Raw genomic sequence first — 56,180 nt, 5'->3', positions numbered from 1 at the left:
GGCCAGCCTGATCACCTGGTCGCTGCGCTGCGCGATCAGCCCGGCATCGATATCGACCGGGCCGAAGTCATTGACCAGGACCGCCGCGCGGCGCTGGCTGCGGGACAACACATGATTGAGCAAGCTGGTCTTGCCCGCGCCCAGGAATCCGCCCACCACGGTCAGCGCAATTCGCGGTGCGCCATGGGCCGCCATCTCAGGCTTCCCGCAGTGGCAAGGGCCTGCCGCCGATCACGGTGCCCAGTATGCGCACGTCCTTCAGCTTCTCGGGCGCCACCTCCAGCGGATCGTCCTGCAGCACGCAGAAGTCCGCATGCTTGCCGACCTCGATGGAGCCGACCAGGTGATCCAGGTGCAAGGTGTAGGCCGCGCCCAGCGTGACGGCATGCAAGGCCTGCTCCACACCGATGCGTTCGGACTCCCCCAGCACCTTGCCCGACGAAGTCTGGCGGTTCACGGCGCACCAGGCCGTGAACAGCGGTCCCAGCGGCGTGATGGGCGCATCCGAATGGATGGAGAACGGCACGCCGGCGCGCGCCGCCGAGGCGCAGGCGTCCATGCGCCTGGCGCGGTCCGGCCCCATGGTCAGCGCGTGATGGGCGTCGCCCCAGTAGAAGATGTGGTTGGCAAAGAGATTGGCGCACATGCCCAGGCTGGCCATGCGCCGGAACTGGGCCGCGTCGGCCATCTGGCAATGCTGCAAGGTGTGGCGGTGATCGCGCCGCGGGCTGCGGCGCAAGGCGCGATCCACCGCGTCGATCGCAAGCTCGGTGGCTTCGTCGCCATTGGTATGTATGTGCAGTTGCACGCCGGCGTCGTGGTAGGTCTGGACCATTGCGTCCAGCTCGGCCGGCGCGATCACCCAGATGCCGTTGGGCGCGCCGTTGTAGTAGCCGGGCCAGCGCAACCGGGCGGTAAAGCCCTGGATCGAACCGTCCACCACCAGCTTGACCATGCCCAGATGCAGCTTGTCGTTGTTCAGGCGCCGGGCCTCGGCCAGCTTGGCCAGGCAGCGCTGCGGATCGCCCGCGTAGGCCAGCGCGGACGCGGCCGGCACGATGCGCACGGGATAGTCCGGTTCGGCGGTGATGCGGGCCAGCGTCGCCAGGCCCTCGTCGCCCAGTTCATTGACCAGGTCCGTGGCCGTGGTGACGCCCGCCCACTGCGCCACCTTGCCGAACATGCGCAGGCCCTCTTCCGATACGCCCACGGTGCGGAATGGACTGCCGATCAGGCGCATGACGGGGAACATCGCGGCGAATTCGCAGAGTTCGCCGCTGGGCCGTCCGTCTTCCATGCGCGTCACGCCCTCGATGTCGGTATCGCGGTCTATGCCGGCGCGCGCAAGCATGGGCGTGTTCACGTTCATCAGGTGCATGCTGGCATGCATGACCACCACGGGCCGCTCGGCGGACACCGCGTCCAGGTCCTGCACGCGCATGCGCGCGCCTTCGAAGAAGATCGGGTCGAAGCCCCAGCCTATCAGCGTCTCGCCGGCCGCCAGGACGCGTTCGGCCTCGCGCAGCCGCGCGGCCACCGCATCGAAACTCTTCAAGCCTTCCCACAGCCTGCCATCGGGTCCGCGCCGGTCGTAGAAGCCCACGTACACGAACTTCCACATGCCGCCTTCCGGCAGATGGCAATGCCCTTCGACCAGGCCTGGCATGAGCACTCTGTCCGCATAGCGCTCGTCGAGGTCGGCCGGACCCCAGCCCGCCAGTTCCTCGCGGCTGCCCACTCCCAGGACGCGGCCCTCGCGCACCGCCACGTGCGTGGCGCGGGGCTGCATCGGGTTCATGGTCAGGATGCTGCGCGCGGCATAGATCGTGGTTCGGGCGCGGGAGTCGGTCATCTGTCTGTCCTTCTATCGGAGGGTGGGCTCATCCCTGCAGCGGCGACGCCAGGACGCCATCGCGGGATTCGACGAAATGGCAGGCCACGCGGTGGCCCGGCGCGACTTCGCGCAAGCCGGGTTCGCGCGTGGTACAGAGCGGCTGCGCGGCCGGACAGCGTCCGGCAAAACGGCAGCCCGGCGGCGGATCGACCGGACTGGGCGGATCGCCCGCCAGCCGCACGCGGCGCGCGGCCAGCTCGCGCCCGCCCTTCACGGTCGGCACCGCCGACATCAGGGCGACGCTGTAGGGATGCAGCGGCCGCGTGAAGAAGGCGTTGCGGGTGGCCTGCTCGATGATCTTGCCCAGGTACATGACGGCGATGTCGTCGCAGATGTGCTCCACCACCGCCATGTCGTGCGAGATGAACAGGAACGACTGGCCCTGCTCGCGTTGAATGCGCCGCAGCAGGTTCAGGATCTGCGCGCGGATGGCGATATCCAGCGCGGACACCGGTTCGTCGCAGACGATCAGGTCCGGCGCACTGGCCAGCGCCCGCGCCACGTTCAGCCGCTGCCGCTGGCCGCCGGAAAACTGGTGCGGAAACAGTTGCCGCTGCTCCGGGCGCAGGCCCACCAGTTCGAACATGCGGGCCACGCGCGCCTCGCGTCCGCCGGGCGGATCGATGCCCATCAGGTCCAGCGGCGCACGCACGATGTCGCCCGCCCGCTGGCGCGGATTGAGCGAGGAATACGGATCCTGGAACACCAGCTGCACGCGGCGGCGCATGCGGCGCAGGGCGGAGCCGTTCAGCGCCGTCATGTCCGTACCGTCGAAGTGGATGGAGCCCGCGGTCGGGTCCGCCAGCCGCAGCACGGACAAGGCCGTGGTGGTCTTGCCCGAACCGGACTCGCCCACGATCGCCAGCGTGCGGCCGCGCTGCAGCTCGAAGGACACGCCGTCCACGGCCTTCACGACCACCGGCTTGCCGTCGCGGCCACGCCCGCCGATGGGAAAATGCACGGCAAGATCGCGCACGGACAGCAAGGCGGAAGATTGCGGTGACGTCATTGCGCGGTCTCCGGATACAGCCAACAGGCGACTTCCTGCCCCTCGCCTACACGGGTCAGGGGCGGAAACGCGTCGCGGCAGCGCGCCATGGCCTGCCCGCAACGTTCCATGAAGGGGCAGCCCGCGCCGCGCTCCCAGATCGAAGGCACCACGCCGGGAATCTCCGGCAGGTCCGGGCGCACGTCGTCGGGCTCGCGGTCCAGCTCCGGCAGACAGGCGATCAGCCCCTGGGTGTAGGGATGGCGGGGCTGCGCCAGGATCTCGCGCACGCCGCCCTGCTCCACCACCCGTCCGCCGTACATGACCACGACCCGGTCGGCCATCTCCGACACCGCGCCCATGTCATGCGTGATCAGCAGCACCGCGGTGCCGCGCCGCGCCTGCTGTTCGCGCAGCAGGTCGAAGATCTGCGCCTGAACCGTCACGTCCAGCGCCGTGGTCGGCTCGTCGGCGATCAGCACATCCGGATCGCAGGCCAGCGCGATGGCGATCATCACGCGCTGCCGCATGCCGCCGGACATCTGGTGCGGATAATCGTCCACGCGCCGCTCCGGCAAGGGGATGCCCACCGACTTCAGCATTTCGATGGCGCGCTCGCGCGCCTGGCTCTTGCTCAGGCCCTGATGCAGCCGCAGGGGCTCCGCGATCTGGTCGCCGACCGTATACACGGGATTCAGCGCCGTCATGGGCTCCTGGAAGATCATGGAGATCTTGTTGCCGCGCACCTGGCGCATGGCCTCCTCGTCGCGGCCGGCCAGGTCGTCGCCGCGCAGGCGCACGCAGCCCCCGCCGATGCGCCCCGGCGCTGGTATCAGCCGCATGATGGCCAGCGCCGTCATGCTCTTGCCGCAGCCCGACTCGCCCACCAGGCACAGGGTTTCGCCGGGGTTCAAGTCGAAGCTCACCGCGCTCAGCACCTCGGCGACACGGCCGCGCGACTGGAACTCGAGGCTCAGGCTGTCGACCTCCAGCACGGGCGCCTGCAGCGCGGCGTTCATGCCCGCCCCCGCGAGTTCGGGTTGAGCGCGTCGTTCAACCCGTCGCCGATCAGGCTGACGGCCAGCACGGTCAGGAAGATGGCGGCGCCCGGCAGGGTCACCGCCCACCACGCGGTCAGGATGTAGGGGCGATTGCTGCCTATCATCAAGCCCCAGCTCATGATGTTGGGGTCGCCCAGCCCCAGGAACGACAGGCCGGCCTCGAACAGGATCGCCGTGCCTATTGCCAGCGTCGCCGACACGATCAGCGGCGCCAGCGCGTTGGGCAGGATCACGCGCCAGATGATGCGCGCGTCGCCCGCGCCTATCACCCTCTCGGCCAGCACGTACTCGCGGCGCTTGAGGCGCAGGAACTCGCCGCGCGCCAGCCGCGCCGTGCCCGGCCAGCTGACCACGCCGATGGCGATGGCGATGGTCGCCAGCGACGGCGAAAACAGCGTCACCAGCACCATGGCGAACAGCAGGGTCGGCAGCACCTGGAAGAATTCAGTGATGCGCATCAGGGTTTCGTCGATCCAGCCGCCGTAGTAGCCCGCCAGCGCGCCGACCGTCAGCCCGATGGCCATGGACAGCACGGCCGCCACCACGCCGACCAGCAAGGTGGCTCGGCCTCCATAGACCATGCCGGTCAATACGTCCCGTCCAAGGTAGTCGGTGCCCAGCAGCGCGTCCGCGCCCGGCGGCGTCATGGGAGCGCCGGCGATCTCGAAGGGATCCGCCTCCATGATCATGGGCCCAAAGAGCGTCACGGCCAGAATGGCGGCCAGCAGCAGCACGCCAGCCAGCGCCGCGGGATTGCGCGCGAATACCCGCAAGGCCTCGTACGACGGACGGGCCGGCGGCCGCGCCGCCTGGCCTTGCATGGCGGCGATGGATACGGCGGGAGGAGTCTGGCTCATGAGGTCTTGATCCTGGGATCGATCAGGCGATAGGCCAGATCGGTAAGCTGATTCATCACGACCACCAGCAGCGAGGCGAACAGCAGGATGCCCAGCAGCGTGGGATAGTCGCGCCTGAGCACGGAGTCGAACGCCAGCCGGCCCAGCCCGGGCCAGTTGAAGACCGTCTCGACCAGGATCGCGCCGGCCAGCACGTTGCCGAACTGCAGGCCCAGCATGGTCACCACCGGCAGCACGCCGTTGCGCAGCGCGTGCTTGTAGAGCACGGAGCGTTCCGGCAAGCCCTTGGCGCGCGCGGTGCGGATGTAGTCGGCCGACAGCGCCTCCATGACGCTGGCGCGCGCCAGCCGGCTGTACTGCGCGAGGTAGACGAAGGCCAGGGTGAAGGCCGGCAGCACCAGGTGATGCAGCACGTCCAGCACACCCGCCCAGCCGTCCTGCGGCCCGCCGGCGGAACGCATGTCCGACACCGGGAAGATCGGCAGCGCCGAGGCGAACAGGATGATAAGGATGATGCCCGTCCAGAACACCGGCGCGGAGTAGCCCACCACCGACAACAGCGTGATGCCTTGCGACAGCGGCCCATTGGGCTTGCGCGCGGCCAGCGTGCCCAGCAGCGTGCCGGCCAGGAACGCGCTCAGCACCGAGGTCACCACCAGCAGCAGCGTGGCAGGCACGCGGTCCCAGATCAGCTGCGCCACCGGCACGTTGAAGAAATAGGAATAGCCCAGGTCGCCCCGCAGCACCTGCATCAGGTAGATGCCCAGTTGCGTCAGGAAGGGTTTATCCAGCCCGTACTGCGCGCGCAGCTGCGCACGCAGTTCTTCGCTGATGCCGCCCATGGAGCCCGCGATGGTCTCGACCGGATCGCCCGGAGAGATGTGGATCAGCAGGAAATTCAGCGTCACCACGGCCAGCAGCAGCACCAGCGCATAGGCAAGGCGGCGCAAGAGATAGCGCGTCATGGCGGCTCCACCCTACTGCAGGTAGGTGTCGTCCATGGGCGATATGACGCCCCAGATGCCGTCCGGCAGGCCGTGCACCTTCTTCAGCGACAGGGTGTGGTACGGAATGACCGTGAGGAAGTCGATGGGCACGTCGGCCGTGACCAGGCGCTGGAATTCGGCGTACAGCGCGCGGCGCTTGTCCGCGTCGGTTTCGGTGCCGGCCTGTTCCAGCAGTTCGTCCACCTTGGGGTTGGAATAGGACTGCGTGTTGGTCCAGATGATGTCGCGGATATTGCTGGACAGGTAGGTGCGGTGCACGCCGATCACCGGATCGCCCCAGTTGAAGACGATGTCCGTGGTCATGTCGAAATCCTTGCCGGCGATGCGCTTGGCCCAGGTCGGGAAATCAGGCGAGGCGCGAACCTGCACCGCGATGCCGACCTTCTTCAACTGGCTGCGCAGGTATTCCGCCACGTTCTTGCCCTGCACGTCGGAACCCGGCATGTAGTCCACCGTCAGCGACAGGCGTTCGCCCTTGGCGTCCTTCTTGTAGCCTGCCTCTTCCAGCAGTTGCTCGGATTTCTTCAGGTCCAGCGGATACTTCGCCACGTCCTGCGTGGCAAACGGGCTGGTGCCGATGATAGGCCCGTCGGCGGGCTTGGCGAAGCCCGCGTTCAGCGCCTTGGTGATGAAGCCCTTGTCGGTGGCATAGGCGATGGCCTGCCGCACCCGCACGTCGTTCAAGGGCTTGCGCGCCGTATTGAAAGCCAGCCAGCTCAGGGCGCCTATGCCCTCATAGCCCTTGCTGGTCATGACGATGGCGGAATTTTCCTTGGCGCGCCGCAGTATGGTGGGCTCGGTCATGAAGGGCAACACGCCGATGTCGCCGCGCTCCAACCCGATCAGCAGATTGGTGGCGTCGGGATTGATCTTCACCACGATCCGGTCCAGGTAGGGCTTGCCGGGCAGGAAGAATTTGTCGAACTTCTCCAGCACGATTTCCTGGCCCGGCTTGAATTCCTTGAACTTGAACGGACCCGATCCGACCACGTCGGCCGAGTTGCGCGGATGGCTCTTGAGGTCCTGTCCATCGTCGTAGATGTGCTTGGGCAGCACCGGCATCAGGGCCGGCGACAGCGCCAGCAGGATGGCCGGATGGGGCTTGCTCATGCGCAGCACCACGGTGTAGGGATCCGGCGTGTCCACGGCCTCGACAGGCGCGAACATGGTCTGGAACGGATGGTTCTTCTTGACCGCCATGACCGAGAACGCCACGTCGGCCGAAGTCACTGGCTTGCCGTCATGGAATACCGCATCTTTGCGCAGATGCAGGGTCAGCGACTTGCCGTCCGGCGCCAGTTCCCAGGACTGCGCCAGATAGGGATGCGGCTTCCATTCGGCGTCGTAGCGCAGCAGGCTGGCGAACAGCTGCGTGCTGGGCAAGGCAGTTGCGATGCCCGACTGCACCGCGCCGTTCAGGTGCCGCGGCACCTGCGTCGACCCTATCACCAACGTACCGCCGGACTTGGGCGCGTCCGCAGCCATGGCCCCGCCCGCAAGGGCCAACGCCGTCAGTATCGTGGTCAGGCATTTTTTTGCGCTGCGCATGTTCTACCCCTTGATGTCCAGTGTCACGAGCCATTCATCGGATGGCCTTGGGGCTAGCGTATCCAGCCTGCTGGTCCAGGCTTAGTACCAAACCGCCGGACTTTTTGGAGCCAGCCCCGCGGACGGTCTGGATTCAGGCTGCCAGCGCCCGCGCGTACAGCGAAGCGACTGCGCAACTGTTGACGCGGGCCTGCATGGAATCGGAGCGGCTGGTCAGCAGCACAGGCACGCGCGTACCCAGCACCAGTCCGGCGGTACCTGCGCCGGCCAGCCAGGTCAGCTCTTTGTAGAGCATGTTGCCGGCCTCGATATCGGGCACCAGCAGGATGTCGGCATCGCCCGCCACGCGCGAGACGATGCCCTTCTGATCGGCTGCCTCGCGCGAGATGGCGTTGTCGAAGGCCAAGGGGCCGTCGATCTCGCCGCCGCGGATCTGCTGGCGGTCCGCCATCTTCGACAGGGCCGCCGCGTCCAGCGTGGCGGGCATGGAAGGATTGACGGACTCCGTGGCGCACAGCACCGCGAGCTTGGGGCGGTCCACGCCCAGCGCGCGCGCCAGGTCGATGGCGTTCTGCGCGATGTCGGCTTTCTCCTGCAATGTGGGCGCAATGTTGACGGCCGCGTCGGTCAGGATGAAAAGCTTGGGGTACGCCGCCACCGCCATCACGAAGGCGTGGCTGATGCGCCGATCGGTGCGCAGGCCGGCGTCGCGCGCCACCACGGCCGACATGAAGTGGTCCGTGTGCAGGCTGCCCTTCATCAGCATGCGCACCGCGCCGTCCCGGGCCAGCGCCGCCGCCGCGCGCGCGGCCTGGCACTCGTCATCCGGCGTGTCGACCACTTCCACTTCGTTGTCGCGCAGCCCCAGTTCCGCCATCAGGACGCGCAGCCTGGCGGCCGGGCCGACCAGCACCGGCTCGATGTAGCCAGCGTCGCGCGCCTGCACGGCCGCGCCCAGGCTGGTCGGGCACAGCGGATACGCTACCGCGGTGCGCAAGCGGCCGGCCGACAGCGCGGCATTGCGCAGCGGCTCGAACAAGCGATCGCTTTCCATTTCTGTCTGCTCCTGCCGCGGAGATCCGCGGCGCCTGGCGGAAGAAATCCGGCGCGGCCGCCGCCGTGCCGGACGCACGCTGCGCGATCAGCGCTTGGCCGGATCGATCGACAGCGGCACCTCGCCCGGATGGAAAGGCTGGTTCACGTACTGCTTGTACTTGTCCAGGAAGCGTACCGGCTGCTTGAGCGCGTCGCGGCGGAACGGGTCGCCCAGTTCCTGGCTGACCATCATCTCCAGCACGGTGGTCTTGCCTTCGGACTGCGCCTTGCATGCGGCCTGCAAGGCGGCGCCCACCTGGTCGGCATGCTCCACCCTGATGCCTTCCGCGCCCATGGCCCGCGCCAACTCCGAAAAGTTCGGGTTCTTCAGGTTGCTGCCGACGAAGCGGCGGCCGTAGAAGTCCACCTGGTTCTTCTTTTCCGCGCCCCATTGGCCGTTGTGGAACACCACGGCCGTCACCGGTATCTTCTCGCGCACGCAGGTCAGCAATTCCTGGAAGCTCATGCACCAGGCGCCGTCGCCCACGTAGGCCACGGCGGGACGGTCGGGCCGGCCGAGCTTCGCGCCGATCAGCGCCGGCAAGGCGTAGCCGCAATTGCCGAAGCTCATGGCGGCCAGCATGGAGTTCGGCTCGTCGAAGCGCAGATAGCTGTTGGACACCGAGCAGATGTTGCCGATGTCGGTGGACACCATGACATGCTTGGGCATGGCGCGTTCCAGCTCGCGCAGCATGCGGCGCGGATGCATGCGGCCGCCGCCGTGCTCGATGATGTCCAGGCTCCAGTCGTCTCGTTCGTGCGACCAGCTGTCCAGTTCCTTTTCCCATTCGGCCTTCTGCGCCGCGATCTGTTCGGCGCGGCCACCTTTGGTGGCGGCGCAAGCGATCTCGCGTCCCCGCAATTTGCCCGCCAGCGCCGCAGCCGCCGGCTTGGCATCGCCGCAGATGCCCACCGACACCGGACGCACCAGGCCCAGCATGCGGTGGTCGGCGTCCACCTGGATGATGCGCGCACCCTGCGGCCAGTAGTCCAGCCCGTGCTGCGGCAAGGTTCCGAAGGGTCCCAGGCGCGTGCCCAGCGCCAGCACCACGTCGGCCTGCGACAGCAGCTTCATGCCGGCCTTGGCGCCCTGGTACCCCAAGGGGCCGCACCACAGCGGGTGGCTGGCCGGGAATGCGTCGTTGTGCAGGTAGCTGGTGACCACCGGCGCGCCCAGCAGTTCGGCCAGAGCCACGCATTCCGCCTGCCCTTCCGAGAACAGCACGCCGCCACCCGCCACGATGACGGGGAACTTGGCCTGCGCCAGCATTTGCGCCGCCGCCTCCAGGTCCTCTTCCGAGCCCGGCCCGCGACGGATGCGGCGCGGCTCTGGAATCGCCACGTCGATCTCGCCGTAGAAATAATCGCGCGGGATGTTCAGCTGCGTGGGGCCGCGCTCGGCCAGCGCATTGTCGAAGGCCTTGGCGGTGAATTCCGCCATGCGGTCGGGCCGGTTCACATGGGCCTGGTACTTGGTGATGCGCGAGAAGATCGGCAACTGCTCGGTTTCCTGGAAGCCGCCCAGCCCCATGCCCGCGGTGCCGGTCTCGGGCGTGATGGCCACGACCGGGCTATGCGCCCAGTACGCCGCCGCCACGCCGGTCACGAAATTGGTGATGCCGGGGCCGTTCTGCGCGATGCAGACGCCGTGGCGCCCCGTCACGCGCGAGTAGCCGTCGGCCATGTGCGCGGCGCCCTGCTCGTGCACCGTCGGCACGAAGCGGATGCCGGCCGCCGGGAACAGGTCCAGCGCGTCCATGAAGGCCGAGCCGACGATGCCGAATACGTCCTTGACGCCCTGCGCGACCAGCGTTTCCACAAACGCTTCGCTGGGGGTCATGTGTTGCTTGCTGCTCATGGTCTCTCTCCTGGCAGGCCGGCGGTGTCGGATTGCATCTGGGCCGGCATGATCCGATACTGCAGCAGAAACCTGCCCGTTCCCAGCCCATGGCGTTTCATTTTCTGCAAAATCCGTGCGACGATGCGCAGCAAGCCGCCGAATCTTCAATTATTGAAAGATGAAAGACGAATCCTCCGCAGCGCTGCGCGCGCTGACCCTGCTGGAACAGGTCGCCCGCTCGGGGCAGCCGGTATCGCTGGCCGCGCTGACGGACGCCACCGGCCTGCCCAAGCCCTCCGTGCTGCGCATCCTGTCGCGGCTGGTCGACGCCGGCATGCTGCTGCGCGAGCCCGCCGGCAAAAGTTACGTCAGCGGCCCGCGCCTGAGCGCGCTGGCACGTGAAACCCTGCTGAATTCGCCCTTGCGCGGCGAACGCCACCGCATCCTGGACAGCCTGGTCGACGAAATCGGCGAAACCTGCAACTGCACCATGCTGGACGGCGACGAGGTCATCTACCTGGACCGCGTCGAAACCGCCTGGCCGCTGCGGGTGAACCTGCAATCGGGCTCGCGCGTGCCGCTGCATTGCTCGGCCAGCGGCAAACTGTTCCTGGCCCACATGCGGCGCGAGGCGCGCCAGCGGCTGCTGGCCGCGGCGCCCTTGCCGCGCTACACGCCCAACACGCTGTGCGACGTGGCCGCGCTGGAACAGGAACTGCGCACCATCAAGAAGGAAGGCGCGAGCTTCGACCGCGAGGAATTCCTGCTGGGCATCGTCTGCATGGCGGTGCCCATTCTGCATGGCACGCGCGCCATCGCCGCGGTCGCCTTGCACGCACCGGTGGCCCGGCTGTCCATCGAAGGCGCGCGCGCCTGGTTGCCGCGCATGCAAGAGGCCGCCCGGGCGCTGGCCGGCACCTACGGGCCTGACGCCTAGCGGCCGGCGGCTCCCGCCCGCCCAGGGGCGCGTCTGGAACGCTATGTTCCGCCTTTGTTGCAAGGGCCATCGGCCGCAGGCATTACACTCTTGGGCGTACGCGCGCCTGCCTCATGACGCAGCCGCCCCTTCCTTTTGCCGCCAGGCCGATGCCGGGCAGAAAGCGACACTCTTCTATCGTGACCGACACTTCCTTTACCTCCCTGCCCCTGCTGCCCGCCCTGCTCGACAACCTGAAGAGCCTGGGCTTCGAGCAGATGACACCCATCCAGGCCCAGAGCCTGCCGCTGATCCTGGAAGGCCGCGACCTCATTGCGCAAGCCAAGACCGGCAGCGGCAAGACCGCGGCCTTCGGCCTGGGCGTGCTGCAGAAGCTCGATCCCGCGCGCTTGACGCCACAGGCACTGCTGGTCTGCCCCACGCGCGAGCTGGCGGACCAGGTCGCACAGGAGTTGCGCCGGCTGGCCCGCCAGATCGCCAACGTCAAGATCCTGACCCTGTGCGGCGGCGCCGCCGCCCGTCCCCAAGCCGAATCGCTGGCGCGCGGCGCGCACCTGGTGGTGGGTACGCCCGGCCGGATCCAGGATCACCTGGAGCGCGGCAGCCTGGACCTGTCGGGCCTGAACACCCTGGTGCTGGACGAGGCCGACCGCATGGTCGACATGGGCTTTTATGACGATATCGTGGCCATCGCCTCGCATTGCCCGACCAAGCGCCAGACGCTGCTGTTCTCGGCGACATATCCCGACAACATCCGCAAGCTCAGCGCCCGCTTCCTGCGCAATCCCGCCGAGGTCAAGGTCGAGGCGCAGCATGACGCCAGCCGCATCGAGCAGATCTTCTACGAAATCGACGAAAAGGACCGGCTCGACGCAGTGACGCGCCTGCTGGCGCACTTCCGCCCCGAATCCACGCTGGCCTTCTGCAACACCAAGATCCGCAGCCACGACCTGGTGGAACGGCTGCAGGCCGAAGGCATCAGCGCCCAGGCCCTGAACGGCGACCTGGAACAGCGCGAGCGCGATGAAATCCTGATCCAGTTCGCCAACCGCAGCTGCGCCGTGCTGGTGGCCACCGACGTGGCGGCGCGCGGCCTGGACATCCAGAACCTGGGCGCCGTGATCAACGTCGACGTGACCAAGGACACCGAGGTCCACGTGCACCGCATCGGCCGCAGCGGCCGCGGCGAACAAAAGGGCCTGGCGCTGAGCTTGTGCTCGCCCGAGGAGATGCGCTGGGCCAACCTGATCGAGCAGTATCAGGGCGCGCCGCTGGTGTGGGGCGACATCAAGGCCTTGCGGCCCAAGGCGGATCGTCCCTTGCGCGCGCCCATGATCACGCTGTGCATCCAGGGCGGCAAGAAGGACAAGCTGCGCCCGGGCGACCTGCTGGGCGCGCTGACCGGCGACGGCGGCCTGACGTTCGAGCAGGTTGGCAAGATCAACATCACCGAATTCAACTCCTACGTGGCGCTGGACCGGCAGATCGCCAAGCAGGCGTTCTCGCGTCTGTCCAACAGCAATATCAAGGGCCGGCGCTTCCGCATGCGCTATCTGGAAGAGTTCTGAGTGTCGGCGGGCGACAAAAACTTGATGGTTTTGCTCGGGTTTTGCAATAATGGCGCGGCCTGCCCCGGCGGCCGCCCTGCCCGCGATCACCGGGGCGCGGAACCAAAGGCTCGCGCCCTGTTCCAACGGCCGCGGTCCCCTTTCAACCAATAGATGAGAAACTCACCATGATCAAATCCGACGACACCGGCAAGCTGATCCTGCGCCTGACCCTCGGTATTCTGATTCTGCTGCATGGCCTGTTCAAACTGACCGGCGGCGGCGTCGGCGGCATCAGCGGCATGCTGTCCTCGCACGGCCTGCCCGGCTTCCTCGCCTATGGCGCCTACGTCGGCGAAATCCTCGCCCCCGTGCTGCTCATCGTCGGCATCTACACCCGCCTGGGCGGTTTGCTGATCGCCATCAACATGGTCGTCGCCATCCTGCTGGCCCACTCCGGCCAGATCAGCAGCATGACCAACAACGGTGGCTGGGCGCTGGAACTGCAAGGCATGTTCCTGTTCACCGGCCTGGCCATCGCCTTCATGGGCGCGGGCCGCTTCAGCCTCGCCGGTAACGGCGGCCGCTGGAACTGACAGCCGTAACACGGCGCTACGCGCTATGAGGGGGTCGCCGAGGCGGCCCCTTTTCTTTTGCGCGGACATTGATACGAACGACATCGACGGTCACGCAGGCGCAAATATCCGTCACCGGAAAGCTGTTTCGGAACGATTACAGTGCAGAACCGTGGAGACCGGCCTGTGGCCTAATCCTGACGAGCGCAAAAAAGGCGTGAACCACGCCAGGCGCTCGGCAGGAGTCGCAAAATGAAGAAAAGTCTATTGCTGATGCTGGCCGTGACCAGCGCCTTGACCGGTTGCGTGGTCGTACCCGCCAGGCCCGCGCACTATCGTCCCGCGCCGGTCTACTACACGCCGCATTATTACTACCCGGCGTATCCAGCCCCCCATTACTACTATCGTGGCTATTGATCCGCGCGCCCGTTGCGCCAAGGAAAAACCATGAATACCTGTTCCCGGATCCTACGCCCGCGCCCTTTGGCCGCGGCTGTCCTGATGGTTGCCTGTGCCAGCGTGGCGGCGCAGACCTATGAGCCGCCGCCGGCGCCCGCCGCGCCCGTCTATGACGACGGCGATCCCGCCAACGCCAACCTGGCGCTGGTGGACCGCAGCCCCCAGCCGCCCCCGCCCTTACCCGTCTATGTCCAGCCGCCAGCGCCCGCCGACGGCTATATGTGGGTGCCGGGCTACTGGAGCCTGAACCGCTACGGGTTTTTCTGGGTACCCGGCGCATGGGTGCTCGCGCCCTATGCCGGCGCGCTCTGGACACCCGGTTATTGGGGCTTCAGCAATGGCATCTACCTCTGGACCCCCGGCTATTGGGGTCCACACGTGGGCTTCTATGGCGGAATCAACTACGGCTTTGGCTACAACGGCCTGGGCTATGTGGGCGGTTACTGGAAGCGCGACCGCTTCTACTACAACCGTTCCGTCACGAACGTGAACGTCACGCGCGTGACCAATGTCTATAACCACACCGTGGTCGTGAACAACGTGGACAACCGCCGCGTCAGCTACCACGGCGGCCCATCCGGCATCCGGCGCAACGCGGACCCGCGCGAACTTGCCGCGCGCAAGGACCGCCATTCTCCGCAGACCGACATACAGCGCGGCTACGCGCGCGACGCCGGCAATAACCGGGCTCAGTTCTACGACCACAACAAGGGCCGGCCGCCCCAGGCCTACGTGGACCATCAATCCAATGGCCGGCCGCATGAAGGCCAGCGTCCGGACAATGGACGCGACGGACGCGACCGCGGCCAGGACAACAACGGGCGCGATAACCGCGGCGGCGCTGACCGGAACAACGCGGACCACGGCGACATGCAACGCGGACGCGATATGTCTGCCGGGCAGACAGGCCGCCCCCAGCAGCCGCAGGGGCAACAGGCGCGAGAGCAACAGCAGCGCGATCAGCAGGCGCAGCAGCAGGCGCGTCAGCAACAGCAACGTGACCAACAGGCCCAGCAGCAGGAACGCCAGCAGCAGCAACGCGACCAGCAGGCCCAGCAACAGGCGCGTCAGCAACAGCAGCGCGACCAGCAGGCCCAGCAGCAGGCGCGTCAACAGCAGCAGCGCGACCAGCAGGCCCAGCAGCAGGCGCGTCAACAACAGCAGCGCGACCAGCAGGCCCAGCAGCAGGCGCGTCAACAACAGCAGCGCGACCAGCAGGCCCAGCAGCAGGCGCGTCAACAACAGCAACGCGACCAACAGGCCCAGCAGCAGGCGCGTCAACAACAGCAGCGCGACCAACCGCGCGGAGACGGCAATGGCAACGGGAATGGCCGCGGCGGCTCCGGACGCGACTAGGACGGGCGACGCCGCCGCGCCGCTTACTGGACCCTCGCATCCTGCACGGCTACAGTAGACCCGTTGCCGCGCGGCCCCTGAAATTCCTGGAGATTCCGATGAAGCGCATTGCCCCCTGGTTACTCCTCTGCGGCCTGCTGGCCGGTCCCTCGGCCCAGGCCGCGCTGGACGTGGGCGCGCCCGCCCCGGACTTCAGCACCCAGGCATCGCTGGGCGGCAAGGTCTACACGTTCTCGCTGAGCGAGGCGCTCAAGCAAGGTCCGGTGGTCTTGTATTTCTTCCCCGCCGCGTTCACCCAGGGCTGCACGATAGAGGCGCACAACTTCGCCGAAGCCACCGATGATTACAAGTCCCTGGGCGCTACCGTCATCGGTGTGTCGACCGACAATATCGACACCTTGAACAAGTTCTCGGTCAGCGAATGCCGCGGCAAGTTCGCGGTAGCGGCCGACGGCGATGGCAAGATCATGAAGGCCTACGACGCGGTCCACGACAAGCGTCCCGAGTACGCGCAGCGCATCTCCTACGTGATCTCGCCGCAAGGCAAGATCCTGTATGAATACACCGACATGAATCCGGACTCCCACGTGGCCAACACCATGCGCGCACTGCGCGACTGGAAGGCCAAGCAGTAGGCGGCGCTGGCGGGCATGCGCCGCTACTGTTCGGCCGCAAGTCCGTTCATGACGGCAGTCCCGCATGTATCCGCGCACATGCCTGCTCATTGCCATGGCCGCGGCGGGATCGTACTCGACGATATGAACTCCACGCGCACGGTCTTGCCCCCGTCCGCCGCGATTGCCCTCGCGGTAAGCACGGCGATACCTGGAGCGCCTGGCGCGCGCAGTTCCATCGTGGCAACGCCATTGCTATCCGTACTGCTGGTTGCCGAGGCCAGCGTGCCGAGGTTGGTCCGCCAGTTGACCGTGACGCCCGCGACCTCCAGATTGCCGTTGGCATCCTTCACCGTCGCCTTAAGGATCAGCTTTTCCTGACCGTCAGCCCGGGCAGAGGTCTTGCTGCTGGCCAGGGAAGCGACGCGGGCGGTTATCGGATCAGCGGTCAATGCCACGCGGAAGGCACGGCCCGAATCGTCTGCGCCCGTCTTGGCAGTCACCGTGGCCTGCCCCGCGAGCTTTCCCGCCGTCAGCACAACCGTGGCCTCGCCCTTGGCGTTGGTCCTGGTGGATGACGCCTCCAGCGAGCCAAGATCGGTGCTCCAGTTGACCACGTGGCCTGCGCCTCCTGAATTGCCGTTGCCGTCCAGCACTACCGCCGTGAAGATCACGGTATCGCGGGCATTGGCCACGATGCTGGTCTTGCTGGCCGAAGCGCTGCCGACGCGGGTGCTGGGCGTGGCGGCCGCAAAGGTCACGCTGGCTGTCCGGCCCGCATCCCGCCCAGGGGCCATGGCGGTGACATTCACGCTGCCGGCAACCTTCGGCGCGGTCAATACCATTGTGGCCTTGCCGGTCTCATCGGTGCTACTGGCAGTTGCGGCCAGCCTGCCGCCGGAAGTGGTCCAATTGACGGGAATGTCGAGCGGCCTCGGCGTGCCGTTGACGTCCCACCTCATCATCGCATTGCCGTGTGCGTCCTGTACCGTGGCCGTAAATCTCACCGTATCTGCGCCATCGGCGACGCCATTGGTCTTGTTTTGCGTAAGCACGACCACGCGGGCGGTGGCGGGATCGGCCACGAAGGGACCCACGCGCAAGATCTTGCCCGGATCCGCCGCCCCTGCCTTGGCCGTGGCGACAACTTCACCGGCGGTGGTCGACACCAGCTTGACAAGAGCCTCGCCAGTGACGTCGCTAACGCTTGTCGCGCTAGCAAGGCTGCCCAGGCTGGTGGTCCAGTTGACCGTCGCCCCGGCCACGCGATTGCCCATGGCGTCTTTCACGTGGGCCCTGAGGATAATGGCGTCTACGCCATTGGCCCGTACCGGCGAGCTATTGCTACTGAACGCCCAACTAACCACGCGGGCGCTGGAAGCGTCGGCCGTAAAGGCTATCGTGGCAGTCTGGCCCGCGTCGCCGCCCGCGGCCCGGGCGTTGACGGTCGACGTGCCCACCGCAGTCGGCGCGGTCAATACAACCGAGGCCTGGCTGTTGGCGTCGGTCTTGCTGACCGTTGCAGCCAGCGTGCCCAGACTGGCGCCCCAGTTGACCGGGACGCCCGCGCCCACCGGATTGCCCTTGGCGTCCGCAACCGTGGCCGTGAAGGTCACGGTATCCGTGCCATCGGCCAAGCCGCTCGTCTTGCTCGCCGCGACTGTCGCCACACGGGCGGTCGACGCGTCGGCCATGAAGGTGATAGACACCACCTGCCCCGCATCGCCGCCCGCAGCCTTGGCGGTAACCGTCGCGACGCCCGTGGAAGTCGGCGCGATCAGGACGGCCGAGGTTTCGCTCTTGCTATCGGTCGTGGTGGCCGCCGGGAGCTGGCCCAGACTTGTACTCCAGTTGACGGTAACACCTGCGCCCACCCGATTGCCTTGCTTGTCGACGACGACGGCCCGGAGGGTCACGGTATCGGCGCCGTTAGCCACCGCGTCGGTCTTGCTCGCGGCCAGCTCGATGACGTGGGCGCTGGAGGCGTCAGCGATGAAATCGACGGCGGCGGTCTTGCCGGGATCTCCGCCGGCGCTCTTCGCCTGGCGGGCCGGCGCGCACTTGGCGGTAACAGTCGCCGCTCCGGTCGCGGTAGGCGCGGTCAGGACGACGGTGGCCTGGCTGCTGGCATTGGTGATACTGGAAGCGCCTATCGAGCCCCGATCGGCGCTCCAGTTGACGACGATGCCCGCCCCCAACGGATTGCCTCTGCCATCATCGATCGTGGCCGTGAGTGTGACGGTGTCAGTGCCGTTGGCCAGGCCGGTGGTCTTGCTTGGGCTTAGCGCGGCCACGCGGGCCCTCAGTTCGTCTGCCGCGAAGACGGCTGACGCGGTCTTGCCGGCATCGCCATCCGCCGCCCGGGCCGTGACGGTTGCCGTGCCGGGAACGATCGGCGCGGTCAGCAAGGCGGAAGCCTGGCCGCTGGCGTTGGTGACGCTGGTAGCGGCGAGCGTCCCAAGACTGGCGCTCCAGTTGACGGTGACGCCTGCCCCCACCGGATTGCCGCGGCCGTCTTCAACCATGGCGGTGAAAACCACGGCATCCGCGCCATTGGCCGTGCCCCTGGCCTGGCTGGGCGTGAGCTGGACGACGCGCGCGTTAGCGACATCCGCGACGAACGCGACCGCGGCGGTCTTGCCCGGGTCGCCGCTTGCGGCCCTGGCGGTGACGGTCGCCGCGCCAGCCGCGGTCGGCGCGGTCAGTACGACCGTGGCCTGGCTGCTCGCGTCCGTGTTGCTGGAAGCGGCGCCCAGCGTGCCCAGGCTGGCGCCCCAGTTGACGGCGACGCCCGCTCCCACCGGATTGCCTCGGCCATCCGCGACGGTGGCGGTGAAGGTCACCGTGTCCAGGCCATCGGCCAGGGCGGTGGTCTTGCTTGGCGTGAGCCGCAGCACCTGGGCATCGGATGCATCGAGCAGGAATGCGACGGATCCCGTCTTGCCCGGATCCTCGGCTCCGGCCCTGGCGGTGATGGCCGCAAGGCCTGGAACAGTGGCGGACAGCAGTTCCGCCACGGCAATGCCGCTCGCGTCGGTATTGCTGCTGTTGCTGGAAAGCCGCCCGCCGGTGGCGGTCCAGTTCACCGCGACGCCCGCGCCCACTGCGTTGCCCTTGCCGTCCTTGACTGTCGCCTTCAATACAGTCTTGTCCCTGCCGTTTGCAAGAATGGACGCGGGCTGCGCAACGAGCAGCGCCACGCTGGCCGTGCCCGGCGCTTCGAGGAACTCTGCCTCGCTCCTGCCCTTGAACCCTTGCGCCTCCATTGCCTCGACCCCGATCGTGCCCGAGACAGTGCTGCTGACCAGGGCGTACGCCACGCCATCGGCATCGGTGCGGTCCGAAGACTCCCGGATCGTGCCGGCCCCCTGCAGGACCCATGTGACGGTGCGCCCCCCCATGGGTTCGGCCTGGACGCCGCGAACCTGGGCCGTGAATCTGACGTTGTCCACGCCGTCCGCCATGGCGGCGGCCTTGGAACGCGCGACGCTGACGCTGAGCGGGTTGACGCTCACGGTCATGACGTTGGACCTGATCTTGCGGCCGTGCACATCCGTAGCGGACGCCATCAGCTGATAGCTGTTGATGCCGCCGCTGCGGTAGTCGGGCAGCATCAGCGATGCGGACGCGCCGCCGCTGTATGGCATCGCAAACGGCGCCGCGGAACCGGACCATTCGATCCGGGGCGCGGCATCCGCGGCCGTCAGCGTTACCGGAAAGCTGAGGGCCGTCCGAGGATATCCGGAAGCAGCCGCCGGCAGCTGTATCGTCATGGGATCGTTCTTCTTGTATTCCAGGACGATTTCGTTGTTGCGTTCGACCAGATCCATGCGCATGCCGGCCAGCTTGCGGCTGCGCGCGACTTCACCCGGCTGCAACTGCTTGGCCAAAGGCACGCCAAGCGCGTACTTCAGGCCCAGCTTGAAGCTGGTGTCGGACTGCCCGCCCTGCCCCATGCGATGGTCCAGGCCCAGCGTGACCAGCGGCGCCGGCGTATAGGAAACGCCCAGGGTCCAGGCGCTGGGATTTCTTTGCCGGTTGCTGGCGCCGAACAGCCCGACCTCGTCGCCGTAGTACTTCTCGAACATCAGCTTGCCGCCCAGCTGCGGATACTGCGGCAGATAGCCTTCGGTCCGGATGTCCCAGCCGCTGGCCGGACGTTCCTGATAGTCCCGCGCATCGGGCGAACGCTTCCAGTCGCTCAGCCGGAAATAGCCGTTCATGCTGAGCTTCAGATAATCCGCCCACCATTCGCCGCCCAGACCCAGGCGCCGATGGCCGCGCGACACGTCCTGGTCCAGGAATGCGTTGACGCCAGCCATGTAGCCATCGCCGAAATGGCGGTAGCCCAGCCCGAGGTTGACCGTGGTCCGATATGACTCTTGCAGCAGGTTGGTCCGGCGCGCGCCGAATTGGGAAAAAATCAGACTCGTCCCGGAATCGCGCAGCGGGAACAACATATCCAGAGCGCCGCCATGGAAGCTGCCCAGCAGGTCCAGCCTGGCCGTGCCGAACTGGCGCAGCCAGCTTTCCGCCGCTTGCTGGGCTGCACCGATGGCCTTGCCGCTGGCCGTCGACCTGGCGTCCGCGCTCGCCATTTGGTTGGGATTGGCGGGCAAGGGGCGTCCCTCCAGATCGGGCGCGGGATCCATGCCGCCGGGGATAGGCGCGCTGGCCGCGGCCGCGCTTGGATCCATCGCCCGCGCCCGGTCCTGAACGGCAATGCTGGCGGATGCGGCGCGGCCTTCGGTGTCGGGGAGCGGCTTGCGGTGTTCGCCGGCTAGCGGCGCGGCGCAGCCCTGGAACAGGAGCAAACTGGAAAGCGCCACGCACAGCGCCTTTCTGACTTGGCGCGCAGCCGCTATGCACCAAGCGTGTGCCTTGGATGGCTTCAGCATCGTCATGACCTTGTCTGAAAGGAATCCCGCGGGCGGGAGATGCGCCGGCCAGGCAAAGTCGCCAAGCTACTGAACTGCGGCGTCGGCGGATCCGTTCTGAGCCACATCCAGGACGAAGTCCTGCGCGCACTCCCAGCGACTACACCCGGGGATTCTGGTTGTTACTTAACAATGACAAAATATGACGACATGCTATTTATATGACTGTTGATATCAATATGTAATTTATTGATTCCATAACAGAAAACCCGATAGCTGCGCATGGCGGTATCGGGCGGGCTTGCGTGGGAAGAGATGGAAGCGCCTCAGCCATGGCTGGACGCAAGAAGTGCAGGCAGAGCGCCGGCCACAGGCTCCGGGGCCGTGCTGAGGCGCTTACATGAAAATCAGACAGAACCGCAGATGAAACCGCGGCCCTTGCTTGGAGACGCGCTGCTTCCAGCCAGACGCCGGCGGCGCGCAGGCTTGAGCGGGTGTTCCTAGTTGAATGGCCAGACCGGCGGATGCGTGCCGGGCGGGCTGGACGGACGCGTCCAGCGGGCCGGCGTATCGGAGAACTGCGCGGCGTGGCGCAGAGCCACCAGTTCGCCAAAGCCGGAGGGCTCGGTTTCCAGCAGGCCGTCGAAACCCGGCATCGGACAGGCCAGGCCGCCCTCGACACGGCCCAGGCCGCGCAGCCAATGCGCGGTCTGCGCCAGCGACACGCGCACATGCCAGCTGCCGCCTTCGGTCATTTGGCGCGCCAGCGCGGCTTGCGCGCCAAACGCCATCAGGTAGCCCGAGGCATGGTCCAGGATCTGCATGGGCATGGGCTTGGGCGTGTCCTGGCCCGCGGCCTGCGCCTCGGCGTGGTTGAAGCCCGTAGCGGTCTGCACCAGGGAATCGAAGCCGCGGCGGCCGGCCCAGGGACCTTTGTCGCCATAGGCGGTCAAGGACACGTAGACAATGCCCGGACGGATGCGCGCCGCGTCCTGCGGGCCGAAGCCCAGCGCGGCCAGGCCGCCGGGGCGGTAGCCCTGCACGAACACGTGCGCGCTGCGCAGCAGGTTGCCCAGCGCGATGCGGCCGTCGGCCGTATCCAGATCGGCCAGCACCGACAGCTTGCCGCGGCTGGTATCGATGATGTTGTCGATGTTGGGCAGATGCGGGGAATTGAGCAGCATCACATCGGCGCCGTACGCCGCCAGCGCCCGTCCGCAGACCGGGCCGGCGATGATGCGGGTCAGGTCCAGCACGCGGATGTCCTTGAGCGGCCGGGCGCCATTGCCGTACTTGGGCAAGGGACGCGGATCGGCTTCGCCGATGCGCTCGATGGTCAGCAGGGGCTGCGCGGCCACCGCCAGGGCTTGGGGGTGGCGGTCCCATTCGTCGAAGCTGCGCATGGCGGCCACGGGCAGGCCCGCGTCGGCGGCCACCTGTTCGAAGTCCAGGGCCTTCCAGCGGCTCAAGGCGCGCTCGACCATCGCGCGGGTAGTGTCTTCGCCGGCCGGACAGCCCAGCAGCGCCAGCGCGCCATCGCGGTGATGAGCGAAATTGGCATGGATTCGGACCCAGCCGCCGTCGCCGCAGCGGTACAGCCCGGTGATGGGGTCCCAGGGATTGGGCGTGATGCCGTTGATGGTGTAGTGGCTGCGGCATTCCTGCGCGGCGTGCAGCATGTCGACGCCGACCTGCTGCCTGGCGCCGCCGCGCAGATTCCAGATCTCCGCGGCGGCCAGCGCGGCCGCGGCCATGCTGGTCTGCGCCGCCATGCCGACAGCGAAGGACGATGGGAGTACCGGATCGGCGCCAGTCAACACCACATGGTCCAGCGATTCGCCGGGCAGATCCACCGAGCGCCAGAGTTTTTGCAAGACGTCGCGGGACGCGTTGCCTGCGGGTGTGCGGCCCCTCAGAAAAGACGGGCGTAGGTCCATCAGATTTCCCATAGCGTTCATCTTGCTCTAGTCGTTTATTTGAATTACAGGGCGGGGACCAGGCGGCGTCAATATCCGCGGCGCGCCAGCGTGTTTCATGGTTTGACCGCAAAGCGGCGCAATCCGGCCGCGCCGGGCGCTTTCCCCCGCGAGGCCCGCGGCGCCAGCCGGCGCAAGCCAGGACACATCTACTCGTAGTTTTTACATCGTCTTCCATGGCCGGTCTGCCGGCGCGTCCGCGCGGCGGGCGCAATATAGAATGCCAGCCTCGCCGCCCCTGCCCTGGACCACCCATGAACACGCTGCTTTGGCTGCGCACCGACCTGCGCGCGCATGACAACCCTGCCCTGGCCGCGGCCGCCGAAGCCGGCACGGTCACCGCCCTGTTCCTGGCCGCGCCCGGCCAATGGCGGCAGCACGGCGACGCGCCGGCCAAGGTGGATTTCTGGCTGCGCAATCTGCGCGAACTGTCTCGCGAACTCGGCCGCCTGGGCATTCCGTTGCGGCTGCTGACGGTGCATGACTGGAGCGAGGCGCCGGACGCGCTGGCCGCTTTCTGCCGCGACCACGCCATCGGCCAGGTCCACGCCAACGCCGAATGGGCCGTCAACGAACGCCGCCGCGATGCCGCGGTCGCCGCCAGCCTGCGAGCCCTGGGCGTGGACTGGACCCTGCATCATGGCGCTTCGCTGCTGCGGCCCGGCACGGTGCTGACCGGCAAGGGCGAGTGCTACCGCGTCTATACCCCATACGCGCGGGCCTGCCGCGAACGGCTGCGCACGGCGCCGCTGCGCGCCCTGCCCGCCCCGCGCGCGCAGACCCCGCCGCCCTGGCCGGCGGATCCGCTGCCCGCGGCCTTCGAGGGTTTCGATGCGCCCGCCGAGCCTGTGCGCGCGCTCTGGCCCGCTGGCGAGGACGCGGCCAGCGAACGCCTCGAAGCCTTTGCCGACGGCGTCATCGACGCCTACCAGGAAGAACGCGATTTTCCCTCGCTGCCCGCCACCAGCTGCCTGTCGCCCTATCTGGCGGCGGGGGTGCTGTCGCCGGGCCAGGCCTTGCGCGCGGCGCAGGCCGCAAACCACGGAGAAATAGAGGGCGGCAAGCGCGGCGCCGCCACCTGGATCAACGAATTGCTGTGGCGCGAGTTCTATCAGCATCTATTGGCCGCCTACCCGGCGCTGTCCATGCACCAGCCCATGAAGCCGGAGACCGCCGCGGTGCCGTGGCGCGACGCGCCTGAGGACCTGCATGCCTGGCAGCAGGGCCAGACCGGCATTCCCATCGTCGACGCGGCCATGCGGCAGTTGCTGGCGCTGGGCTGGATGCACAACCGCCTGCGCATGGTGACGGCCATGTTCCTGTCCAAGAACCTGCTGATCGATTGGCGGCTGGGCGAAGCCTGGTTCATGGCGCAGCTGGTGGACGGCGATCTCGCCGCCAACAACGGCGGCTGGCAATGGAGCGCGTCCACGGGCGCGGACGCCGTGCCCTACTTCCGCATCTTCAATCCGCTGTCGCAGTCGCGCAAGTTCGATCCGGACGGCGTGTTCCTGCGCGAATGGCTGCCGGAACTGGCGCATCTGGACGGCCGCGCCATCCATGATCCCAGCCCGATGGAGCGCGCCGCCGCCGGCTATCCGCTGCCCATTGTCGACCTGGCCCAGAGCCGGTTGCGCGCGCTGGAGGCGTTCAGCGGGCTGCCGCCGGCCTGAGACGCTGGCCGCGGGCGGGAACGACGTCGGCCCCGCTTGACCTAGGTCAACGCCGCTTCCGTCCGCGTCCCGGATGATCGGTCTACGACATTCCGCCAACGCCGATCGCAGGACGACACAGCCATGCGCGACCATCCGCAGGTCCACGACCAGGAATACACGCTGCACGACGAGCAGTGCCTCATCACCCGCACCGACGCCCGCGGCCGCATCATCTACGCCAATCCGGCGTTCCTGGAGGTCAGCGGCTACACGCAGGCGGATCTGATGGGCAAGGGCCATGACACCATGCGCCATCCCGACATGCCGTTGGCCGCCTACGACGACTTGTGGCGCACGATACAGCGGGGCCAGTCATGGACGGGCGTGATCAAGAACCGGCGCAAGCATGGCGGCCACTATTGGTCGCTGGCCAGCATCACCCCGGTGGTGGAGCGCGGCGTCACCGTCTGCTATGCCTGCGTGCGCGTCAAACCAACGCGCGCCCAGATCGACACCGCGGACAGCGCCTACCGGCGCCTGCGCACCGGCATTACCGGCGGCTTGCGGTTGCGCGCGGGGCGGATCCTGCCCGGAGGCCCGCTGGCGCGTCTGCGCGACTGGCGGGCGTCGGGCATACGCGCGCGCATGCTGGCCTGGGCGGGACTTTCGTCCGCGCTGTTCCTGGCCGCCGGCGGCTTCGCGCTGCATGGCATGGCGGCCAATCTGAATATCGAGCAACTGGCCTTGGCCACGGCAGTGCTGGCCGCTGGCGTCTGCCTGATCTTCGCATCGGGTTGGGCCTATGGCCGCTCCCTGTCCGGCCTGTTGGCCACGGCCACCGACTTCACGCGGCAGATCGCGGCCGGCAATCTGGGCACGCCGCTGGCGCCGGGCAATCCGGACGATGAGATCGGCGCATTAAGATTTTCGCTGGAGGCCACGCGCAGGAATCTGGTCGGCCTGGCCCGCGACGTGCACACCGGCATCGCGGATGCGCCTGGGACGGTTGCGCAGCGGGCCGAAACCGAGGAGCTGCGCCACGCCATCGAGGTATTCCGGCTCACGCGTGCCCAGCCGCAGCCTCCTTGTCCAAGCGCTTGATGAACACCTGCAACTCCTTCACCACCTGCTGATCGCCGCGCGCCTGCGCGGCCTGCAGGCCCGATTCCCAGGCGGCGCGCGCGCCGCTCTTGTCGCCCTGTCCCAGGCAAGCCTTGCCCAGCCATTTCCAGGCCACCGAATAGGCGGGATCGAATGCCAGCGCCGCGCGCAGATGGGGCTCGGCATCGGCGAAGCAATCCTGCTCCGCGTAGGCCTTTCCCAGCGAAAAACGCAGCAGCATGTTGTCCGTGCCCTTGGCCAGCATCGCCTCCAGGCGTTCAATCATTCCTTCCATTGCCGATTTCTCCTACAGCGCGCGCATTTGGATCTGATGGACATGATAGGACGGCTGCGGCGAAACCCGCCCAATGGCCCCGCGCCGCGCAAGCCCTTGGCGACGTCGCGGCCGGTCCGGAACAAAGGCCCGTGCCGCGTCAATTTAAGGGTATACCCTTATTCAGAATAGGGCTTTCCCCCGACGCTTGCGCGGCGCTGCCCTAGAATTCCGCCCTTGCCTTCTCTTTGCGCCGGCGCCTTCCTTTCGTCCCGGCCCTGTCCCATGCCCCTGCACCTTATCGCGCTGGCCGCCGCCGCTTTCGGCATCGGCACCAGCGAGTTCGTCATCATGGGCCTGCTGCCCAACGTCGCCGCCGACCTGCAAGTCAGCATTGACGTCGCAGGCCTGCTGATCACCGGTTACGCCATGGGCGTGGTGATCGGCGCGCCCATCATGGCCATCCTCACCGCCAGGCTGCCGCGCAAGGCCACGCTGATCGGCCTGGCCAGCACCTTCGTGGTGGGCAACCTGCTGTGCGCGCTGGCGCCGAACTACGCGCTGCTGATGGCGGCGCGCGTGTTCACCGCCTTCTGCCATGGCGCTTTCTTCGGCCTGGGAGCCGTGGTGGCCGCGGACCTGGTGCCGCGCAACCAGCGCGCCAGCGCCATTGCGCTGATGTTCACCGGCCTGACGCTGGCCAACGTGCTGGGCGTGCCGCTGGGCACGGCGCTGGGCCAGGTGGCCGGATGGCGCTCGACTTTCTGGGTGGTCAGCGGCATCGGTTTGCTGGCCGTGGCCGCGCTGGCCGCCTGGCTGCCGGCCCGCATCCCCATGCAGCCCGGCAACATCCTGCGCGAATTCAAGGTGCTGCGCGACGTGCGCGTGGTCTGGCCGCTGGCCGCCAGCGTGCTGGCCTCCGCGGCGCTGTTCTGTGTGCTGACGTACATCGCGCCGCTCTTGCGCGAAGTGACCGGCGTGTCCGAACGCGGCGTCACCGGCGTGCTGCTGCTCTTCGGCGTGGCGCTGACCGTGGGCAGCACCCTGGGTGGCAAGCTGGGCGACCGCAACCTGGAAGTGTCGCTTCGCCGCATTTTCATCGGCCTGCTGCTGGTCTTCCTGGCGCTCAGCCAGGCCATCCACGCGCTGGCGCCCATGCTGGTCATGACCTTCATCTGGGGCGTGCTGGGCTTTGCCGTCGTGCCTTTGCTGCAGACGCTGATCGTGGACCAGGCGGCCGACGCGCCCAACCTGGCGTCGACCCTCAATCAGGGCGCCTTCAACCTGGGCAATGCGGGCGGCGCCTGGCTGGGCAGCGTGGCGCTGGGCCACGGCCTGCCGCTGACAGACCTGCCCTGGATGTCGGCCGGCATCACCGCCGCCGTCCTGCTGCTGACCTTGTGGGGTACGCGCTACTACGGCCGCGATGCCGGGGCTACACTCGCTGGACAACAAGCCGGCGCGCTGACGCCCTCGCGTTCGGACGCCTAAGGAGCCCGCATGAGCACCCTCTACGATTTTTCCGCCCGCGCCATCGACGGCACGGAACAGTCCCTGGACACGTACCGCGGCCGCGTGCTGCTGGTGGTGAACGTGGCCTCCAAATGCGGCTTTACGCCGCAGTACGCCGGCCTGGAAGAACTCTACCGCTCGTTCCACGACGATGGTTTCGCGGTGCTGGGCTTTCCTTGCGACCAGTTCGGCCACCAGGAACCCGGCGACGAAGCCGAAATCCGCAATTTCTGCAGCACGCAGTACGACATCACCTTTCCGCTCTACGCCAAGATCAACGTCAACGGCGAGGACGCCCACCCGCTCTACCGCTGGCTCAAGGGCGAGAAGCCCGGCGTCTTCGGCACCGAGGGCATCAAGTGGAACTTCACCAAGTTCCTGGTGGGCCGCGACGGCCAGGTCATCAAGCGCTACGCGCCCACCGATACCCCGGCCGGCATCAAGGACGACATCGAAAAGGCGCTGTCCGCGCCGGTCTGAGCCGCGCGTCAGCGCAGCGGCGGCAGCCGGCGGCGCACCGTGTGGGACTTGACGATGGCGGTATTGGTTTCCGCAAATTCGGTCACGCGCTCCAGGATGCCGTCCAGATGCGAGATCGAGCGCAGCACCACGCGGGCGATGAAGCAATCGTCGCCCGTCACCTTGTCGCATTCCACGAATTCCGGAATCTGCTGGATCAGGCCTTCCACGTGGCGCAGCTGCCCGGGCAAGGGGCGGATGCGGACGATGGCCTCCAGCGCGTAGCCCAACGCGACCGGGTCCACGTCCAGGGTGTAGGCCCGGATCACGCCCGATTCTTCCAGCCGCCGCAGGCGGTCCGCGACGCTGGGCGCGGACATCCCGACCTGGCGCGCCAGGTCGGCCGTGGTGGTGCGCGCATTGGTGGTCAGCATCTCCACCAGGCGGCGGTCGATACCGTCCAGGACCGGGTTTTCACTTTTTAGGTCGTTTTGCATAAATTCCACCTAAACAAAGGTTTCGGAATCGATTCACCACATCAACATCATATAACCAGCTTGATCCGCCTGGGATAATTTCTCCATCGAATATCGTAGCCGCAAGGCCCTGGAGAACCTCATGAATCCCTCATCAGAACGCGTGGGCCTGGCCCAGATGGCCGCGGCGATGACCCTGTCCGGCACCCTGGGCGTGTTTGTGCTGGAGTCGGGGCAAAGCGCCTGGAACGTGGTCTTCTTCCGCTGCGTGTTCGGCGCCCTCTCCCTGTTTGTGTATTGCTGGGCGCGCGGCCTGCTCAAGCCGGGCCTGTTCACCGCCCGCACGCTGATGCTGGCCCTGGCCGCGGGCGCCGCGCTGGTGCTGAACTGGGTGCTGCTGTTTTCCGCCTATCGGCTGGCGTCCATTTCGCTGGCCACCGCGGTCTACAACGTGCAGCCCTTCTTCCTGATCGGCCTGGGCGTGCTGTTCCTGGGCGAGCGGCCCACGCGCGGCAAGCTGGCCTGGTCGGTGCTGGCCTTCGCCGGCCTGATGCTGGTGCTGCGCCTGTCCGAAGCTGGCGGCGCGGACGGCCGCGCCTATCTGTCGGGGCTGATGCTGGGGCTGGGCGCGGCGGCGCTCTATGGCGTCACCGCCATCATCGTCAAGCGGCTCAAGCACATTCCGCCGCAGGTGCTGGCGCTGGTGCAGGTGACGCTGGGCGCGGTGATGCTGCTGCCCATGGCGGACTTCAACGCCCTGCCCGCCGCGCCGCTGCAATGGGGCTACCTGGTGGCCCTGGGGCTGATCCACACCTGCCTGATGTACATCCTGATGTATTCGGCCATCCAGAAGCTGCCTACCACGTCCACCGCCGCATTGAGCTTCATCTATCCTGCCGTCGCGATCCTGCTGGACTTCATGGTCTACGGCCACCGCATGGACGCCACGCAGATCGCGGGCGTGGCCATGATCTTCCTGGCGGCGGCGGGCGTGAGCCTGAACTGGAGCTGGCGCCTGCCGGGGCGGCCGCGCGCGGGCACGGCCTGAACGCGGGCCGCTGCCAGGGCAAGCCCCCGGGGCAAACCCGTACCCGCCCCCCGGTTATTGGGGCCGGCGCGAAGCCGGCCCCGCTATCATGGCCTTTCCCTGCGCCGGCCGCCGCCGGCGCGACGCACAGGACATCCCATGATCGATCTCTACTACTGGACCACCCCCAACGGCCACAAGATCACGCTGTTCCTCGAAGAAACCGGCCTGCCCTACAAGATCCATCCGGTGAACATCAGCCGCGGCGATCAGTTCAAGCCCGAGTTCCTGGCCATTGCCCCGAACAACCGCATTCCCGCCATCGTCGACCAGGCCCCGGCCGGCGGCGGCGCGCCGATCTCGCTGTTCGAGTCGGGCGCCATCCTGCTGTATCTGGCCGAGAAAACCGGCCGATTCCTGCCCGCCGACGTGCGCGGCCGCGCTGAAGTGTCGCAATGGCTCTTCTGGCAGATGGGCGGCCTGGGTCCCATGGCCGGCCAGAACCACCACTTTTCCGGCTACGCGCAAGAGCGCATCCCTTACGCCATCGACCGCTACGTCAAGGAAACGAACCGCCTCTACGGCGTGCTGAACAAGCGCCTGGCGGACCGCGAGTTCGTCGCCGGCGACTATTCCATCGCCGACATGGCGGCCTATCCCTGGATCGTGCCGCACGCCAAGCAGGGGCAGGACCTGAACGAGTTCCCGCACCTCAAGCGCTGGTTCGACGCCATCGCGGCCCGCCCCGCCACGCAGCGCGCCTATGCCCTGGCCGACACCATCAACACGGCGCCGTCCATCAGCGACGAGGAATCGCGCCGCATCCTGTTCGGCCAGACCGCCCAGAACACCACCCGCTGAAGGAGCCGCCATGCCCGACCCGCAACTGGTTTTCCGCCGCGCGCGCCTGGGGGATCTGCCGGCCATCGTCGCCCTGCTGGCCGACGATGAACTCGGCGCCACGCGCGAGAATCCCGCGCTGCCGCTGGACCCGCGCTATGCTGCCGCCTTTGCCGCAATCGGCCAGGACCCCAATCAATTCCTGGCCGTGGTCGAGCAGGACTCGAACCTGGTCGGCTGTTTGCAGTTATCGTTCATACCCGGCCTGTCGCGGCTGGGCCAATGGCGCGGACAGATCGAGAGCGTGCGCATCGCCTCGTCGTCGCGCGGCGCGGGCCTCGGACGCAAGATGTTCGAATGGGCGATCGAGCAATGCCGCATCCAGGGCTGCAGCCTGGTGCAGCTGACCACGGACCGCGCCCGGCCCGACGCGCGCAGGTTCTATGAAAGCCTGGGCTTCAAAGCCAGCCATGACGGCATGAAGCTCAGCCTGTAGTTTTTGGTACTGATACAGCAAGGAGCGCCCATGCATGGCGAATACAAAGTCCCCGGCGGCAAACTGGTCGTCGCGGATCTGGAAGTGCGCGACGGCCGCCTGGCCGACGTGCGCATCAGCGGCGACTTTTTTCTTGAGCCGCCCGAGGCGCTGGACGCCATCAATAGCGGCCTGAACGGCCTGCCGGCCGACGCCGGCGAACTGGAACTGGCGCTGGCTGTGCAATCGGCCCTGCCCGCCGATGCCGAAATGTTCGGCTTCTCGGCCGAGGCCGTTGCCGTGGTGCTGCGGAGGGCGCTGGCATGACGCGCACCGACTGGAACGACTACGACTGGCAGCTGATCCATGAAGGGCCGCAGGACCCGGTGCTGCACATGGCGCTGGACGCCGTCATCACCGACGAGGTCGGCGCCGGCCTGCGTCCGCCCACGCTGCGCATCTGGGAATGGGCCGCGCCCGCGGTCGTGATCGGCCGCTTCCAATCCTTGAAGAACGAAGTCGACCCCGAAGGCGCGCGCCGCCACGGCATCCAGGTCGTGCGGCGCGTGAGCGGCGGCGGCGCGATGTTCATGGAACCCGGCAACTCCATCACCTATTCGCTCAGCGCCCCCCAGGCGCTGGTGCATGGCATGAGCTTCCAGGAGTCCTACGCCTTCCTGGACGCCTGGGTGCTGACCGCCCTGCAGGGCCTGGGCATCAAGGCCTGGTACCAGCCGCTCAACGACATCGCTTCGGACATCGGCAAGATCGGCGGCGCGGCGCAGGCGCGCCGCGGCGGCGCAGTGCTGCACCACGTCACCATGTCCTACGACATCGACGCGGATAAAATGGTCGAGGTCCTGCGCATCGGCCGCGAAAAACTGTCCGACAAAGGCACCACCAGCGCCAAGAAGCGCGTCGATCCCCTGCGCACCCAGACCGGGCTGGCGCGGGAAGTGATCATCGACCGCATGGTGGAAACTTTTGCCGGCCTGCACCGTCTGACCCCCGGGCAGATAGGCAGCGACACGCTGGCGCGCGCGCAGGCGCAGGCGGCCGAGAAGTTCGCCACGCCCGAGTGGACCGGCGTGGTGCCCTGAACGGCCGCGCCCCGATTTTCTGGAGGTAGTTTCAATGCGTCGCACATTCACGCCGCAAGGCGCGATAAGCGGTCTCATCCTGGGCGCGGCCCTGCTGGCTTTGGCGGGCTGCGGCAGTACGCCGCCCGCGGACATCACCCTGGCCACGCAGGCTCCGGCCTCGGCGTCCACGCCGGAAAAAGTCGGCGACCTGTCCACCGAGCGCATCAAGTGGGCGTCCAGCAAGCCAGGCTGCGAGGGCGATTGCCCCCGCATCGAAATCGACAGCGTCGCGTTTCCCGGCATCCCCAAGCTGACCGCGCTGGTAGACCACGTGCTGGCCTACATGACCGGCACCGATGCCAACCGCCGCGGGCCCTATGACACGCTGTCCGAATACACGCAGTATTTCTGGTCGGTGGCTCGCGCGCGCGACGCCACCTATTTCAAGGCCAGCGTGAAGGACACGGTAGGCGACATCGTGGCCGTCGAACTGCACACCGAGCAATTCCTTACTGGCGCGGCGCACGGCATTCCGGCCACCCAGTACCTGAACTGGGAACGCAGCCGCGGCCGGGTGATGAGCCTGGAAGAAGCCTTGATACCGGGCCGCCATCCGCAATACGTGGCGGCGCTGCGCCAGGCGCATGCCAAGTGGCTGGCCGGCAATCCGGATGCGCGCCGCGATCCGACGGCTTACAACAAGATGTGGCCGTTCCAGGAAAGCGATAACTATGCGCTGACGCGCGAGGGCATCGTGGTCAAGTACGACGCCTATTCCATCGCGCCGTACTCGCATGGCGAACCCGAGCTGAACATTCCGTATTCGGAACTGCGCGGGATCCTGAAGCCTGAGCTGCTGCCGGCTTCATAAGCCGCCCCTGGAAACGCCCGCGGCCTGCGCGGGCGCTCCCTGCGGCAGCAAGCCGGGGTTCGGTTGAGCGGACTGAGGATGGAGCTAGGGAGGTGGCCGCTTTTTTCGCGTCTGTGGCCGGGTAAGACGCCCAGTCCGCTCAGTGCAACCGCGGCGGCAGGGCGGCGCCCAAGCGCCGCCCATGCGCGCCTCTCGTCTTAGAAGCGGTGACGCACGCCCACCATGGCCACGGTGCTCTTCACGCCGTCGGTGAACGCGAAGTTGGTGGCATACGAACCCAAGGCGTACAGGTTGGTGCGCTTGGACAGGTTGTAGGTGTAGCCCAGGCTGTAGATGTTCATGGTGGCGTCGTCGCCGGTCAGCTTGGTGCTGTCGGTGTCGGCGCGTTGCCACGAAGCCAGGATGTTGCTGGCGCCGCCGATCGGCACGCTCAGGCCCACCAGGTAGGAATTGGCCTTGAAGCCCGACACCGCCACGTTGGTGCCAAAGCCCTTGGCCGTGGGGCTGCCGCTGCCGAAGGCATTGGCGCCCTGGCCGGTGAACCAGCCGTCACGCGTCTGGCCGTAGGCCAGCGCCAGCTTCAGCACTTCGAAGTCGTACGAACCGCCGATCATCCACGACTTGGGCGTGGCGTCGGTGTTCAACTGGTTCGCGGGGTTCAGCTGGTCATACGTCAGCGCCACGTTCACCGGGCCGCTGACATAGCGCAGGCCGGTCGTGATGGCGCGGGTATTGTCGGCGGTCTTGAAGCCGGTCTGCGCGGTGGTCGTGTCGGAGGCATTGAACGAGTAGCCGATGCCGAACTGCAGGCCGCTGAACGACGGCGTCGAGTACTGCACCATGTTGTCGTAGCGGACCGTGTTGGCGGCGCTGAAGGCCACGCCGACGTTGGCCTGGCCGTAGCTGCCGCCGAACGGATCGATCGCGGCGAAGTACTTCGAGGCGATGTTGGTCTGACGACCCAGTTCCAGAAGGCCCCACGAGGTGCTCTTCAGGCCGATGGTGGCTTGGCGGCCGAACAGGCGGCTGTTCTGGCCCGACGTGCCGTTGGCCGAGTTGAAGCCGCTTTCCAGCGTGAACACGGCGCTCAGGCCGTCGCCCAGGTCCTCGGCGCCGCGCAGGCCCCAACGCGAACCGCTGGACACGCCATTGACCATGCCAACCTTGGACTCATGGTAACCATCGCCCTTGATGCGCTGGTAGCCGATACCCGTATCGATCAGGCCATAGAGCGTCACCGAGGTTTCCGCTTGCGCCGTTGCGCCGAACGCGGCCAGCATGGCGGTGACGAACAAAGTCTTTTTCATTGCAAATTCCCATTGATTGAACAGACATGCGCATCCGGGCTGGCACGCATCGCGTGCGGCGCGCTCGGCGCATGGCAGGAACGAATTCTAGGGACGCAATGTGTCAGTTCTTGTAACGCAAGCTGGGAAATTCCCTAGGCCGCAAAAAAGTGAGGGGGATGTGGCGTCCTGCCGACAGCCCCCACGTAGGGCGCGGCGCCCGCAGGCCTGCAATGTCGGTGTGCTATCCATGCGCGCAACGTGATGCGCTTGCAGCCACGCAAATGGAAATCGCCCCTTGCGGGGCGATTTCCGTTTTTGTCTCCTGCCCTCCTCGGCGTGACGTCCGGAGACGCCCCGCCGTATCGGGTATCAGGGGTACAGGCCGCGCACCTGGCGCGCTTGCAGGATGCGCGTGCATGCGACGATGAACGCCGCCGTGCGCAGGGTGACCTTGTGTTCCTTGGCCACTTGCGACACCGACGCGTAGGCTTCGCGCATCAGGCGCTCCAGGCGCTGGTTGATCTCGTCCTCGCTCCAGAAGAAGCTGGAGAAGTCCTGCACCCATTCGAAGTAGCTGACCGTCACGCCGCCGGCATTGGCCAGCACGTCCGGCACCACGTAGACGCCATGTTCGGCCAGGATGTCGTCGGCTTCCGGCGTGGTCGGGCCGTTGGCGCCTTCCACGACGATCTTCGCGCGCACCTTGGCGGCGTTGTCGACGGTGATCTGGCTTTCCAGGGCGGCCGGGATCAGGAATTCGGTTTCCAGCGTCCAGAACTCGTTCTTGTCCATCGCCTGGCCGCCGGAGAAGCCGCCCACGCCGCCATGTTGCGACACGTAGGACAGCAGCTTGTGCACGTCCAGGCCCGCGGGATTGTGGACGGTGCCGGTGTGGTCCTGCGCGGCGATGACCTTGGCGCCGGCTTCATGGAACAGGCGGGCGGCGGTGCCGCCCACGTTGCCGAAGCCCTGCACCACCACGCGCGCCTTGGACACGTCGATGTTGAGATCGCGCGCGGCTTCGCAGCCCACCACGAACACGCCGCGGCCGGTGGCTTCCACGCGGCCCAGGCTGCCGCCCAGCGCGATCGGCTTGCCGGTGACCACGCCGGTGGCGGTGGCGCCTTCGTTCATGGAGTACGTGTCCATCATCCAGGCCATGGTCTGGGCGTTGGTGTTCACGTCAGGCGCCGGGATGTCCTTGGACGGTCCGATGATGACGCCGATTTCCGAGGTGTAGCGGCGCGTCATGCGCTCGAGTTCGGAGGCCGACAGCTTGCGCGGATCGACGCGCACGCCGCCCTTGGCGCCGCCGTAAGGCAGGTTCACCGCAGCGTTCTTGATCGACATCCAGGCTGCCAGCGCCATCACTTCGGAGAGCGTGACGTCCTGGTGGAAACGCACGCCGCCCTTGCCGGGGCCGCGCGAGGTGTTGTGCTGGACGCGGTAGCCCTCGAAGTGGGCAATGCTGCCGTTGTCGAGTTCGATCGGCACATCGACGATCAGGGAACGCTTCGGGCGCTTCAGGGTCTCGACCCAACGCGCCAGCGAACCAAGATACGGGGTGACCCGGTCGACTTGTTGCAGATAGTTGCCCCAGGGGCCGAGGTCCTCGGCGTTCAGATAAGACGGCAATGCGTGGGTGGGAGTTTGAGACATGAGCTGGCTCTCCTGACAAAGTTGCGCCATTTTATCCACGAAAGTTATAGCGTCCCCATTTAAAACGAAAATATTTTAATTGGGGACACATAACTGTTGCGGCGGTTGAACGGGCCGCAAACCCAAGCCTGATGCTGCCCTTATCCTAAGCCGCCAAATCGGCAGCGTCCAGCCTGCCAGCCATAAGCTGCAAGCCCTGCCGCCCGCCATAAGGAGGACGAAAAACGGGGCGGTTTCCTCCCAGGAAACCGCCCCGTATGGTCCTGCCCCCATCCGAAGGATGAGACGCCGGTCCGCTCAATCGTTCAACAACTGCCAGGCCAGGCGGGCAGCCGCCCGCGCGCCGTGGCCGTCCACGTCAAACCGCGGGTTGAACTCCGCCATGTCCGCCAGGCGCAGCTTGCCGCTGGCCTTGACCCGCAGCACGATTTCCTCGATCACCGCCAGCGGCACCCCATAGGGCGCCGGCGCCGACACCCCGGGCATGACCGCCGCGGGCAGCACGTCCAGGTCTATGGTCAGGTAGACGTGCCGGGCCCGGGCCAGCAAGGCGTCGACGTTGGCCAGGCGCGCGGCCAGATGGCGCTCCTGCATGTCGCGGTCCTCGACCCAGACCGCGCCGACTTCGGCGGCGCGCGCGTACAGCGCCGGCGTATTGGCCAGCCGCGATACGCCCAGGCAGGCGTATTGCAGGGCCCGGCCGCGTTCCTCGCAATAGCGCGAGATCTGGTCGAAGGGCGTGCCGGAACTGCCGGGCCGCCCGGTACGCAGGTCGAAGTGCGCGTCCAGGTTCAGCACCAGCACGGGTTCCGTGTCGCCGCGGGCGTCCAGCCAGCGCGCCAGGCCCTGGAAGCTGCCCCAGGCGATCTCATGGCCGCCGCCCAGCACCAGCGGGCGTGCGCCCTGCTCCATCAGTTCCGCCACGCGCAAGCCCAGTTGCTCCTGCGCGTCCTCCAGCCGGTCGCCCTCGCAGGCCACGTCGCCCGCGTCCAGCAAACGCGTGAGGCCGTGCGCCGGCAGGCCCGCCAGGAACTTGCGGATGGCCGACGGGCCTTCGGCCGCGCCGATGCGGCCCTGGTTGCGGGCCACGCCGGCGTCGCAGGCAAAGCCCAGCAGCACCGCCTCGCCCTTGCGGGCTTGGCCACTGGCCGCTTCGACGATATGCGCCAGGCGGCGCGTGTCGCCCTGTTCGGCGCTGTCGTCGCGGGCCTTCCAGAGACTTGGGTCGAATTGCGCCACGCTCATGCCGCCCCCTGCCCCGCGTTCAGCACCGCCTGCAGGAACTCGCGGGTGCGCGGCTCCCGCGGCTGCGTGAAGATCACGTCGGGCGAACCGGATTCCAGGATCACGCCGCCGTCCATCACCGCCACCACGTCGGCCACGTCACGGGCGAAGCCCATTTCGTGCGTGACCACCATCATGGTCATGCCTTCCTTGGCCAGCAGCTTCATGACCTGCAGCACTTCGCCCACCAGCTCCGGATCCAGCGCCGAGGTCGGCTCGTCGAACAGCATGACCTTGGGCTGCATGGCCAGCGCGCGGGCGATGGCCACGCGCTGCTTCTGCCCGCCGGACAGGCTGGCCGGCATAGCCGACATCTTCTGGCCCAGGCCGACCTTGTCCAGCAGGTCCGCCGCCAGTGCATGCGCTTCTTCGCGGCCCATGCCGCGCAGCTTGCGCGGACCGACCGTCACGTTGTCCAGCACCGACAGGTGCGGGAACAGGTTGAAGCCCTGGAACACCATGCCCACCTGCATGCGCAGCTGGTTCAGCTCGGCCTCGGGCAACAGCTCGCCGTGGTCCAGCAGGGTCTGGCCGCAGATGTCGATGGTGCCGGTCTGCGCCACTTCCAGGCCGTTGCAGCAGCGCAGCAAGGTGCTCTTACCCGAGCCGCTGGGCCCGATCACCACCACCACCTGGGACGGCAGCACGTCGAAGTCGATGCCGCGCAAGACCTCGTGGTCGCCGTAGGACTTGCGCAGGCCGCGGATGCGGATCATTTCTTGCGGGTCCGCGGCCCGGGTCGTAGCGGAGTTCATTGCGGAGTTCATTGCACCATCCCTCCCGCGCGCAGGCGGTGTTCAACCTTGCGCAGCACCAGCATGGTGGCCGTGGTCAGGATCAGATAAATCAGCGCCACCACCAGATAGGTTTCCAGCGAGCGATAGGACACGCTGATGATCTTCTGGCCTTCATGCATCAGGTCATGGATCGTCAAGAGCGACACCAGGGCCGAGTTCTTGATCAGCGCGATGAATTCATTGCCCAGCGGCGGGATCATGCGCACCACGGCCTGCGGCAGCACGATGATGCGCATGGCCTGGCCGGACGACATGCCCAGCGAGCGCGCCGCTTCGGTCTGGCCGCGGTCCACCGACTGGATCGCGCCGCGCACGATTTCGGACACGTAGGCGCCCGAGTACATGCCCAGGCCCAGCACGCCGCAGGCGAACGCCGGCAGGGTGATGCCGAAATGCGGCAGGCCGAAGAACCAGATGAACAGCTGCACCAGCAAGGGCGTGCCGCGGAACAGCAGCAAATAAACGCTGCACAGGTTGTAGATGACGTAGCGCTTGGGGTTCAGGCGTCCCACGCCCACCAGCAGGCCGATGACGCAGGCCAGCAGCAAGGCGCCCGCGGTCACCTCGACGGTGACCACGGCGCCATTGATCAGCGCGCCGAAGTCGGCAAAGACGGGAGAAAAATCCAGGTTCATTTCGCGGGGGCCTCGAACCACTTGTTGACGATGGCCTGGTAGCTGCCGTCGGCCTTGAGCTTCTGCAGCGCGGCGTTCAGCTCACGGGTCAGCTCCGGCTTGTTCTTGGGCACGGCGATGCCGTAGTCCTCGGTGGTGATCTGGTCGTTCAGCACCGTCAGGTCCGGCGTGCTCTGGGCGAACAGCTTGGCGGCGGGCTTGCCGGTCACGGCGGCTTCGGCGCGGCCGATCTGCACCAGGTTGAACATCTCCTGGTTCTTCTCGACTTCCACGCGCTGCACCGCCGGGTAGTGTTCTTTCAGGTAGTTGACCGACTTGGTGCCCACCTGCACCGACACCTTGCGGCCGTCCAGGTCCTTCAGGGTCTTGACCGGGCCGTCCTTCTTGGTCATCACGACCAGGCCGCCCGCGTAGTACGGATCGGTGAAGTCCACCACCTTGGCGCGTTCGGGCGTGATGTAGATGGCGGACACGGCAATGTCGGCGCGGCCGGCCTGCAGCGCGGGAATCAGGCCCTTGAAGTCGATGTCGATCCATTCGACCTTCTTGCCCATGGCGCCGGCCAGGGCTTCCACCAGTTCGATGTCGAAGCCGGTGCGCTTGCCGTCCTTGACGAACTCCATCGGCGGGAAGGTCGCGTCGGTGACGGCGCGGATGGTGTCCTGGGCAAACGCCGGGGCGGCGCTCCAGGCGAGGCCCAGCGTCAGGGCGGCGGTCAGCAGTGTGCGGCGAGTGGTCATGGTGGGTCCTCTATGGAATATGGATACGGCAGTCGGGTGTCTACGGGTACGGCGTGGAATGGAAGAAGGCGGTCTTAATGAGCTTGCAGCTTCGCCGAGATGCGCCGGGCCGCGGCCACGGTCATTTCGGTCAATGCCTCGGGCCGCTGGGCGGCCCGGGTCGACGGCGCCATCAGCGTGATCGAGGCCACGGCCTGGTTGGCGCGTTGAAAAATGGGGACGCTGACGCCCCAGACGCCGGCATCGACTTCGCTGTCGGTGACGGCATAGCCCTTGGTGCGGATGGCTTCCAGTTCGTGGCCCAGCCGGCCGGCGTCCACATCGGCCTCGGCCGCCAGATACGCCAACGCGGCCTGCTGTCGGGCAAGCGGCATGAAAGCCAGCAGCGACTTGGCCGAGGCGCCGCGCGCCAGCGGCAGGCCGCGCCCCTTGGTGAAGGAACAGCGCAGCGGATGCTGGCTCTCGATCATGTCCAGGCACACGGCCTGATCCTTGACCGCCACCAGCAGGCCTATGGTTTCGCCAGAAGCGGCGGCCAGCGCGGCCATGTCGGGCTGCGCTTCATGGATCAGGAACGAGGATTGGTCAAAGCCCCAGGCCAGTTGCACGCACAGCGGGCCGGGACCGTACTCGCCATCGTGCTCGGCGACGAAGCCCCAGCGCTTGAGCAGCGCCACCTGGCGGTAGAGGGTGCTTTGCGCCAGGCCGGTCTGCTCGGCCAGCGCGGCGATGCTGAGGGGGCCGTCGTGCCTGGCCAGGGTGGCCAGCACATACAGCACGCGATCCGCGCCTGCCCCGACTGATAGATCCGCTTTCAACATTTGGCTCCAAGCTAACGGAGCGCAGATTATCAATTTATGGCTCTTACCCTGCTTTTTATTCCCGAATACTGAGAATTAATAGGGAAAACCCCAGAGCCCAGACGCAAAAAAAGCGCCCGAAGGCGCCAAAGCATCCGCCGCGCCCCGGCGGCGCACGGCGGCGCAAGCCGCGGCCAGAGGCCGGTCAGGGCTGGTGCGCGGTCGACCCCAGGATGCGCTCGGCGCAACGCGCCCAGTACAGCAGCCGCGCGTCCTCCTTCACGAAGCCGACCATCTGGAAGCCCAGCGGCAGGCCATTGGGGCCGCGCGCCACCGGCAAGGTGATGGACGGGTTGTGCAGCAGCGACCAGATGCGGATGAAGGCGGAGCTGCCGGTGGAACTGGCCGGCGGCGCCTCGCCCAGCGTGGACGGCATGGCCACTGCGTCGACTTCGCGCGCAACGTCGTAGAACGCCCGGCGGCATGCGTCGGCGGCATCCAGCGCCCCCGCGTACTCGGCCGCGGACAGGCCCTCGCCCATCGTCAGGTACTCGATCAGCCCGGGATCGCACAGCGCCGCATGATCGCGCTTGATGGCGGCGTACTCGCGCGCCAGGTCGTAGGCCATGATCACGTCCTGCGCCTCGCCCATGGTGTCGAAGGCTGCGGGCATGGCCAGTTCCGTGACCTTGACGCCTGCGGCCGACAAGGCGCGCAGATTGGCCTCGAAGCTTTCGCGCATGCAGGGCTCGGTGTCGGCCCAGTCCTTCGGCCGCCAAACGCCCAGGCGGAAATCGCTGCGCAATGCGGAGGCCGGATCGAACCGGGGATCGCCGGTAAACGCCCGCATGAACAAGGCCGCGTCGTCGACCGAACGCGAGATCGGCCCGATCACGTCCAGCACCCGCGAATAGCGCCGGATCGCCACGTAGGGAATGGCGTCCAGCGTGGGCTTGAAGCCCACCGCGCCGCAGAACGCCGAGGGCCGCAGAATCGAACCCGCCGTCTGCGTGCCGATGGACAGCGGCGCCATGAAATCGGCAACGGCCGCCGCCGAACCGGCCGAGGACGCGGCCGGCGTACGGGTCAGGTCATGCGGATTACGCGCAGGCCCCGGCAGCATGATGGCGTGGCGCGACACGGTGTTCTTGCCCAGCACGTTGAACCCCAGCTCATGCGCCTGCGTCACCACGGGCGCGTCGGCCTCGGGCTGGCGGCCGGGGAAGATCTCGGGGTCGCCCAATTCGGTGGGCATGGCCGCCGTGTCGATGGTGTCCTTGATGCCCAGCGGCACGCCGTCCAGCGCGCGCCGCCGGCCGTGGCGGTCCCATTCACGGGCGCGGGCCAGCGCGCCCTCGGCGTCCACCCGGACCCAGGCCTTGACGCCGCCGTTGCGCTCTTCGATGCGGTCCAGGCAGGCGCGCGCCCAGGCTTCGCAGGTCAGCGTGCCCTGCTCCAGCGCGGCCAGGCCCTGGGTGGCGGTCAAGGCGGCGATGGCGTCGGGCGCCGGGCGGCGCGCAACGGACGCCGGGGAAACCATGGTTTCGGAATTAGGCAAGATACGGCTCCTGCAAAGAGATATGGGAATAGGAATTTGCCATCCGCGACGGCGGCTGCCGGCGGGATGGCTCTGGCGGTTTCAAGCGGGGATGCTGCCGCTGGGCGGACGGTCCGCGCCCGCGTGGCCGCCCCGTCCTATGTACAGATCGCTCATATGCTGGTTGGCCAGCAGCGCCTGCCCCGTGTCGGTCAGCACGATGCGGCCGGAATCCAGGATGTAGCCGCGGTCGCTGAACGCTAGCGCCTGGCGCGCGCGCTGCTCCACCATCAGCACGCCCACGCCGATCTGCGGCAGCCGCCGCACTTCGGCGAACACCTGCTCGGTCAACGCCGGCGACAAGGCGGCGGACGGTTCGTCCAGCACCATCAGGCGCGGCGAGGACATCAGCGCCCGGGCGAAGGCCAGTTGCTGGCGTTCGCCGCCGGACAGGTTCTCGGCGTGGGTCTTGCGCCGCCCGGCCAGCGCCGGGAACAGCTCGAACATGTCGCGAATGCGCTTTTCACGCGCCTGCACGTGTTCCACCACCTGCAGGTTCTCCAGCACGGTCAGCGCGCCGAACACATTGCGCACCTGCGGCACATAGGAGATACCGATGCGCACGCGCTCCTCGACCGGCAGCGTGAGCAGGTCGCGGCCGTCAAAGGCCATGGTGCCGGCGATGCGCGGCAACAGGCCCATCACCGCCTTGACCAGCGTGGACTTGCCTGCGCCGTTGGTGCCGGCGATGGTAACGATCTCGCGCGGCGCCACGTGCATGTCGATGCCGGACACGATATCGACCTCGCCGTAGCCGCCGGACAGGCCTTGCATGACGAGCTGGCTCATATCACTCCCCCCATGTACGCCTCGCGCACCTGTTCATTGGCCAGGACGCTGTCGGGCGTGCCTTCGGCGATGACGCGGCCGCGGTCCATGACGTACATGCGCGGCACGATGCGCGACAGCTCTTCCAGGTTGTGTTCGATGATGGCGACGGTCAGGCCGCGCTGGTTGAGTTCCACGATGCGCGCCGACAGCTCCTCGATCAGCACCGGGTTGACGCCGGCGAACGGCTCGTCCAGCAGGATGCAGCGCGGCTCCAGCATCAAGAGCCGTCCCAGCTCCAGCAGCTTCTTCTGGCCGCCCGACAGTTTCCCGGCGGGCTCGTCCGCGACCCGCGACAGGTTCAGGAAGGCCAGCAGTTCATGCACGCGCTCGGCGTTGCGCGCCTCTTCGCGGGCCACCTCACGGCGGGCGAACACCAGCGCCGCCAGCTTTTCGCCGCGCTGGTCCGGCGCCGCCGCCATCATGTTGTCGAAGACCGTCAGCTGGCTGAACTCGCGCGGCACCTGGAAGGTGCGGGCCAGGCCCCGGCGCACGCGCTGGTGCACGGCCACGCCCGTGATGTCCTCGTCCGCGAAGCGCACGGACCCGGAACTGGGCGGGATGTAGCCCGTGACCACCGAGAACAGCGTGCTCTTGCCCGCGCCGTTGGTGCCTATCACCCCCACCATTTCACCCTTGCGCACTTCCAGCGACACGTCGTCCAGCGCCTTGAAGCCGCCGAAGCTGGCGCTCAGCCCTTTGATGCAAAGCAGCGTCATGCCTTTCTCCTGCGCGTAGTGCCCGCGTTGCCGAAAATGCCCTGGGGCCGGTATAGCACCACGCAGATGAGCGCCAGGCCGATGACGCCGATGCGCACGCTGGCCATCTGCACCTCCGAGATGCCGCCGACGAAGTCCCGCACGAAGCGCGAACCTTCCAGGAATCCGACCAGCAGCACCGTGCCGGCCACCACGCCACTCAAGCGCCCCACTCCGCCCAGGATGATGGCGATCCAGATGTAGAAGGTGATCAGCGGCACGAACTGCTCGGGGCTGATGAAGGTCAGGTAGTGCGCCTGGAAGGCGCCCGCCAGGCCGGCCAGGCCCGCGCCCAGCATCAGCGAACGGGTCTTGAAGCGGGCCGGGTCCTTGCCCAGCGCCCGCACCGCGACTTCGTTGTCCCGCACCGCCTCGATCACGCGGCCAAACGGGCTGCGTATCACCAGATGGATGAGGAACAACGCGCCGGCGTTGACCGCCAGAAGCAGCAGCATGATCCACAGGTCCACCGTCTGCGGCGAGGCCCAGCCCGCGAACAGCCGCGGGATGCCTGGCAGGCCGTGCATCCCGCGCGTCAGCCATTCCTCGGTCTGCAGCATCATGCGCACCGACTCCGAGAAGCCCAGCGTCACGATGGCAAGGTAGTCGCTGCCCAGCCGCAAGGCGATCATGCCCAGCGGCCACGCGGCCAGCGCCGCGAAGGCCGCGGCCGCCGCCATGGAGATTGGGATGGGCACGCCCTTGAGCGACAGCAGGGCCGAGGTATAGGCGCCGATGGCGAAGAAGCCGACGTGGCCGAAGTTGATCAGTCCGGTGAACCCGTAATGCAGCGACAGGCCGAAGGCCAGCAGCATGTAGATCAGGATCCCGATGGCGATAGCAATCAGATAGGCTTCCATGATTTCACCTCGCCGCCATCGGACGGCCGAAGATGCCCTGGGGACGCAGCAGCAGCACGCACAGCAGCACCGCGAAGGCGAACACGATCTTGTAGGCAGGTCCCACCACCAGGCTGGCGATTTCCTGCGCAATGCTGAACACCATGATCCCGACGATGGCGCCCACCGGATTGCCGATGCCGCCCAGGATCACGGCCGCGAACATGGGCATCAACAGTTCCCAGCCCAGTTCGGGGATCACCACTGCCTTGATGCCCAGCAGCACGCCGCCCAGCCCGCAATAGGCGCCCGCGATGCTCCACAGCGTGATCATCACGCGTCGTCCGCGTATGCCGCTGGCCGCGGCCAGCTCCGGGTTGTCGGCCACCGCCCGCATGCGCCGCCCGGTGGGCGTCATGTGCATCAGCGCGAACACCAGCGCCAGCGCCGCCACCGCCGTGCCGACGATGTAGAGATCGGTAGGCAAAATGCGCACGCCGCCGAAATTCCAGGCGCGCGTAAGCGGCAGGTCGAAGGTGTACTGGTCCTGCCCGGCGAAGAAGGTGATCGTGCTCCGCAGCGCGAACGCCACGCCGATGGACGCGATCAAGCGCGACACGTTGGAGCGCGACTCCAGCGGCCGGAACACCCAGGCATAGAAGAACAGGCTGACCAGGGTGGTGCCGGCGACGGCGGCCAGGCCGCCCGCCAGCATCGAGCCGCCGGCCAGCGCCTGCGTGAAGACGGCGGCGTAGGCGCCCAACGTCATGTAGTCGCCGCTGGCGGCATTGGGAAAGCGGGCGATGCCGAACACCAGCGTGATCGCCAGTGCCGGCAAGGCCAGCAGCATCCCGATCACAACGCCGTTGATCCCGGCGTTGATGACGGTGATTGCATCCATACTTGTGTTCCCCTAGTGTTTTTATCGTCAGACTTTGCCGGCGATGACTTCATTGAGCACCAGCTTGCCGTCGCGGATGTCGAAGACGCCAAAGTCCGGCACGGTCTCGCCCTGCTTGCCGAAGTCCAGGCGCGAGGATGCGCCGTCGTAGTCCACCGGCTTGCCTGCGCGCAGCAGCGCCTGGCCTTGCGCAAAGCCGCTGACCTTTTCACCGCCGCCCTGCGCGGTCACGGCGCGGATCTTGCCGTTGATGGCGGCCACGTCCGCGGTGGCCCCCGCCGCCTCGATCGCCAGCGCCAGCGTGATCACCATGTCGTAGGACTGCGAAGCAAAGATGTCCGGCTCGCGCTTGGTGCGCTTGCGGAATTCTGCGGCGAAGGTCTTGTACGCCTGGTGCTCGTGGGCCGCGACGTTGGAGATCGAGATGATGCCCTCGGTGGCTTCCTTGCCCAGCGCCTTCACCAGGTCTTCGTTGGCGGTCCAGCCGGGCATGATGAACTTGCAGTCCTGGCCGGTCTGGAACCACTCCTTCAGGATGATGGTGGCGTCGGGCCGGTAGGCGCTCAGCGAGATCACGTCGGGCTTGGAGGCCAGCACCTTGGTCAGCTCGGTGCGGTAGGTGGTCTGGTTGGGTTCGTAGATGGTGAAGGCGCTGACCTTGCCGCCCTTCTCCTGCCAGGCATCACGAAAGTAGTTGGCCTGCCCCACGAAGGTGGAGTTATTGAAAGCCATGACCGCCGGCCGCTTGAAGCCGCGCTGGCGCGCCACTTCCGCAAAGGCGCGGCCGAACACGGCGTTGGACGCCTGGAACATCCAGGCCAGCCCCTGCTTGTTCTCGGTCAGCATTTCCGGCGCGCCGCAGGTGTTCATGGTGATGAGGCCCGCGGCATTGGTGATGGGCATGGCGGCCAGGCCCACCGACGACGGCCAGATGCCGACCACCGCCTCGACCTTGTTGATCTCGATCAGCTTCTTCACGGCCAGCACGGCGGCGTCGGGCTTGGTCTGGTCGTCTTCGGCGTAGAGCTGGATCTTGCGGCCGGCGGCGCCGCCGGCGGCGTTGACCTCGTCGATGGCGATCTTGATAGCTTCCAGCATGGCCGGCCCGTAGGGGCCGCCGACGCCGGTGATGGAATTGAGCGCCCCCAGGCGGAACGGCTGGGCCGACTGCGCCCGGACCAGGGAGGGCGCGGCGGCGCAGGCGGCCAGCGCGGCGCTGGCCGCGATAAAGCCGCGGCGGGAGAGATGGATGGGCTGTGTCATGAAGGTTCCTTGCGGCGTGAACATCTTTGTTCAACTTCGAATAGCCGCCGGCGTCAGCAACGCCGGCGTCCCCTTGTAGCTTGGATGCGACTTCGATACTGCCTGCTGCGGTTTGCCTGCTACGCGATGACTCCTCGGGCGCGCATGCCTGCAATGCTGTCTTCCGCCACGCCAAAGCGGCGCAGCACCTCGTCGGTGTGCTGGCCCATCAGCGGCGCCGCCGTGCGTAAGGCGCCTGGCGTTTTGGAAAACTTGGTCGGAATGCCGATGGTCTTCATCTTGCCCAGCGCGGGATGGTCCAGTTCCTGCACCATGCCGCGCGCCAGGTAATGCGGGTCCTGCATGGCCTGGCCGAAATCGTTGATCGGGCCGCAGGGCACGGACGCCCGTTCGCAGCGCTCGATCCATTCGGCCGCGTCGGCGCGCGCAAACTCCGCTTCCAATATGGGTTCCAGCTCGGCAATGTGGGTCAGCCGGTCGGAGTTGGTAATGAAGCGCGGATCGGTGATCAGTTCAGGCCGTTCCAGCACATCCGCGCACAGGCGTTCCCAGGTGCGCTGGTTGGCCGCGCCTATCATGATGTAGCCCTGGCGCGTGTTGAACGCCTGATATGGCGCCGACACGCGGTGCCGGCTGCCGGTGCCTTCCGGCACCGTGCCGTCGGCAAAATAGGCGGCGGCTTCCCAGACGAACCAGGGCAGTCCGCACTCGGCCAGCGCGATGTCGATGTGCTGGCCCTCGCCCGTCTTCATCTGGTGGATGCAGGCGGCCAGGATGGCGTAGACCGCGGTCAGGCCCGCCCCCACGTCATAAATGGCGATGCCCGATTTCAAGGGCCGCCCGCCGGGTTCGCCCGTCATGCTCATGATGCCGCTCATGCCCTGGGCCACCAGGTCGAAGCCGCCCTTGCCCGCGTAGGGTCCGGAATGGCCGTAGCCGGAGATGGAGCAATACACCAGGCGCGGATTGATGCGCGACAGCGTTTCGTAGTCCACGCCCAGCGACTTGGTCACGCCCACGCGGTAGTTCTCCACCACCACGTCGGCCCAGCGCGCCAGCTCGTACAGCACCTCGCGCGCCTCGGGGTCCTTCAGGTTCAGCGCCACGCCTTGCTTGTTGCGGTTGATCTGGGCGAAACAGGTGGATTCGCCGTTCACATAGGGGCCCATTTCACGGGAGTCGTCGCCGGCGCCGGTCTTCTCGACCTTGATGACCTCGGCGCCCAGGTCGGCCAGCACCATGGTGCAATACGGCCCGGCCATGATCTGCGAAAGATCCAGGATCTTGATGCCGGCAAGGGGGGATGCAGCTTGAGTCATATGCGGTCCGTCTTGGGTCGGTGGCCGGATCAGCGGCCGATGAATTCGGGAATGCGCTTGGCGGCGAAGGCCTCGCGGCCGCGCCGGTAGTCCTCGGTGCCGAAGCATTCGTAGGCTTCGCTGCGTTCGTCCGGAGTCAATGTGCGTCCTTCGCGCAGCTGGCTCACGAAGCGCTTGTGCCAGCGGTTGACCAGCGGCGCCGCCGCGGCGATGCGGCGGGCGGTCGCGTAGGTCTGTTCCGCCACGCGTTCGTCATCCACCACGCGGGTCAGCAGCCCCTTGGACATGGCTTCTTCGGCGCCGAAGATGTTTCCTTCCAGCAGGATTTCCAGCACGCGCGCAGCGCCCACCACGCGGATCAGGTCGGTCAGTTCCTGGTGGTCCACGGTCAGCCCGATGCGATTCACCGGGATGCCGTAGCGGCTGTTGCGCCCGCCGATGCGGATGTCGCACAGGGCGGCCAGCTCCAGCCCACCGCCCACGCACACGCCTTCGATGCAGGCCACGGTCGGATGGCGCAGGTGCTTGAGCGTGTCGGTCATGGACAGGGTGAAGAGCGCGTATTCGGCCGCTTGCGCGGCGCCGTCGCGGTCTTCCTCGAAGCCGCCGATGTCGCTGCCGGCACAGAAGGCCCCGCCCGCGCCGCGCAGCACCACGCAGCGCACGTCGTCGTCGGCGTCGAGTTCGCGCATGACCCGGCCGAATTCCCGGTACATGTCCAGCGTGAACGCGTTGCGCTTTTCCGGGCGGTTCATCAGCACGGTGGCCACGCCGTCGGCGTCGCGGCTCAGGTCTATGCTCATGCCGCGCCCTCCAGGCGCAGTTCGGTGCCCTTGAGCACCACCCTGCCGTCCAGTTCCAGCGTGGCGTCGGTGACGATGGTGTCGTAGTGCGCCGCCGCCTTGACGGTGCCGCCGATGTAGGCGCTGGTGCCCAGCGCCAGCTGGATCGAGCCGTAGACCGATTCGTCGGACAGCATGGTGCCGTCCAGCTGGCAGCGCGGGTTCATGCCTACGCCCAGCTCGCCCAGGTTGTAGACCAGCGGATCGTTGAAGCTGGCCAGCAGATCGCGGAACTGGCGCGCCACCGCGCCGCCCTCGATCGCCACCGCCATGCCCTTTTCCATATGGATGCGCACGGGTTCGTCGCGGATCAGCGAAACGCCGGGGATGCTGGCGTTGACCACGATCACGCCTTCGGCCGTGCCTTCCACGGGCGCCAGGCTGGACTCCAGGCAATAGCCCGCCGAAATGTCGGTGGTGTTGGCAAAGCCGTGCAGCGCGCGGCCGCGGCGGCCGGCGATGCTCATGGTCACGTCGGTGCCGAGTTCGCTAGTGACGCGGGCGGTGTCGGCGCGGGTCAGCGCGTCGGCCAGCCCCTGGATCTGCGGGCGCAACGCATCGAAATCGCAGTCCCAGCCTTCGGCCAGGAAGAAATCGGGCAGGTGTGATTCGGGCAGCACGATCACGCCGACCCCGGCGCGCGTGGCCTGCTGGCGCGCATCGGTGTGCGCGGCATTGGCGCGGGTCAGCGCGATGACCAGGTCGGCCGCCTGCATGGCCTGGGCCACCACCGGCGACAACTGCCGGCCGTGGCGCGCGGAGCCGGCGATCTGCAGCAGATGCAGGCCGGCGCCCGCCTCGTCCACCGCAATGGCCAGGGGCTCCACGTTATGGTGGGTATGCAGGTCATACAGCACCAGCACTTCCATGCCCGGCTTGGCCGCGCCCAGCTGGCTGACCACCTTGCGCGCGTTCTTCAGTTTCAACAATGTATGCATGGCGCGCTCCTCAAGCCGCTTGCGACGCGCGGGCGTCGGCGATGCGCTGGGCGTCGGCCACCGCGCGCCCGAGGATGTCCAGGCCGCGGGCCAGTTCCTCGTCGGTAATGGAAAGCGGCGCCAGGAAGCGGATCACGTTGCCGTAAAAGCCCGCCTTCACCAGCACCAGCCCGCCCTGGTAGGCGGCCTGCACGATGTGGGCCGCCAGGTCGCCAGCGGGACTGTCGTCGCCCGCGCCGCGCACGACTTCGAACGCCACCATGGCGCCCAGGCCACGCACGTCGCCGACGATGCCGTACTGACCGGCCCAGTCCGCAAAGCGTGTGCGCACCCGGCCGCCCAGGTCGCTGGCTCGCGCCGCGTAGTCTTCGCGCCGCATGACGGCAATGGTGGCGAGCGCCGCGGCGCACGCCAGCGGGTTGCCGCCATAGGTGCCGCCCAGGCCTCCCACGGCGGGCGCGTCCATCAGGTCGGCGCGCCCCACCAGCGCCGCTATCGGCAGCCCCCCGCCCATGGACTTGGCCAGGGTGTAAAGGTCGGCCTCGATGCCGGCATGCTGGGTGGCGAACCATTCACCGGTGCGGCAGAAACCGGACTGGATCTCGTCAGCGATCAGCACGATGCCGTGTTGGGTGCAGTAGGCGCGCAGCGCCTGCAGGAAGGCGGGCGGCGCGGCATGGAAGCCGCCCTCGCCCTGCACCGGCTCGATGATCACCGCGGCGACCTGCTCCGGCGTGACCTCGGTTTCGACCAGGCGGCGGAATTCGTTGAAGGCGGCCTCGGCGCATTCGGCTTCGGTCAGCCCCGAGCGGTAGCGCACCGGGAACGGCGCGCGATAGACCTCGGATGCGAAGGGACCGAAGCCGGTCTTGTAGGCGGGCGCCTTGGCGGTCAGGGACAGCGCCATGTAGGTGCGGCCATGGAAGGCGTTCTCGAAGGCCACCACCGCCTGCCGGCCGGTGGCGCGGCGCGCCACCTTGATTGCGTTTTCGACGGCCTCGGCGCCAGTCGTCTGCAGCATGGCCTTCTTGGGCCAGGATCCCGGGACCAGGCCGACCAGCGTCTCGGCCAGCTCGATGTATTCCGGATACATGACGATGTTGAAGCAGGTGTGCAGGTAGCGCGCCGCCTGCGCCTGGACGGCGGCCACCACCTCGGGGTGCGCATGTCCCACGTTCAGGGTGCCGATGCCGCCAGCGAAATCGATGTACGCGTTGCCGTCCAGATCGGTCAGCGTGGCGCCGCGGGCAGCGGCCGCGAACACCGGAGGGCCATTGGCCACGCCCAGCGCGACCGCGGCATTGCGCCGGGCCAGATACGCCTGGCACTGCGGGCCGGGAAGTTGAGGGGACTGCGCGGCGTCTTTCATTGCCCAGGGCTCCTTGGATGAGTGGGTACGGCGACGAAGTGAAGCCACTATATTCTTGTGCGTTTTATTGTGTCAATGCTGATTTACAACTACGCATTCTAAATTGTGCACAATCTTGCGTTCAAATTGTGATATGCTTTGCCCCACTCAACCCAGGTGCCTACATGCCCACTAAACGCGCGACTGCCTCTGCTGACGCCGCCGCCCCCGAAACACGCAAGGCGGCCTCCACCCACGAAGTCATACTGGATATGCGGGAACGCATTGCGTCGCAGGCCTTGCTGCCCGGCACCCGCGTGCCGGAAGAAGACCTGGCGCAGGCCTATGACATCCCGCGCGCCAAGGCGCGCGAAGTGCTGGCGACGCTGGAAGACCGCGCGCTGGTGGAACGGGTGCCCAACAAGGGCGCCGTGGTGGCCCTGGTCGACATGGAAACCACTTATCGCCTGTATCAGGTGCGCGAAGCCCTGGACGGACTGGCGGTGCGGCTGGCCATGGCCAACGCCACGCCCGCCGACTGGGAAGCGATGCAGGCCCTGCTGGGCGAGCCCTTCGAACAAAGCCTGAAAAGCGGCGACATCGAGGCGCACGTGGCCACGATCGAGCAGTTCCGCAACCACATCAAGGAACTGGCGCGCAATCCGGTGCTGAGCGACATGATCGAACGCATCTACGACCGCACCCGCGTGTCGATGCGCCGCGTGGCCCTGCTGCCGGGCCGCTCAGAGATGGGGATCAAGCAATACCGCGCCCTGCTGGACGCCATGGTGCGCGGCGACGGCGACGAGGCCGAACGCTGCGTGCGCGAATTGAACGGCAGCGCCCGCGACTACATCGAGCGCTACAAGAACTACGTGATCTGAATCGGGCCGGCCCCTTGCGGGCCGGCCTTGGGCAAGCCCGCGCCTCAGGGCGCGGCGGGCTCGTCGTAGTTGTTGAGCTTCACGCCCGAAACGCCCTGGACCGCGGAAGACGCGGCCGGGGCTTTCTTTTCTGCGGCGGGAGCCTGCGCGGCTGCCGCGCCCTGCTCCGGACTGGTCGGCGTGTCCGCTGCCGCGCCCGTCGTCGTCCCCGCCGCCTCGGCGCCTTCTTCGGCCGGCCGCGCCGCCCGCAGCTTGCGGCGGGTTTCTTCTTGTTGCGCGATCAGCTTGTCCAGTTCCGCCGCCACTGCCGTGGACTTGCCCGTCCTGGCCCAATCGGCCGGGGTCTGGCCCTTGGTATCGCGCGACCCCACGTCCGCCCCCGCCTTGAGCAGCAGGTCCACCATGGGCTTGCGGCCCGACAGCGCCGCCATCATCAGCGGCGTTTCGCCATTGGGCGCGGGCGCGTTGACCATGGCCTTGTGCGCCAGCAGCAGGCGCGCCATTTCCAGCTGGCCCTTCGAGGCCGCGTAATGCAGCGGCGTCCAGCCCAGGCGGTTGACCTGGGCGCCGCGCGCGATCAGCTTCTTGGCGCGTTCGGTCTGGCCGGCGATGGCCAGGTACATCAGCGGCGTCTCGCCCGCCGGGTTCTCGGCGTTGACGTCGGTGCGCTTGTCGGCGGCGATTACGTCGAACACCTTCCAGGCGCCGTCCACCACCGCGCGCATCAGCGCGGGCTGGCCATTCTTGTAGCGCACGTTGGGATCTTCGCCGCGCGCCAGCAGTTCCTTGATGTCGTCCGGGTAGTCATTGGCGACGTAGACCCACCAATCGCCGGGATTGGCGGCCTGCGCCGCAGCGGGAACCGCCATGCCCACGGCCAGCGCCAGCAGCGCTCCACGGCAACACGACAAGAAGGCGTTCTGGACGGAAGCGTTGCGGGCAGCCATGGATTTCCTATAAATCACTTTAAATAAATTAGATTAGGTTATTTCTTTATCTTATTGAAAAGACGGAAGAAATTTTCGGTTGATGCACGCGCCACTTCGGCCACGGGTATGCCCCTGAGATCCGCGATCTTCTCCGCCACGTGGATCACCTTGGACGGATCGTTCAGCTTGCCGCGGTACGGCACCGGCGCCAGATACGGCGAATCGGTTTCGATCAGCAAACGGTCCAGCGGCACCTTGGCGGCCACTTCATGCACGATCTGCGCATTCTTGAAGGTCACGATGCCGGACAGGGAAATATAGAAGTTCTGGTCCAGCGCAGCCTGTGCCACTTCCCAATTTTCGGTAAAGCAATGCATCACGCCGCCGACCTCGGCCGCGCGCTCTTCCCGCAGCATGCGCACGGTGTCCTCAGCGGACGAGCGCGTGTGCACGATCAGGGGCAGGCCCGTGTCGCGGGCGGCGCGGATGTGGCGGCGAAAACGCTCGCGCTGCCAGTCCAGCGGTTCGGACAGGCGGTAGTAGTCCAGCCCGGTCTCGCCGATGGCCACCACCTTGGGATGCTCGGACAGGCGCGCCAGCTCTTCGGGCGTGGGATCCGGAGTGTCTTCGTAATCGGGATGCACGCCGACCGAGGCCCACAGATTGGCCTGCGGTTCGACCAGCGACATCAGGCCCGGCCATTCCGGCATGTTGACGCTGACGACCAGCGCGTGGGTGACCTGGTTGGCGGCCATCCGGTCAAGAATGGCCGGCAGGTCGGCCGCCAGTTCCGGGAAGTTCAAATGGCAGTGGGAATCGACGTACATGATGAGTCTGGATACAAGTGCCGCGGCGCTGCGCCCTTTGCCGGACGAAGCGCCGCCGGATCAAGGGCTTACGCCAGGCAGGATAGCACCACGCGCTGCAGGGTCGCGTGGGCGAAGAGCTTGGCGTTCAAAGGATGGGTGGCCAGCGCGCGCTGGCGCGTCAGCCAGCGCGCGGCCTCGGCGACCTTGGCCGGATTCATGCGCGCGGCAACCTGCGCGACCGCGCTGCCCAGGGCCGGGAAGTAGCGCGACGGCGCCCCCGCGCTGGCCAGCATCAGGTCGGTGTACAGGCGCTGCAAGGCGTCGATCCACTCAGTGGCCGCCACCTTTTCCAGGGCCTCGGCCAGCGTGCCCACGTCGGGCGACTGGCCCTTGGACAGCGGCCCGACCAGCTGGGTCAGCCAGGGCGGACAAGCGGCCTCGTTAGACTGGGCAAGCCTCAACGCCGCCAGCGGCGCGCCGCCGGCGGCCGCCAGCCATTCGCGGGCCGGTTCCACGTTTTGCTCGCGCAACCATTGCAGCGCGGTGTCCGGGTCGGGCGCCGGCAGCGGCAGGCGGCGACAGCGCGACACCAGCGTGGGCAAAAGGCGGTCCGGCGCGTCCGCGACCAGCAGGAACACCGTGTGCGGCGGCGGTTCTTCCAGCACCTTGAGCAAGGCGTTGGACGACACCACGTTCAGCGCATGGGCCGGGTACAGCAGCGCCACGCGCCAGCCGCCGCGGTGCGTGGCGGTGTTGAACCAGGACTCCAGGGAGCGGATCTGGTCTATGCGTATTTCCTTGGACGGCGCGCGCTTGGCTGCGCCCGTGGCAGGTTCGGCGTCCTCAGAGGGCTCGGCGGCGTCCGCCCCCTCTTCCACCGCCACGGCTTCGGGCCGGATGCGGCGCAAGTCGGGATGATTGCCGCTGGCGAACCAGGCACAGGCGGCGCAACGGCCGCAGGCCAGGCCGTTGTCCGGGGTTTCGCACAGCAGGCTGGCCGCCGCGGCGACCGCGAAGTCCAGCTTGCCGATGCCGGCCAACCCATGGATCAGCCAGGCGTGGGCGAAGCGGTCGCGGTTGCCCAGCCAGTTGCGCGCCGTCTCGGCCTGCCAGGGCAGGAACTGCGGCGCGTTGGAAGCCGTGGCGTCCTCATCTTTGGCGGCGCGGGTCGCGTTCATGCCGCCTGCCCCAGCAATTCACGCAGTCCCGCCTCCAGGCCGGTGCGGATCTGGGCAATGGATTGGGTGGAATCGACAATGCGGATGCGCTTCGGATCAGCCTCGGCGCGGGCGTGGTAGGCCTCGCGGGTGCGTTCGAAAAAGGCCGCGCCCTCGCGCTCGAAGCGGTCCGGCTCGCGCGCGTCGGCCAACCGGGCGCGCGCCACTTCCAGCGGCACGTCGAAGAGCCAGGTGCGGTCGGGCTGGCCCGCCTGCATCCAGGCTTCCAGCGCGGCCACGCGCGCCGCGCCCAGGCCGCGCCCGCCGCCCTGGTAGGCATAGGTGGCATCGGTGTAGCGGTCGCAGACCACCCAGGCGCCGCGCGCCAGCGCGGGTTCGATGACCTGGTGCAGATGTTCGCAGCGTGCGGCGAACATCAGGAGCGTCTCGGTGTCCAGCCCCATGGGGTCGGTCAGCAGCAAGGCGCGCAACTTCTCGCCCAAGGGCGTGCCGCCGGGTTCGCGGGTGGACACCACGTCCAGCCCCTGCGCGCGCAGGAAATCGGCGATCCAGACGGTGTGCGTGCTCTTGCCCGCGCCGTCCACGCCTTCCAGCGTGATAAAGCGTCCGCGCGTGGTCATTGGTCTTGTCCTTGTACTTGTGCCTGTCCCTGATCCGGCTCGGGCGCGGCGTCCGGCGCCGGGCTGGCGCTGGGCGCGGCTGCGGGCGTGCCGTTGGCCTGGTTGCCAGTCGCTGCGCCGCGGCTCGAAGCCGGGCCGGGCGCGGCATTCTGGCTTTGGCCCTGGCCCAGGATATAGCGGGAAACGTTGCGGTTGTGCTCGTTCAGGTTGACCGAGAACTCGCTGGTGCCGTTGCCGCGGGAAACGAAAAAGAGGAACTTGTGCTGCTCCGGCTGCACCGCGGCCAACAGCGCCGCGCGGCCAGGCGCCGCGATCGGCGTGGGCGGCAGGCCCGGACGCGTATAGGTGTTCCAGGGCGTGTCGGTCTGCAGGTCGCGCTTGCGGATGCGCCCCTGGTAGGCGTCGCCCATGCCGTAGATCACGGTGGGATCGGTCTGCAGCAGCATGCCGATCTTGAGCCGGTTGGTGAATACGCCGGCCACGCGGCGGCGATCCGGCCCATGGCCGGTTTCCTTTTCAACGATCGATGCGAGCACCAGGGCCTCGTAGGGCGTGGTCACCGGCAGGTCCGGCTGGCGCTTGGCCCAGGTGTCCTGCAGGATGCGCTGGCCTTCCTGGTAGGCGCGGCGCAGCAGGTCGTAATCGGTGCTGCCGGGCGTGAAGATATAGGTGTCCGGGAAGAACAGCCCTTCCGGCTGCTTGATTTCCGAGCCCAGGCGTTCCATCAGTTCTTCATCGGTGGTTTCGCCCAGCGTCTGCTTGACGTCGGGATTCGCGCGCAGCGCCTGGCGGATCTGGCGGTAGGTCCAGCCCTCCAGGAAGGTGATCTGCCGCTGCGTCATGTCGCCGCGCGCCAGGCGTTCCAGCAACTTCCAGGGCGAGTCGCCGTTGATGGCCTGGTAGCCGCCCGCCTTCATCTGCTTGTCGAGCTCGGACAAGCGCGCCATCCAGATGAAGCCAGGCTCCCAGACCGGCACGCCGGCATCGTTGAGCACCCGCGCCACCGTGCGCGGGCTGCTGCCCGGATCCACCACGAAATCTATCCTGTCGGCCTTCAGCTGCATGGGCTTGTGCGCCCAATACCAGGCGCCGCCCACGGCTGCGGCGGCAGCCAGCGCGATCAACAGGAAAAACCACAGGACGAAAAAAAAGAGTCGCTTCTTCATAAGTGTCGGAAGTTTAATTGATCGCGCGGACCTGTTGCGGCTAAAGAGGGGCGGAACGTAGCGCGCGGCCCTGCGCGCCGCGGGGACATGGCCCAGCCCGGAGGGGAACACGGCTATCATCAGCACTTTGATGACGCGATAACACCGCCTCCATGCACGCTTTCCATTCTTCGATTCCCGTCCGCGCGGAAGGTTGCGCGCAAATTGCGCCGCTGGACGACTTCCTGGTCTTTGCCGCATCCGGCGCGGACGCCCTCGGCTTCCTGCACGGCCAGCTCACGCAGGACGTCACCGGCCTGCCCCGGGACGCCGCCCGCCTGGCCGGCTACTGCACCGCCAAGGGCCGCCTGCTGG

General features: G+C 67.3%; 53 protein-coding genes (2 of these 53 running past the window's edge). 18 read left to right on the top strand and 35 right to left on the bottom strand.

The features are described from left to right. From HV766_RS06790 to xsc, 9 genes are all read right to left on the bottom strand, one after another. On the bottom strand, nt 1-195 hold the beginning of the coding sequence (locus tag HV766_RS06790; RefSeq protein ID WP_175180826.1) for a CobW family GTP-binding protein. It extends 777 nt beyond the left edge of the window; the window shows 195 of its 972 coding nt (coding positions 1-195); its start codon is at nt 193-195; its stop codon lies off the left edge, out of view. A 1-nt stretch (nt 196) separates the two neighbouring features. Continuing rightward, a complete protein-coding gene (locus tag HV766_RS06785; RefSeq protein ID WP_175180825.1) occupies nt 197-1,852 on the bottom strand; it encodes an amidohydrolase in 1,656 nt (551 codons plus the stop codon). 28 nt (nt 1,853-1,880) lie between these two features. Next, a complete protein-coding gene (locus HV766_RS06780) occupies nt 1,881-2,903 on the bottom strand; it encodes an ABC transporter ATP-binding protein (protein WP_054456790.1) in 1,023 nt (340 codons plus the stop codon). Continuing rightward, complete coding sequence (locus tag HV766_RS06775; RefSeq protein WP_054456789.1) at nt 2,900-3,901, bottom strand: ABC transporter ATP-binding protein; 1,002 nt, start codon at nt 3,899-3,901, stop codon at nt 2,900-2,902. The genes HV766_RS06780 and HV766_RS06775 overlap by 4 nt, the downstream gene beginning before the upstream one ends. Further along, the gene (locus HV766_RS06770) at nt 3,898-4,800 is read right to left on the bottom strand and encodes an ABC transporter permease (RefSeq protein WP_125470795.1); all 903 of its coding nucleotides are present in this window, start codon (nt 4,798-4,800) and stop codon (nt 3,898-3,900) included. Before HV766_RS06770 ends, HV766_RS06775 begins: the two co-directional genes overlap by 4 nt. Next, nucleotides 4,797-5,765 carry an ABC transporter permease gene (locus tag HV766_RS06765; protein ID WP_054456787.1) on the bottom strand — a complete coding sequence of 323 codons (969 nt, stop codon included), beginning with the start codon at nt 5,763-5,765 and terminating at the stop codon, nt 4,797-4,799. The genes HV766_RS06770 and HV766_RS06765 overlap by 4 nt, the downstream gene beginning before the upstream one ends. A 12-nt stretch (nt 5,766-5,777) precedes the next feature. Then, nucleotides 5,778-7,355, bottom strand: coding sequence for an ABC transporter substrate-binding protein (locus HV766_RS06760; RefSeq protein WP_054456786.1), 1,578 nt, complete (start codon nt 7,353-7,355; stop codon nt 5,778-5,780). Between the two features lie 133 nt (nt 7,356-7,488). Further along, on the bottom strand, nt 7,489-8,409 hold the full coding sequence (locus tag HV766_RS06755) for a bifunctional enoyl-CoA hydratase/phosphate acetyltransferase (protein ID WP_175180824.1): 921 nt from the start codon (nt 8,407-8,409) through the stop codon (nt 7,489-7,491). A gap of 87 nt (nt 8,410-8,496) precedes the next feature. After that, nucleotides 8,497-10,308: a sulfoacetaldehyde acetyltransferase gene (gene xsc, locus HV766_RS06750; RefSeq protein ID WP_054456784.1), complete on the bottom strand. Its 1,812-nt coding sequence runs from the start codon at nt 10,306-10,308 to the stop codon at nt 8,497-8,499. Nucleotides 10,309-10,468: 160 nt separating this feature from the next. On the opposite strand from xsc, the gene HV766_RS06745 reads away from it, so the two are divergent. The 6 genes from HV766_RS06745 (at nt 10,469) to HV766_RS06720 (ending at nt 15,799) form a co-directional block, all read left to right on the top strand. Continuing rightward, nucleotides 10,469-11,227, top strand: a complete 759-nt coding sequence (locus HV766_RS06745) for an IclR family transcriptional regulator (protein WP_054456783.1) — start codon at nt 10,469-10,471, stop codon at nt 11,225-11,227. 179 nt (nt 11,228-11,406) lie between these two features. Continuing rightward, entirely contained in the window at nt 11,407-12,795 is a 1,389-nt protein-coding gene (dbpA, locus tag HV766_RS06740; protein WP_119451102.1) for an ATP-dependent RNA helicase DbpA, read from the top strand. Nucleotides 12,796-12,962: 167 nt separating this feature from the next. After that, complete coding sequence (locus HV766_RS06735) at nt 12,963-13,370, top strand: DoxX family protein (RefSeq protein ID WP_054456781.1); 408 nt, start codon at nt 12,963-12,965, stop codon at nt 13,368-13,370. A 231-nt stretch (nt 13,371-13,601) separates the two neighbouring features. Next, on the top strand, nt 13,602-13,766 hold the full coding sequence (locus HV766_RS06730) for a hypothetical protein (RefSeq protein WP_175180823.1): 165 nt from the start codon (nt 13,602-13,604) through the stop codon (nt 13,764-13,766). Between the two features lie 30 nt (nt 13,767-13,796). Continuing rightward, a complete protein-coding gene (locus tag HV766_RS06725; RefSeq protein ID WP_175180822.1) occupies nt 13,797-15,164 on the top strand; it encodes an adenylate cyclase in 1,368 nt (455 codons plus the stop codon). Nucleotides 15,165-15,262: 98 nt separating this feature from the next. After that, a complete protein-coding gene (locus tag HV766_RS06720) occupies nt 15,263-15,799 on the top strand; it encodes a peroxiredoxin (RefSeq protein WP_119451100.1) in 537 nt (178 codons plus the stop codon). 86 nt (nt 15,800-15,885) lie between these two features. Here the strand turns inward: HV766_RS06720 and HV766_RS06715 are convergent, their stop codons facing one another. Both HV766_RS06715 and HV766_RS06710 read right to left on the bottom strand, forming a co-directional pair. Further along, nucleotides 15,886-20,607, bottom strand: a complete 4,722-nt coding sequence (locus tag HV766_RS06715; protein ID WP_175180821.1) for an Ig-like domain-containing protein — start codon at nt 20,605-20,607, stop codon at nt 15,886-15,888. A gap of 548 nt (nt 20,608-21,155) precedes the next feature. Then, on the bottom strand, nt 21,156-22,604 hold the full coding sequence (locus HV766_RS06710) for a CoA transferase (protein WP_175163773.1): 1,449 nt from the start codon (nt 22,602-22,604) through the stop codon (nt 21,156-21,158). A 281-nt stretch (nt 22,605-22,885) separates the two neighbouring features. Between HV766_RS06710 and phrB the strand changes: the two genes are divergently transcribed. Further along, nucleotides 22,886-24,304 (top strand): deoxyribodipyrimidine photo-lyase, encoded by a 1,419-nt coding sequence (gene phrB / locus HV766_RS06705; protein ID WP_054456777.1) that lies wholly within the window; start codon nt 22,886-22,888, stop codon nt 24,302-24,304. Nucleotides 24,305-24,427: 123 nt separating this feature from the next. Next, the gene (locus HV766_RS06700; RefSeq protein WP_119451096.1) at nt 24,428-25,387 is read left to right on the top strand and encodes a methyl-accepting chemotaxis protein; all 960 of its coding nucleotides are present in this window, start codon (nt 24,428-24,430) and stop codon (nt 25,385-25,387) included. On the opposite strand, the gene HV766_RS06695 is transcribed toward HV766_RS06700, so the two are convergent. Next, nucleotides 25,347-25,682 (bottom strand): tetratricopeptide repeat protein, encoded by a 336-nt coding sequence (locus HV766_RS06695; protein ID WP_082401201.1) that lies wholly within the window; start codon nt 25,680-25,682, stop codon nt 25,347-25,349. The genes HV766_RS06700 and HV766_RS06695 overlap by 41 nt on opposite strands. 264 nt (nt 25,683-25,946) lie before the next feature. On the opposite strand from HV766_RS06695, the gene HV766_RS06690 reads away from it, so the two are divergent. Both HV766_RS06690 and HV766_RS06685 read left to right on the top strand, forming a co-directional pair. Then, entirely contained in the window at nt 25,947-27,152 is a 1,206-nt protein-coding gene (locus HV766_RS06690; protein WP_054456775.1) for an MFS transporter, read from the top strand. Nucleotides 27,153-27,161: 9 nt separating this feature from the next. Further along, a complete protein-coding gene (locus HV766_RS06685; protein ID WP_059380299.1) occupies nt 27,162-27,653 on the top strand; it encodes a glutathione peroxidase in 492 nt (163 codons plus the stop codon). Nucleotides 27,654-27,661: 8 nt separating this feature from the next. Here HV766_RS06685 and HV766_RS06680 read toward each other — a convergent pair whose 3' ends face one another. Then, nucleotides 27,662-28,129, bottom strand: a complete 468-nt coding sequence (locus tag HV766_RS06680) for an Lrp/AsnC family transcriptional regulator (RefSeq protein ID WP_054456773.1) — start codon at nt 28,127-28,129, stop codon at nt 27,662-27,664. 121 nt (nt 28,130-28,250) lie between these two features. Between HV766_RS06680 and HV766_RS06675 the strand changes: the two genes are divergently transcribed. The 6 genes from HV766_RS06675 to HV766_RS06650 all read left to right on the top strand — a co-directional run bounded on the left by HV766_RS06675 (nt 28,251) and on the right by HV766_RS06650 (nt 32,403). After that, nucleotides 28,251-29,156: a DMT family transporter gene (locus HV766_RS06675; RefSeq protein WP_054456772.1), complete on the top strand. Its 906-nt coding sequence runs from the start codon at nt 28,251-28,253 to the stop codon at nt 29,154-29,156. Between the two features lie 138 nt (nt 29,157-29,294). Next, nucleotides 29,295-29,996 (top strand): glutathione S-transferase N-terminal domain-containing protein, encoded by a 702-nt coding sequence (locus HV766_RS06670; RefSeq protein ID WP_119451095.1) that lies wholly within the window; start codon nt 29,295-29,297, stop codon nt 29,994-29,996. Nucleotides 29,997-30,006: 10 nt separating this feature from the next. Continuing rightward, nucleotides 30,007-30,471: a GNAT family N-acetyltransferase gene (locus HV766_RS06665; protein ID WP_054456770.1), complete on the top strand. Its 465-nt coding sequence runs from the start codon at nt 30,007-30,009 to the stop codon at nt 30,469-30,471. A 30-nt stretch (nt 30,472-30,501) separates the two neighbouring features. Beyond that, nucleotides 30,502-30,777: a lipoate-protein ligase small subunit gene (lplB, locus tag HV766_RS06660; protein ID WP_013393496.1), complete on the top strand. Its 276-nt coding sequence runs from the start codon at nt 30,502-30,504 to the stop codon at nt 30,775-30,777. Continuing rightward, a complete protein-coding gene (locus tag HV766_RS06655; protein ID WP_054456769.1) occupies nt 30,774-31,550 on the top strand; it encodes a lipoate--protein ligase family protein in 777 nt (258 codons plus the stop codon). The genes lplB and HV766_RS06655 overlap by 4 nt, the downstream gene beginning before the upstream one ends. 34 nt (nt 31,551-31,584) lie before the next feature. Then, nucleotides 31,585-32,403, top strand: coding sequence for an RsiV family protein (locus HV766_RS06650; RefSeq protein ID WP_175180820.1), 819 nt, complete (start codon nt 31,585-31,587; stop codon nt 32,401-32,403). A 197-nt stretch (nt 32,404-32,600) separates the two neighbouring features. On the opposite strand, the gene HV766_RS06645 is transcribed toward HV766_RS06650, so the two are convergent. The 17 genes from HV766_RS06645 to gabT form a co-directional block, all read right to left on the bottom strand. Next, nucleotides 32,601-33,710 (bottom strand): porin, encoded by a 1,110-nt coding sequence (locus tag HV766_RS06645; protein ID WP_054456767.1) that lies wholly within the window; start codon nt 33,708-33,710, stop codon nt 32,601-32,603. A gap of 351 nt (nt 33,711-34,061) precedes the next feature. Further along, nucleotides 34,062-35,351, bottom strand: a complete 1,290-nt coding sequence (locus HV766_RS06640) for a Glu/Leu/Phe/Val family dehydrogenase (RefSeq protein ID WP_054456766.1) — start codon at nt 35,349-35,351, stop codon at nt 34,062-34,064. Between the two features lie 297 nt (nt 35,352-35,648). Further along, the gene (hutG, locus tag HV766_RS06635) at nt 35,649-36,596 is read right to left on the bottom strand and encodes a formimidoylglutamase (RefSeq protein WP_054456765.1); all 948 of its coding nucleotides are present in this window, start codon (nt 36,594-36,596) and stop codon (nt 35,649-35,651) included. Beyond that, a complete protein-coding gene (locus tag HV766_RS06630) occupies nt 36,593-37,351 on the bottom strand; it encodes an amino acid ABC transporter ATP-binding protein (protein ID WP_175162966.1) in 759 nt (252 codons plus the stop codon). Before HV766_RS06630 ends, hutG begins: the two co-directional genes overlap by 4 nt. A 47-nt stretch (nt 37,352-37,398) precedes the next feature. After that, on the bottom strand, nt 37,399-38,067 hold the full coding sequence (locus HV766_RS06625; RefSeq protein WP_013393489.1) for an amino acid ABC transporter permease: 669 nt from the start codon (nt 38,065-38,067) through the stop codon (nt 37,399-37,401). Continuing rightward, nucleotides 38,064-38,807, bottom strand: a complete 744-nt coding sequence (locus HV766_RS06620; RefSeq protein ID WP_119451092.1) for a transporter substrate-binding domain-containing protein — start codon at nt 38,805-38,807, stop codon at nt 38,064-38,066. Before HV766_RS06620 ends, HV766_RS06625 begins: the two co-directional genes overlap by 4 nt. 74 nt (nt 38,808-38,881) lie before the next feature. Next, on the bottom strand, nt 38,882-39,628 hold the full coding sequence (locus tag HV766_RS06615; protein WP_175180819.1) for an IclR family transcriptional regulator: 747 nt from the start codon (nt 39,626-39,628) through the stop codon (nt 38,882-38,884). Between the two features lie 184 nt (nt 39,629-39,812). Then, entirely contained in the window at nt 39,813-41,165 is a 1,353-nt protein-coding gene (locus HV766_RS06610; protein WP_175180818.1) for an amidase, read from the bottom strand. 81 nt (nt 41,166-41,246) lie between these two features. Beyond that, complete coding sequence (locus tag HV766_RS06605) at nt 41,247-41,993, bottom strand: ABC transporter ATP-binding protein (RefSeq protein ID WP_119451090.1); 747 nt, start codon at nt 41,991-41,993, stop codon at nt 41,247-41,249. Continuing rightward, nucleotides 41,990-42,751, bottom strand: coding sequence for an ABC transporter ATP-binding protein (locus HV766_RS06600; protein WP_054456759.1), 762 nt, complete (start codon nt 42,749-42,751; stop codon nt 41,990-41,992). The genes HV766_RS06605 and HV766_RS06600 overlap by 4 nt, the downstream gene beginning before the upstream one ends. Beyond that, entirely contained in the window at nt 42,748-43,650 is a 903-nt protein-coding gene (locus HV766_RS06595) for a branched-chain amino acid ABC transporter permease (RefSeq protein WP_054456758.1), read from the bottom strand. The genes HV766_RS06600 and HV766_RS06595 overlap by 4 nt, the downstream gene beginning before the upstream one ends. 4 nt (nt 43,651-43,654) lie before the next feature. Next, nucleotides 43,655-44,530: a branched-chain amino acid ABC transporter permease gene (locus HV766_RS06590; protein ID WP_054456757.1), complete on the bottom strand. Its 876-nt coding sequence runs from the start codon at nt 44,528-44,530 to the stop codon at nt 43,655-43,657. Between the two features lie 27 nt (nt 44,531-44,557). Next, complete coding sequence (locus HV766_RS06585) at nt 44,558-45,793, bottom strand: ABC transporter substrate-binding protein (RefSeq protein ID WP_225588714.1); 1,236 nt, start codon at nt 45,791-45,793, stop codon at nt 44,558-44,560. Nucleotides 45,794-45,912: 119 nt separating this feature from the next. Further along, nucleotides 45,913-47,112, bottom strand: coding sequence for a CaiB/BaiF CoA transferase family protein (locus HV766_RS06580; protein ID WP_175162942.1), 1,200 nt, complete (start codon nt 47,110-47,112; stop codon nt 45,913-45,915). Nucleotides 47,113-47,141: 29 nt separating this feature from the next. After that, nucleotides 47,142-47,915: an enoyl-CoA hydratase/isomerase family protein gene (locus HV766_RS06575; RefSeq protein ID WP_175180817.1), complete on the bottom strand. Its 774-nt coding sequence runs from the start codon at nt 47,913-47,915 to the stop codon at nt 47,142-47,144. Further along, on the bottom strand, nt 47,912-48,892 hold the full coding sequence (locus tag HV766_RS06570; RefSeq protein WP_175180816.1) for an aminopeptidase: 981 nt from the start codon (nt 48,890-48,892) through the stop codon (nt 47,912-47,914). The genes HV766_RS06575 and HV766_RS06570 overlap by 4 nt, the downstream gene beginning before the upstream one ends. Before the next feature lie 10 nt (nt 48,893-48,902). Beyond that, nucleotides 48,903-50,261, bottom strand: a complete 1,359-nt coding sequence (gabT, locus tag HV766_RS06565; protein ID WP_054456752.1) for a 4-aminobutyrate--2-oxoglutarate transaminase — start codon at nt 50,259-50,261, stop codon at nt 48,903-48,905. 164 nt (nt 50,262-50,425) lie between these two features. On the opposite strand from gabT, the gene HV766_RS06560 reads away from it, so the two are divergent. Continuing rightward, nucleotides 50,426-51,124, top strand: a complete 699-nt coding sequence (locus HV766_RS06560) for a GntR family transcriptional regulator (protein ID WP_054456751.1) — start codon at nt 50,426-50,428, stop codon at nt 51,122-51,124. 44 nt (nt 51,125-51,168) lie between these two features. On the opposite strand, the gene HV766_RS06555 is transcribed toward HV766_RS06560, so the two are convergent. The 5 genes from HV766_RS06555 to mltG all read right to left on the bottom strand — a co-directional run bounded on the left by HV766_RS06555 (nt 51,169) and on the right by mltG (nt 55,826). Beyond that, nucleotides 51,169-52,071, bottom strand: a complete 903-nt coding sequence (locus HV766_RS06555; RefSeq protein WP_175180815.1) for an ankyrin repeat domain-containing protein — start codon at nt 52,069-52,071, stop codon at nt 51,169-51,171. A gap of 38 nt (nt 52,072-52,109) precedes the next feature. Continuing rightward, on the bottom strand, nt 52,110-52,880 hold the full coding sequence (locus HV766_RS06550; RefSeq protein WP_054456749.1) for a TatD family hydrolase: 771 nt from the start codon (nt 52,878-52,880) through the stop codon (nt 52,110-52,112). 68 nt (nt 52,881-52,948) lie between these two features. Beyond that, nucleotides 52,949-54,040: a DNA polymerase III subunit delta' gene (gene holB / locus HV766_RS06545; RefSeq protein ID WP_054456748.1), complete on the bottom strand. Its 1,092-nt coding sequence runs from the start codon at nt 54,038-54,040 to the stop codon at nt 52,949-52,951. After that, on the bottom strand, nt 54,037-54,660 hold the full coding sequence (gene tmk / locus HV766_RS06540) for a dTMP kinase (protein WP_054456747.1): 624 nt from the start codon (nt 54,658-54,660) through the stop codon (nt 54,037-54,039). Before tmk ends, holB begins: the two co-directional genes overlap by 4 nt. After that, complete coding sequence (gene mltG, locus HV766_RS06535; RefSeq protein WP_054456746.1) at nt 54,657-55,826, bottom strand: endolytic transglycosylase MltG; 1,170 nt, start codon at nt 55,824-55,826, stop codon at nt 54,657-54,659. The genes tmk and mltG overlap by 4 nt, the downstream gene beginning before the upstream one ends. Before the next feature lie 152 nt (nt 55,827-55,978). On the opposite strand from mltG, the gene ygfZ reads away from it, so the two are divergent. Further along, nucleotides 55,979-56,180, top strand: the 5' portion of a protein-coding gene (gene ygfZ, locus HV766_RS06530) for a CAF17-like 4Fe-4S cluster assembly/insertion protein YgfZ (RefSeq protein ID WP_175180814.1). 797 nt of this gene lie beyond the right edge of the window; 202 of the gene's 999 nt are visible here — the first part of the coding sequence; the start codon lies at nt 55,979-55,981; its stop codon lies off the right edge, out of view.

It is taken from the genome of Achromobacter aegrifaciens, from assembly GCF_902859735.1.
Lineage (GTDB): Bacteria > Pseudomonadota > Gammaproteobacteria > Burkholderiales > Burkholderiaceae_B > Achromobacter > Achromobacter aegrifaciens.
This window is presented reverse-complemented; position numbering and strand designations above follow the sequence as displayed.

What these genes read in the sequence shown, in the direction of transcription:
- HV766_RS06785 (WP_175180825.1), bottom strand. Translation starts at nt 1,852, where the DNA reads ATGACCGACTCCCGCGCCCGAACCACGATCTATGCCGCGCGCAGCATC.
- HV766_RS06780 (WP_054456790.1), bottom strand. Translation starts at nt 2,903, where the DNA reads ATGACGTCACCGCAATCTTCCGCCTTGCTGTCCGTGCGCGATCTTGCC.
- HV766_RS06775 (WP_054456789.1), bottom strand. Translation starts at nt 3,901, where the DNA reads ATGAACGCCGCGCTGCAGGCGCCCGTGCTGGAGGTCGACAGCCTGAGC.
- HV766_RS06770 (WP_125470795.1), bottom strand. Translation starts at nt 4,800, where the DNA reads ATGAGCCAGACTCCTCCCGCCGTATCCATCGCCGCCATGCAAGGCCAG.
- HV766_RS06765 (WP_054456787.1), bottom strand. Translation starts at nt 5,765, where the DNA reads ATGACGCGCTATCTCTTGCGCCGCCTTGCCTATGCGCTGGTGCTGCTG.
- HV766_RS06760 (WP_054456786.1), bottom strand. Translation starts at nt 7,355, where the DNA reads ATGCGCAGCGCAAAAAAATGCCTGACCACGATACTGACGGCGTTGGCC.
- HV766_RS06755 (WP_175180824.1), bottom strand. Translation starts at nt 8,409, where the DNA reads ATGGAAAGCGATCGCTTGTTCGAGCCGCTGCGCAATGCCGCGCTGTCG.
- xsc (WP_054456784.1), bottom strand. Translation starts at nt 10,308, where the DNA reads ATGAGCAGCAAGCAACACATGACCCCCAGCGAAGCGTTTGTGGAAACG.
- HV766_RS06745 (WP_054456783.1), top strand. Translation starts at nt 10,469, where the DNA reads ATGAAAGACGAATCCTCCGCAGCGCTGCGCGCGCTGACCCTGCTGGAA.
- HV766_RS06735 (WP_054456781.1), top strand. Translation starts at nt 12,963, where the DNA reads ATGATCAAATCCGACGACACCGGCAAGCTGATCCTGCGCCTGACCCTC.
- HV766_RS06730 (WP_175180823.1), top strand. Translation starts at nt 13,602, where the DNA reads ATGAAGAAAAGTCTATTGCTGATGCTGGCCGTGACCAGCGCCTTGACC.
- HV766_RS06725 (WP_175180822.1), top strand. Translation starts at nt 13,797, where the DNA reads ATGAATACCTGTTCCCGGATCCTACGCCCGCGCCCTTTGGCCGCGGCT.
- HV766_RS06720 (WP_119451100.1), top strand. Translation starts at nt 15,263, where the DNA reads ATGAAGCGCATTGCCCCCTGGTTACTCCTCTGCGGCCTGCTGGCCGGT.
- HV766_RS06710 (WP_175163773.1), bottom strand. Translation starts at nt 22,604, where the DNA reads ATGGGAAATCTGATGGACCTACGCCCGTCTTTTCTGAGGGGCCGCACA.
- phrB (WP_054456777.1), top strand. Translation starts at nt 22,886, where the DNA reads ATGAACACGCTGCTTTGGCTGCGCACCGACCTGCGCGCGCATGACAAC.
- HV766_RS06700 (WP_119451096.1), top strand. Translation starts at nt 24,428, where the DNA reads ATGCGCGACCATCCGCAGGTCCACGACCAGGAATACACGCTGCACGAC.
- HV766_RS06695 (WP_082401201.1), bottom strand. Translation starts at nt 25,682, where the DNA reads ATGGAAGGAATGATTGAACGCCTGGAGGCGATGCTGGCCAAGGGCACG.
- HV766_RS06690 (WP_054456775.1), top strand. Translation starts at nt 25,947, where the DNA reads ATGCCCCTGCACCTTATCGCGCTGGCCGCCGCCGCTTTCGGCATCGGC.
- HV766_RS06685 (WP_059380299.1), top strand. Translation starts at nt 27,162, where the DNA reads ATGAGCACCCTCTACGATTTTTCCGCCCGCGCCATCGACGGCACGGAA.
- HV766_RS06680 (WP_054456773.1), bottom strand. Translation starts at nt 28,129, where the DNA reads ATGCAAAACGACCTAAAAAGTGAAAACCCGGTCCTGGACGGTATCGAC.
- HV766_RS06675 (WP_054456772.1), top strand. Translation starts at nt 28,251, where the DNA reads ATGAATCCCTCATCAGAACGCGTGGGCCTGGCCCAGATGGCCGCGGCG.
- HV766_RS06670 (WP_119451095.1), top strand. Translation starts at nt 29,295, where the DNA reads ATGATCGATCTCTACTACTGGACCACCCCCAACGGCCACAAGATCACG.
- HV766_RS06665 (WP_054456770.1), top strand. Translation starts at nt 30,007, where the DNA reads ATGCCCGACCCGCAACTGGTTTTCCGCCGCGCGCGCCTGGGGGATCTG.
- lplB (WP_013393496.1), top strand. Translation starts at nt 30,502, where the DNA reads ATGCATGGCGAATACAAAGTCCCCGGCGGCAAACTGGTCGTCGCGGAT.
- HV766_RS06655 (WP_054456769.1), top strand. Translation starts at nt 30,774, where the DNA reads ATGACGCGCACCGACTGGAACGACTACGACTGGCAGCTGATCCATGAA.
- HV766_RS06650 (WP_175180820.1), top strand. Translation starts at nt 31,585, where the DNA reads ATGCGTCGCACATTCACGCCGCAAGGCGCGATAAGCGGTCTCATCCTG.
- HV766_RS06645 (WP_054456767.1), bottom strand. Translation starts at nt 33,710, where the DNA reads ATGAAAAAGACTTTGTTCGTCACCGCCATGCTGGCCGCGTTCGGCGCA.
- HV766_RS06640 (WP_054456766.1), bottom strand. Translation starts at nt 35,351, where the DNA reads ATGTCTCAAACTCCCACCCACGCATTGCCGTCTTATCTGAACGCCGAG.
- hutG (WP_054456765.1), bottom strand. Translation starts at nt 36,596, where the DNA reads ATGAGCGTGGCGCAATTCGACCCAAGTCTCTGGAAGGCCCGCGACGAC.
- HV766_RS06630 (WP_175162966.1), bottom strand. Translation starts at nt 37,351, where the DNA reads ATGATCCGCATCCGCGGCCTGCGCAAGTCCTACGGCGACCACGAGGTC.
- HV766_RS06625 (WP_013393489.1), bottom strand. Translation starts at nt 38,067, where the DNA reads ATGAACCTGGATTTTTCTCCCGTCTTTGCCGACTTCGGCGCGCTGATC.
- HV766_RS06620 (WP_119451092.1), bottom strand. Translation starts at nt 38,807, where the DNA reads ATGACCACTCGCCGCACACTGCTGACCGCCGCCCTGACGCTGGGCCTC.
- HV766_RS06615 (WP_175180819.1), bottom strand. Translation starts at nt 39,628, where the DNA reads ATGTTGAAAGCGGATCTATCAGTCGGGGCAGGCGCGGATCGCGTGCTG.
- HV766_RS06605 (WP_119451090.1), bottom strand. Translation starts at nt 41,993, where the DNA reads ATGAGCCAGCTCGTCATGCAAGGCCTGTCCGGCGGCTACGGCGAGGTC.
- HV766_RS06600 (WP_054456759.1), bottom strand. Translation starts at nt 42,751, where the DNA reads ATGACGCTGCTTTGCATCAAAGGGCTGAGCGCCAGCTTCGGCGGCTTC.
- HV766_RS06595 (WP_054456758.1), bottom strand. Translation starts at nt 43,650, where the DNA reads ATGGAAGCCTATCTGATTGCTATCGCCATCGGGATCCTGATCTACATG.
- HV766_RS06590 (WP_054456757.1), bottom strand. Translation starts at nt 44,530, where the DNA reads ATGGATGCAATCACCGTCATCAACGCCGGGATCAACGGCGTTGTGATC.
- HV766_RS06585 (WP_225588714.1), bottom strand. Translation starts at nt 45,793, where the DNA reads ATGACACAGCCCATCCATCTCTCCCGCCGCGGCTTTATCGCGGCCAGC.
- HV766_RS06580 (WP_175162942.1), bottom strand. Translation starts at nt 47,112, where the DNA reads ATGACTCAAGCTGCATCCCCCCTTGCCGGCATCAAGATCCTGGATCTT.
- HV766_RS06575 (WP_175180817.1), bottom strand. Translation starts at nt 47,915, where the DNA reads ATGAGCATAGACCTGAGCCGCGACGCCGACGGCGTGGCCACCGTGCTG.
- HV766_RS06570 (WP_175180816.1), bottom strand. Translation starts at nt 48,892, where the DNA reads ATGCATACATTGTTGAAACTGAAGAACGCGCGCAAGGTGGTCAGCCAG.
- gabT (WP_054456752.1), bottom strand. Translation starts at nt 50,261, where the DNA reads ATGAAAGACGCCGCGCAGTCCCCTCAACTTCCCGGCCCGCAGTGCCAG.
- HV766_RS06560 (WP_054456751.1), top strand. Translation starts at nt 50,426, where the DNA reads ATGCCCACTAAACGCGCGACTGCCTCTGCTGACGCCGCCGCCCCCGAA.
- HV766_RS06555 (WP_175180815.1), bottom strand. Translation starts at nt 52,071, where the DNA reads ATGGCTGCCCGCAACGCTTCCGTCCAGAACGCCTTCTTGTCGTGTTGC.
- HV766_RS06550 (WP_054456749.1), bottom strand. Translation starts at nt 52,880, where the DNA reads ATGTACGTCGATTCCCACTGCCATTTGAACTTCCCGGAACTGGCGGCC.
- holB (WP_054456748.1), bottom strand. Translation starts at nt 54,040, where the DNA reads ATGAACGCGACCCGCGCCGCCAAAGATGAGGACGCCACGGCTTCCAAC.
- tmk (WP_054456747.1), bottom strand. Translation starts at nt 54,660, where the DNA reads ATGACCACGCGCGGACGCTTTATCACGCTGGAAGGCGTGGACGGCGCG.
- mltG (WP_054456746.1), bottom strand. Translation starts at nt 55,826, where the DNA reads ATGAAGAAGCGACTCTTTTTTTTCGTCCTGTGGTTTTTCCTGTTGATC.